General features: G+C 65.0%; 32 protein-coding genes and 1 tRNA gene (1 of these 33 running past the window's edge). 16 read left to right on the top strand and 17 right to left on the bottom strand.

Features of this window, described 5'->3' with window-relative positions:
- Positions 1-226, top strand: a 226-nt coding sequence (locus tag A3Q7_RS21225) for a hypothetical protein (protein WP_232418036.1), incomplete at its 5' end; no start/stop codon positions are given.
- Here A3Q7_RS21225 and A3Q7_RS0118780 read toward each other — a convergent pair.
- Positions 197-273 (bottom strand) — tRNA-Met (locus A3Q7_RS0118780). The two genes, A3Q7_RS21225 and A3Q7_RS0118780, sit on opposite strands and share 30 nt — an antisense overlap.
- Before the next feature lie 110 nt (positions 274-383).
- Between A3Q7_RS0118780 and A3Q7_RS0118775 the strand changes: the two genes are divergently transcribed.
- From A3Q7_RS0118775 to moeA, 6 genes are all read left to right on the top strand, one after another.
- Positions 384-1,418, top strand: a complete 1,035-nt coding sequence (locus tag A3Q7_RS0118775) for a sensor histidine kinase (protein ID WP_232418034.1) — start codon at positions 384-386, stop codon at positions 1,416-1,418.
- On the top strand, positions 1,415-2,080 hold the full coding sequence (locus A3Q7_RS0118770) for a response regulator (protein ID WP_018413458.1): 666 nt from the start codon (positions 1,415-1,417) through the stop codon (positions 2,078-2,080). Before A3Q7_RS0118775 ends, A3Q7_RS0118770 begins: the two co-directional genes overlap by 4 nt.
- Positions 2,081-2,280: 200 nt before the next feature.
- Entirely contained in the window at positions 2,281-4,572 is a 2,292-nt protein-coding gene (locus A3Q7_RS0118765) for a TonB-dependent receptor (RefSeq protein ID WP_018413457.1), read from the top strand.
- Between the two features lie 284 nt (positions 4,573-4,856).
- Complete coding sequence (moaA, locus tag A3Q7_RS0118760; RefSeq protein WP_026225021.1) at positions 4,857-5,945, top strand: GTP 3',8-cyclase MoaA; 1,089 nt, start codon at positions 4,857-4,859, stop codon at positions 5,943-5,945.
- 58 nt (positions 5,946-6,003) lie between these two features.
- A complete protein-coding gene (gene mobA, locus A3Q7_RS0118755) occupies positions 6,004-6,600 on the top strand; it encodes a molybdenum cofactor guanylyltransferase MobA (protein ID WP_018413455.1) in 597 nt (198 codons plus the stop codon).
- Positions 6,593-7,828 carry a molybdopterin molybdotransferase MoeA gene (moeA, locus tag A3Q7_RS0118750; RefSeq protein WP_018413454.1) on the top strand — a complete coding sequence of 412 codons (1,236 nt, stop codon included), beginning with the start codon at positions 6,593-6,595 and terminating at the stop codon, positions 7,826-7,828. Before mobA ends, moeA begins: the two co-directional genes overlap by 8 nt.
- A 45-nt stretch (positions 7,829-7,873) precedes the next feature.
- Here moeA and A3Q7_RS0118745 read toward each other — a convergent pair whose 3' ends face one another.
- The 11 genes from A3Q7_RS0118745 to A3Q7_RS0118695 all read right to left on the bottom strand — a co-directional run bounded on the left by A3Q7_RS0118745 (position 7,874) and on the right by A3Q7_RS0118695 (position 29,717).
- The gene (locus A3Q7_RS0118745) at positions 7,874-18,520 is read right to left on the bottom strand and encodes a two-partner secretion domain-containing protein (protein ID WP_018413453.1); all 10,647 of its coding nucleotides are present in this window, start codon (positions 18,518-18,520) and stop codon (positions 7,874-7,876) included.
- 120 nt (positions 18,521-18,640) lie between these two features.
- Entirely contained in the window at positions 18,641-20,275 is a 1,635-nt protein-coding gene (locus tag A3Q7_RS0118740; protein WP_232418032.1) for a ShlB/FhaC/HecB family hemolysin secretion/activation protein, read from the bottom strand.
- Between the two features lie 87 nt (positions 20,276-20,362).
- Positions 20,363-21,892 (bottom strand): type 2 periplasmic-binding domain-containing protein, encoded by a 1,530-nt coding sequence (locus A3Q7_RS0118735; RefSeq protein WP_018413451.1) that lies wholly within the window; start codon positions 21,890-21,892, stop codon positions 20,363-20,365.
- 57 nt (positions 21,893-21,949) lie between these two features.
- Positions 21,950-22,798, bottom strand: a complete 849-nt coding sequence (locus tag A3Q7_RS0118730) for a PEP-CTERM sorting domain-containing protein (RefSeq protein WP_018413450.1) — start codon at positions 22,796-22,798, stop codon at positions 21,950-21,952.
- A 342-nt stretch (positions 22,799-23,140) separates the two neighbouring features.
- On the bottom strand, positions 23,141-23,803 hold the full coding sequence (locus tag A3Q7_RS0118725) for a hypothetical protein (RefSeq protein ID WP_018413449.1): 663 nt from the start codon (positions 23,801-23,803) through the stop codon (positions 23,141-23,143).
- A 2-nt stretch (positions 23,804-23,805) separates the two neighbouring features.
- Positions 23,806-25,455 (bottom strand): putative porin, encoded by a 1,650-nt coding sequence (locus A3Q7_RS0118720; RefSeq protein WP_018413448.1) that lies wholly within the window; start codon positions 25,453-25,455, stop codon positions 23,806-23,808.
- Between the two features lie 36 nt (positions 25,456-25,491).
- Complete coding sequence (locus A3Q7_RS0118715) at positions 25,492-26,196, bottom strand: TonB C-terminal domain-containing protein (protein WP_018413447.1); 705 nt, start codon at positions 26,194-26,196, stop codon at positions 25,492-25,494.
- A complete protein-coding gene (locus tag A3Q7_RS0118710) occupies positions 26,196-26,600 on the bottom strand; it encodes an ExbD/TolR family protein (RefSeq protein ID WP_018413446.1) in 405 nt (134 codons plus the stop codon). Before A3Q7_RS0118710 ends, A3Q7_RS0118715 begins: the two co-directional genes overlap by 1 nt.
- 90 nt (positions 26,601-26,690) lie before the next feature.
- The gene (locus A3Q7_RS0118705) at positions 26,691-27,098 is read right to left on the bottom strand and encodes an ExbD/TolR family protein (RefSeq protein WP_018413445.1); all 408 of its coding nucleotides are present in this window, start codon (positions 27,096-27,098) and stop codon (positions 26,691-26,693) included.
- Between the two features lie 88 nt (positions 27,099-27,186).
- Complete coding sequence (locus A3Q7_RS0118700; RefSeq protein WP_018413444.1) at positions 27,187-28,866, bottom strand: DUF2341 domain-containing protein; 1,680 nt, start codon at positions 28,864-28,866, stop codon at positions 27,187-27,189.
- 107 nt (positions 28,867-28,973) lie between these two features.
- Positions 28,974-29,717, bottom strand: coding sequence for a pseudouridine synthase (locus A3Q7_RS0118695; protein ID WP_018413443.1), 744 nt, complete (start codon positions 29,715-29,717; stop codon positions 28,974-28,976).
- 64 nt (positions 29,718-29,781) lie between these two features.
- On the opposite strand from A3Q7_RS0118695, the gene A3Q7_RS0118690 reads away from it, so the two are divergent.
- Positions 29,782-30,054: a hypothetical protein gene (locus A3Q7_RS0118690; RefSeq protein WP_018413442.1), complete on the top strand. Its 273-nt coding sequence runs from the start codon at positions 29,782-29,784 to the stop codon at positions 30,052-30,054.
- Between the two features lie 94 nt (positions 30,055-30,148).
- Here the strand turns inward: A3Q7_RS0118690 and A3Q7_RS0118685 are convergent, their stop codons facing one another.
- The 3 genes from A3Q7_RS0118685 to A3Q7_RS0118675 all read right to left on the bottom strand — a co-directional run bounded on the left by A3Q7_RS0118685 (position 30,149) and on the right by A3Q7_RS0118675 (position 34,086).
- Positions 30,149-30,700, bottom strand: a complete 552-nt coding sequence (locus A3Q7_RS0118685; protein WP_018413441.1) for a DUF1415 domain-containing protein — start codon at positions 30,698-30,700, stop codon at positions 30,149-30,151.
- Positions 30,697-31,608, bottom strand: a complete 912-nt coding sequence (locus tag A3Q7_RS0118680; protein WP_018413440.1) for an alpha/beta fold hydrolase — start codon at positions 31,606-31,608, stop codon at positions 30,697-30,699. Before A3Q7_RS0118680 ends, A3Q7_RS0118685 begins: the two co-directional genes overlap by 4 nt.
- A gap of 90 nt (positions 31,609-31,698) precedes the next feature.
- A complete protein-coding gene (locus A3Q7_RS0118675) occupies positions 31,699-34,086 on the bottom strand; it encodes a ComEC/Rec2 family competence protein (RefSeq protein WP_018413439.1) in 2,388 nt (795 codons plus the stop codon).
- Positions 34,087-34,235: 149 nt separating this feature from the next.
- Between A3Q7_RS0118675 and A3Q7_RS0118670 the strand changes: the two genes are divergently transcribed.
- Positions 34,236-34,799: a DUF2062 domain-containing protein gene (locus A3Q7_RS0118670; protein ID WP_018413438.1), complete on the top strand. Its 564-nt coding sequence runs from the start codon at positions 34,236-34,238 to the stop codon at positions 34,797-34,799.
- A gap of 112 nt (positions 34,800-34,911) precedes the next feature.
- Positions 34,912-35,973, top strand: coding sequence for a trypsin-like serine peptidase (locus A3Q7_RS0118665; RefSeq protein ID WP_018413437.1), 1,062 nt, complete (start codon positions 34,912-34,914; stop codon positions 35,971-35,973).
- Here the strand turns inward: A3Q7_RS0118665 and lolD are convergent, their stop codons facing one another.
- Entirely contained in the window at positions 35,974-36,684 is a 711-nt protein-coding gene (gene lolD / locus A3Q7_RS0118660) for a lipoprotein-releasing ABC transporter ATP-binding protein LolD (RefSeq protein WP_018413436.1), read from the bottom strand. It lies immediately after the preceding gene.
- The gene (locus A3Q7_RS0118655) at positions 36,677-37,921 is read right to left on the bottom strand and encodes a lipoprotein-releasing ABC transporter permease subunit (RefSeq protein ID WP_018413435.1); all 1,245 of its coding nucleotides are present in this window, start codon (positions 37,919-37,921) and stop codon (positions 36,677-36,679) included. The genes lolD and A3Q7_RS0118655 overlap by 8 nt, the downstream gene beginning before the upstream one ends.
- A 159-nt stretch (positions 37,922-38,080) precedes the next feature.
- On the opposite strand from A3Q7_RS0118655, the gene A3Q7_RS0118650 reads away from it, so the two are divergent.
- From A3Q7_RS0118650 to A3Q7_RS0118625, 6 genes are all read left to right on the top strand, one after another.
- A complete protein-coding gene (locus tag A3Q7_RS0118650; protein WP_018413434.1) occupies positions 38,081-39,094 on the top strand; it encodes a hypothetical protein in 1,014 nt (337 codons plus the stop codon).
- An 11-nt stretch (positions 39,095-39,105) separates the two neighbouring features.
- Positions 39,106-40,797 carry a single-stranded-DNA-specific exonuclease RecJ gene (gene recJ, locus A3Q7_RS0118645; protein WP_018413433.1) on the top strand — a complete coding sequence of 564 codons (1,692 nt, stop codon included), beginning with the start codon at positions 39,106-39,108 and terminating at the stop codon, positions 40,795-40,797.
- A 145-nt stretch (positions 40,798-40,942) separates the two neighbouring features.
- Entirely contained in the window at positions 40,943-42,289 is a 1,347-nt protein-coding gene (locus A3Q7_RS0118640; protein ID WP_026225018.1) for a M48 family metalloprotease, read from the top strand.
- Positions 42,290-42,651: 362 nt separating this feature from the next.
- Positions 42,652-43,779 carry a TRAP transporter substrate-binding protein gene (locus tag A3Q7_RS0118635; RefSeq protein WP_018413431.1) on the top strand — a complete coding sequence of 376 codons (1,128 nt, stop codon included), beginning with the start codon at positions 42,652-42,654 and terminating at the stop codon, positions 43,777-43,779.
- A 96-nt stretch (positions 43,780-43,875) separates the two neighbouring features.
- Positions 43,876-44,475: a TRAP transporter small permease subunit gene (locus tag A3Q7_RS0118630; protein ID WP_018413430.1), complete on the top strand. Its 600-nt coding sequence runs from the start codon at positions 43,876-43,878 to the stop codon at positions 44,473-44,475.
- On the top strand, positions 44,472-44,667 hold the start of the coding sequence (locus tag A3Q7_RS0118625) for a TRAP transporter large permease subunit (RefSeq protein WP_018413429.1). 1,802 nt of this gene lie beyond the right edge of the window; 196 of the gene's 1,998 nt are visible here — the first part of the coding sequence; the start codon lies at positions 44,472-44,474; its stop codon lies off the right edge, out of view. The genes A3Q7_RS0118630 and A3Q7_RS0118625 overlap by 4 nt, the downstream gene beginning before the upstream one ends.

Here is a 44,667-nt window from a genome sequence, read left to right as displayed (position 1 = left end):
CAGGTTCCCCTGGAACGACAGCTGCTCGCCGTTACAACATCGCCGTGCCCACACCTATCGGCTGTTTGTTTTGTTAAAGAGCTTTTACTGCTTTATTGCAGCTATCGCTGCAGCACAGAAGCGAAACTATAACACGTTTTTCAATCTGCGCAAACTTTATTTGAAACTTTTCTCGACTATCGAGCGCTTGGCTCGATGGTTGCGGGGACAGGATTTGAACCTGTGACCTTCGGGTTATGAGCCCGACGAGCTGCCAGACTGCTCCACCCCGCGTTCGAGAGAAAAAGATTATGAACCATCCCCTGCCGTGAGTCAACGCCCCTGATCGCTTCTTATTGAGCAAGGGGCCAGTTAAGAATAAAAGGATCAACCGCTATCCTGTGATGAACCATCACGAGGCGGACGCGCCACATATATATATGCAGCTACTCGGCCGAACCCATCGCGGCACCGCTCGTTCCTTCCTCCCCCGCTCCAGCAGGGCCCGCAGACGCGTTGAGTGGCTTCTTATCCTGGCTACCGGCGCAGCAGTTTTTGCCGCCAGTTCACGTAGCGAGCTGTACGAGCGCCTGCACAACTCTCTTGCCAGGTACGAGGGATTTCAGGCGGACGAGCTCATCTTCGTGCTGCTCAGCGTTCTGGCCGCGCTCGCTGTTTTTTCCGCGCTCCGATGGCGCGATGCTCGAGCTGAACTGCTTTCCCGGATAGAGGCTGAGCGATCACTGCACCACTTTGCGGAGAGAAACCGAGAGCTTGCACAAGCGCTGATCGGCCTCCAGGAGCTCGAACGAAGGCGCATTGCTCATGAACTGCATGACCATCTCGGGCAGAACTGCAACGCCATCAGGATCGATGCTGTCTTTCTCCGGAGCACATTGGGATCTGACACCACCTCGCATGCAGCAGCCACTCGCATCGCCGAGATGGCCGACGATCTGTATCAGACTGTCCGCGGTCTGTTATACGAGCTCAGACCGGCTGCGCTCGACAGCTTGGGACTCATCGGTGCGTTGCAGTCGCTTTGCGAGTCCTGGGAAGAACGCACGTCCATCTCGTGTGCGCTGCTGCCAGAAGGCGAATTCACAGATATGGACGAGCCGGTCAGTATTGCGCTTTACCGCATCGCACAGGAATCTCTGTCAAATGTGGTGAAGCATGCAGGAGCGACCCACGTAAAACTCTTCCTGTCGAGAACTGAGGCGACAATTGAACTTCGCATCGAGGACGATGGCAGGGGGCCTGATCCGGCCGGAGTGCGCGCCGGACTGGGCTGGCTTGGCATGAAGGAACGGGCATCCATGCTGGGGGGCGAGCTCACGACCTCGCCGGGGCCGCTCGGAGGTCTGGCGGTACGTTGCCGCATCCCTGTTCCGCGCAACACGACAGAAACGAAAAATGAAAAGGTGACAGACGGATGATCAATGTACTGCTCGTGGATGATCACCCGATCGTGCGCTCGGGATACGCGCGCCTGCTTGAGGCAGGAGGCGACATTCACATTGTCGCGGAAGCTCAGGATGCCGACACCGGCTATCTGGCGTTCGTGCAGCACCTCCCGCGCGTCACGATCACGGACCTCTCCTTGCCGGGTTCCAGCGGTATCGAACTGATACGCCGCATTCGCGCACGCGACCAGACGGCGCGTGTCCTCGTGTTCAGCGTGCATGACGAAGCCGTCGTGGTGGACAAGGCGATTCAGAGTGGCGCGCATGGTTTCATCAGCAAACGCAGCGCGCCCGAGGTGCTGCTTGAAGCCGTGCGAGCGGTCGCCCGGGGAGACCGGTATTTCAGCGAAGACGTACGCAAGATTGTCGAGGTACGCACGCCCGACAGCGAACGCGCAATCGTCAATGCGCTTTCGCCACGAGAGTTCGAGGTATTCCGTCTACTGGCGCAGGGCCTGTCCGCTGCAGAGTGTGCGCAGACTCTCAACCTCAGTCAGAAGACCGTCGCCAATTACCAGGCTCTGATCAAGGAGAAGCTGAACGTCAGCACTTCGGCAGCTCTGGTGCACCTTGCCCTGAAACTGGGCATCGTCGCGGGCTCGGAATCGCAAAGACTGCTCAACATCGATCGCTGATTGAAGGCATTGCACGGCTGCAACGCTAAGAGAGCCTGCTTCTTGACGCCGGGAATTTTTCCCGGTGTCAATTCTATCGGCCTCGTCTATCGTCTTATCGGGGTCTGTGCCAGGCCTCATCCGACGAAGCGCGCACACAGAATCGCGCATCCCCGAAACAAGAGGAGTGAATCCAAGTGTACTCACGTCGCCGAGGCGCCTTGCTGCGCCTTTCCCCTATTTCCGCACTGCTGGGCAGTGCGTTCGCAGTTGGCGTTGTTCCCGCCGTCCAGGCTCAGCAGACCGCACTGCCGACCGTCGAAGTCATCGGCGCTACGCCGATTCCGGGTTTTGATCGACCGAAGGACGAAGTAGCAGCCAACGTCCAGTCGGTCAGCAAGCAGGCTCTCAAGGACACCGGCTCCGGCGGACTGCCCGAATTGTTCGGAAGCCAGTTGCAGAGCGTCAACGTTAACGAGATTCAGGGCAATCCATACCAGGCCGACGTGAATTACCGCGGCTTCACCGCCAGTCCGCTGCTCGGAACGCCTCAAGGCCTTTCGGTCTATCAGGATGGTGTGCGCGTCAACGAACCCTTCGGCGACACGGTCAACTGGGACCTGATTCCCCGCAACGCCATCGCTTCCATAGACCTGATTCCAGGTTCGAACCCGCTGTTCGGCCTCAACACGCTGGGCGGTGCCCTGGCCATCCGGACCAAGGACGGCTTCAACTTTGCCGGAACCGGGGTCGAGGGCTATACGGGCAGCTTCGGCCGCAGCGCGGTTACCGCCGAACATGGTGGCAACAACGGAGAGCTGGGCTGGTACTTCACGGCAACGCGGTTCAAGGAGGACGGCTGGCGTGACTATTCTCCGTCCGATCTGAATCAGTACTTCGGCAAGATTTCCCACCGTTCGTCGAAGCATGAGCTCGATCTGAACATCTCCCACGCCAAGAGCAACCTCATCGGCAACGGCCTTACCCCGCTGTCGTTCTATGAACAGGATCGTTCCAGCATCTTCACCCGTCCGGACAACACGCAGAACCAGATGACCATGGTGTCGCTCAATGGCGGCTACTGGCTGGATGACATCCACAAGCTGTCCGGCACGATCTACGCGCGCCAGAACAAGGTGAGGACCTTGAATGGCGACGCAAACGATGATTTCGAAGACAGCGCAAACGACGGGGCTACCGGCGCGAATGGTGGCTTGGGCATCGACGAGGACACCGGCGTGTTCAACCGCACCTCCACTCGCCAGCGCGGTCACGGTTTCAGCGCCCAGTTCGCCGAAATCGCGGAACAGCGCCAGTACGCCTTCGGTACCACCTATGACCGCAGCCGTGCGAAGTTCCGCCAGTCGGAGCAGGAAGGCGTGCTTGACGCGACCCGCGCGGTGGTCGATGTCGAAGACGAAGAAGAGAGCGTGAATATCCGCGGGACGACGACAACCTGGAGTCTGTTCGGCACCGGGACCTGGAAGACGACCAAGGACCTGTCGCTGACGGCAGCGGCGCGCTACAACCACACATCGGTGAGGACGACCGACAACATCAACCCACCGGGCTCGCCGGAATCGCTTGCCAATGATTACACCTATGTGAAAGTGAATCCTTCGCTCGCTGCGGTGTTCACGCTGTCGCCGGATATCACCTTCTACTCCAACGCACAGCAGGGCAATCGCGCGCCCTCACCGATCGAACTTGGATGCTCGAACCCTCAGGTCGCGTGCCGCCTGCCGAATGCGATGCAGGCCGACCCGCGTCTGGAACAGGTGGTCACCCGCAGCGTTGAAGTCGGTGCGCGCGGCAAGTTCGACATGATCCGCTGGAACGCCGCCGTCTTCGGTGCCAACAACTACGACGACATCCTGTTCATTTCGGCGGGTGCGACCAACCCCGGTCTGGGCTACTTCGACAACTTCGGCAAGACGCGTCGTGCCGGCCTGGAGCTTGGCGCGTCGGCCGATTACGGCCGTTTCGGCTGGAGCGCGCGGTACACCTATCTGCGGGCGACTTTCGAATCCGGCGCGTGCATCGTATCCGAAGCCAACAGCACTGCGGAAACCGATCCCCGCTGCACCGGCGATGACGAGATACGCGTCAACCCGGGCGACAGGATCCCTGGCATTCCGGAACATTCGTTCAAGGTTTCGCTGAACTGGCGCACCACCGAGTGGCTCACGTTGGGTTCGGACATCGCCGCCTATTCGGGCGTCTATGTGCGCGGCAACGAAAACAACGAGACCGAGGAAGGTGGCAAGACAGCCGGATTCACCGTCGTCAATCTGGTGGCGAATGCCGATCTGGGCGGTGGATGGACGGTGTTCGCGCGCATGAACAACGTATTCGACAAGCGCTACTTCACCGCCGGTCAGCTCGCCGAGAACGTGTTCAACGCGAATGGCACTTTCCGTACGAACTCCGATGACTGGACCAACGAAACCTTCTACGCCCCCGGCGCACCGCGTGCAGGCTGGATAGGCGTGCGCTACCGCTTCGGCGGCTGAACCACTGCGCATCCCGTTCCGCGAAAGCCGTCTTGCTGCGGAAGATGAAGGCGCCCTCGGGCGCCTTCATCGTTTGCAGTACCACCGGATCCACGAACACCTTCCGCCCGGAACGCAAAGCCCCTGATTTTCAAGTGGTTTTTCAGGGCATCGCCGACCCGTTGCCCTTGTTGTACGGTCATCGTGCCTCCATAATCCCGAGCAGCGGGCGACGGACACCACCACACCGCCTTCCCTGTTCCTTCATGCGCGACCGCTATGCGCCGCGCCACGCAGCACCGCTCATGAGCGAAAAGATCATTCACCTGCTGGACATCCGCCAGGCGGGACGCACGGCCGTCACCGTCCCGGCAACGCCGATTCCGGCCACCGGAAACTTGCTGGACAGCCGGGGCCGCCCGGTCCGCGATCTGCGCATATCAGTCACCGACCGCTGCAATTTCCGGTGCATCTACTGCATGCCGAAGGAAGTGTTCGGCAAGGACTATCCCTATCTCGCGCGCAGTGCGCTGTTGAGTTTCGAGGAAATCGAGCGTGTGGCCCGGATCTTCGTCGCTCACGGCGTGAACAAGCTGCGCATCACCGGCGGGGAGCCGCTGCTGCGCAAGGACCTGGAAAAGCTGATCGAGCGGCTCGCGAAACTGCCGGTCGAACTGACGCTGACCACCAATGGCGCGCTGCTCAAACAGAAGGCCCGTGCGCTGCGCGATGCGGGGCTGACACGGGTGACCGTCAGTCTCGATGCGATCGATGACGACACCTTCCGTCTGATGAATGACGTCGACTTCCCGGTATCCCGCGTGCTGGAGGGCATAGAGGCCGCGTCCGCGGTCGGCCTTTCCCCGGTCAAGGTGAACATGGTCGTCAAGCGCGGCACCAATGATCACGCAATCGTGCCCATGGCCCGCCACTTCAAGGGCAGCGGTCACATCGTGCGCTTCATCGAGTTCATGGACGTCGGTTCGAGCAACGGCTGGAAGATGGACGAAGTCCTGCCCAGCGCTGCGGTGATCGAACGTATCGCCGCTGAAATGCCGCTCGAACCGGTGGGTGCAAACTACCCGGGCGAGGTCGCACAACGCTGGCGTTACCGCGACGGCAGCGGAGAAATCGGCGTCATTTCATCGGTGACGCAGGCCTTCTGTTCGTCCTGTACGCGCGCACGGCTGTCGACCGAGGGCAAACTGTTCACCTGTCTGTTCGCAACCGAAGGGCACGATCTGCGGGCGCTGCTGCGTGAGGAGCGCAGTGACGAGGATCTGGCATCGGCCATCGGCGCGATCTGGCAGGGACGCGATGACCGCTATTCGGAAATCCGGACTGAAGAGACCGCGGCGATGCGCAAGATCGAAATGTCCTACATAGGCGGATGAAGCACCCACTCGACGCAGAATATCCGGCACCCCGTGCACAACCGGGAAGGACTCGGGCATGAATCAGACAGTGACCGGTCTCGTGCTGGCAGGCGGACTGGGTCGGCGCATGGGTGGCGTGGACAAGGGGCTGCAGCCCTTCCGCGGCGAGCCTCTTGTCACGCATGTGATACGCCGGCTCGAACCCCAGGTCGACAGGCTGGTGATCAACGCAAACCAGAATCCGGATGCCTACGCGGCCTTCGGCTACCCGGTGCAGGGTGATCTGATGCCCGGCTACGCCGGTCCGCTCGCCGGCCTGCACGCGGGTCTGAGTGCGTGCACGACGCCGCTGCTGGTGAGCGCGCCCTGTGACTCTCCCTTCCTGGCGGCGGATCTTGTGAGCAGGCTGCGCGCGGCGCTGGAAGACGCCAACGCCGATCTGGCCTGTGCGGCGACAGGTGACCAGACTCATCCGGTGTTCAGCCTGCTGCGTCGTGACGTGCTGCCTGGCCTGACTCGATTCCTTCAGGACGGCGGCCGCAAGGTGGGCCTGTGGCATGCATCGATCAAGGCTGTCGTCGTCGCATTCGACGACGAAGCCGATGCCTTCGCGAACATCAACACTGTCGAGGAACTGGCGGCCCTCTCCGTCCACCACGAGGACCATGACTGAAGCAGCAACCAGCGTCGCCGACGCCCGCGCCCGCATACTCGCCTGCTGTCCGGCGATCAGCGGCGATGAAACCGTAGGCCTGCACGATGCACTCGGCCGCGTGCTCGCCATCGATCTGCTCTCGCCGATCGACGTACCGGCGCACGACAATTCGGCGATGGATGGCTATGCCTTCCGCCACGCGGATCTGGACACAAGGGGCGATACCGCGCTCGACGTGATCGGCAGCGCGCTCGCCGGTCGCCCCTGGCATGGCGAACTTGGACCGGGTCAGGCCGTGCGCATCATGACCGGTGCAGTGATTCCGCAGGGTGCCGACACAGTCGTGGCACAGGAAGAAGTATGCGCCGAAGGCACGCGCATCGGCGTGCGGCCCGGAGTGGCGAAGGGCATGAACGTACGTCTCGCGGGTGAGGACGTTGCAAGGGGGCGCATCGCACTGCCTGCGGGTCGCCAGTTGCGGCCGGCCGACATCGGCCTTGCCGCGTCGCTTGGCGTGTCCACCTTGCGAGTCTTCCGGCGCCTGCGCGTCGGCCTGCTGTCGACCGGCGACGAGCTGATGTCCCTCGGAGAAGCACCGCGCGAAGGCGGCATCTACGACAGCAATCGCTACACGCTCGGGAGCATGCTCGCGCGCCTGGGTTGTGACGTGGTGGACCTCGGTATCGCGCGTGACGACCGCGACGCGCTGTCGGCAGCGCTCGGCGCCGCGGTGGGTGACGTGGACGCGCTCATCACCAGTGGAGGCGTATCGGCCGGTGATGCCGATCATGTACGCCACCTGCTGGCGGAACTCGGCGCGGTGGAATTCTGGAAGATCGCCATGAAACCCGGCCGTCCAATGGCCTTCGGCCGGCTGTCTCGCGACGGCCGGAATACCTTGCTGTTCGGACTGCCCGGCAACCCGGTCGCGTCGATGATCAGCTTCCTGTTCATCGTACGCGATGGCCTGCTCAGGCTCATGGGGGTCTCACCTCTTCCCGAACTGCCCCGCTTCCAGGCCATCACTGACCAGACGCTCAGAAAACCTCCCGGCAGGACCGAATACCAGCGCGGCATCATGTCGCTGCGCAACGGACAGTGGCATGTATCCGTGACCGGCTCACAGAGTTCGGGCATCCTGAGGTCGATGTGCGAAGCGGACTGCATCATCGAACTTGGCAACGACCTCACTCGCATCGATGCTGGGGACCCGGTTCAGATCATTCCGTTCTCCGGCCTGCTCTGACCAGCGCGCATCGGTGGCGAAGCCCACCTCGCCACCGACCTGCCCTCAGTTGTTGCGGGTACCTTCGACACACTCCTTGTCGTCCGGTGCGCAACCGGATGCCGTGGACGTTTCGCCCAAGCCTATCAGTTCCACGGTGAGGATGGAGTTGCGCTCACGATCCTCGCGATTGCCGGAGGCGGTAGCCGTCTGCGACTGATCGCTTGCTTTGTTCGCTTCCGATGGTGGAGCCACCGCGGGCGCAGGAGCTGCAACGGTCGGAGTCGTCACATTACCGCTGACCGAGCCCTTGATGTTGTCACCGATCACCTGACGCGCAGCGATGAAAATGTTGGGGCCGCCAAAACCGGCATCCTGCGCAATCACGGCGCCATTCGGCGCAAACACCCATATTTCGGTATCAGACAGATCGACATCGGGCGACTTCTGTATTGTCCTCACCCCCGACCCGGACACCGATGCGCTGATGTCGAGCACCACAAGGTCGCCACGTATCACCACTTGCGGCGGCGGCGTGGCGGAAGCGGTGCTCGAACCCTTGCCGGCATCGATATTGCCGTTGGACGACCATATCTGGATGTCGCCCCCGCCCATCGTGAATACACGCGACGGTCCAACCTGGAAGTCCTGGTCGACAACAGCGTTGATCTCGCCGGCACCGATCGCAAACACGCCTTGTCGCGAAGCCTCGACCGCGCTAGCGCCGGAGCCCGCCACGCCGACGTTGATCGCGCCACCGGGTGCGTAAAGATCGATATTGCCGCCCTGTTCGGACCGCACCTGACTCGCGAACATATTGATGCTTCCATCCGAGGCCGTTGGGAAAGCGGCGGCAATCGCATCGTAGCCCGGCTGGAAGCCAGGCTGTCCCTTGCCAAGCAGATCGCCGAGGCGTCCGGCATAACGCAGACTCGCATTCAGCATCGACGACAGAAGGGTGCGCTGGCTGTCATAGAAATCGCGGCGAGCATCTGCTGACAGCGCATTGAACGCCGTAATCGCATCGACATCGCTGCCGGCGGCACCATGCTCACTGCGCATCCAGCTCACGATAGCCGCATCCATCTGACTCAGCAGGGCGTCAAGTCGCGCGCCTTCCTCGCTGCGCACCGCGCGGATGTCAGACTTCAGCTTCACCCTCGCCTCGTCGTCAGTCACCGCGGCGTTGAGGAAGCTCTCGATCGACGCACCGCCGCCGAGCAGCGACAGAATGGTGCGATCGAAAGGATCCGAGTCCTCGCCGCGCAGGAAGGCGAGCAGTGCATCACCGTCGAAGGTCCGGCTTCCCGCCTGGACCAGAATGGACGCGCCTTGCTCGGCCAGTGCAGGATTGTCGTAATTGCCGCGCGTCACGATGCCGAAGGAATTGGCCAGTTCGACGTTCCCCCCGGCAATGACCTCCAACCTGCCCGGACCACCGACGATGATGCCCTCGGTTTCGTTTCCGCTGGGCGCGCCGCCGGGTGCGATCTCGTCGAACACGATATCGCCGCCAGCGCGGATGCGACTGATCTGGCCTGAAGAGAAATGCTGAGCACGTATAGAAAGATTGCGGATGTCGCCGCCCGCGTCGGCCAGGACGGGTTGCGGCGAATACAGTGCGAGCAAAAGCGTCGCATCGTTCTTGGGCACCGTTATGTCGCCGTCCTCTGCCACGATGCGCACAGGTTCGACCACTCGTGCCGCATTCAAGGCCGCATCGTGAGCCGCAACGCCAGAAACCTGGGTCGTACCCAGCAGACGCGACAAGTTGCTGCCTGTCTGGCTGTCGAAATCCCCCAGGACGGCCGGATTGACCACCGTCGGCAGGCTGGACAAGGCATTGTCGGCGATCTTGATCTGGCTCGTGCCACCTCCGGTTGTCGCCAGCAACACATTACCGCGGGCCGCGAGCAACAGATCGTTGTAGGTCGCAGGCATGAGCACCATGCCATTGGCGACCTGTACGTCACCACCCAAGGCTACCAGGTTGAGCGATGCTGGAAGTAGCACGCGGTCACCCGCCCAGAGATCGAGCGTCGAGAGGTCGGTGGTCTCCTGCAACGGATTCTTGCTGTTCCCGAGCAGCACGGAGCCGCCATAGCTGATGATGTCGACCCGATTGTCGGCGCCATAGCTCACGAAGTAGGACTCCCGGTTTGATCCGCTCGAGGCGGCAAGTTGCTCCACCATGGTTGCAGAAGTCACCGTCTCCACGCTGATGCTTCCTGCAGCACGCAACATCGCGCTGGCATCGCCAAGCACCAGCACGCTGCCCGCACCGTTGCCGCTTGCGCTGCCAAAAGCGCCACCAGCCTGGGCGAGCAGTGTCCCGCGGTCGACATAGAAGCTCGCACTGGAAATGTCGCCCCCCGCCCGGACATCGATATTGCCGCCGCCGAGCACCTTCAGGTTTGTGCTGTCCGCCTTGCTGCCGGCCTCTCCGAAAAGACGCCCGCTGGTCGCGGTCGATACGCCGAGATTCGAGATGTCCGCACCCGCCCTCACGGTGATGTCGCCACCTCCGAACGTGGCGACCCCCTGGTCGAACAAATCGATTCGCGCATACCAGGTGGGATTGCGAAGCGTAGTCGCGCTACCGCTCTTCAACGTGCCATCGTCGTTCACTTCACCATGCCGGAACAGCCAGTTGCCCACGGTCTGCGAAGAGGCGGGCGCAGAAATATCGCGCTGTGCGGCAATGCTCACATCGCCACCGTTGGTTGCATACTCCGCCCTGCGCGCGCCGGTGCCACCGACGTTGATGATGGTCGCGTTCTCGAACGCGCTGCCCCGGGTGTCCTGGTAGCCCGCAGTGAATATCGCCGATTTCGCGCCTTCCAGCGTCAGATCGCGGCCAGCGGCCACTTCGATGCTGCCGGCACCGGTGCGTATCTGTGCGCCCGTTTTCACCAGCAGATCGCCCGCATCGGCCGCTTCGAGGCTGGCAAGCGACTGAAGTGCCAGCGCGTTCGACGCCGAGGTGTCCGCACCGGATGCCAGCCGGAACGACCATGCCGTGTCGCGCGTGCCAAGAGCGTAACGGCTTGCCGTCACGCCGGAACTGGTGAGCGCGCCGAGCACGATGGTCTGGCTGCTCGCCGTGAGACGACCGAAGCCGTCGCTCAGCGTGCCATTTACATTGAGGTTCCCTGCCGCTCGAACCGTCAGTGTGCCGGCCTCGGTACCGCCCAGGTAGGTCCGGCTGGCAAGATCCGTCTCCGATATCGTGAAATCGCCGTCGGCTCGGAACTCGACATGCGGCCTCACGTGTACCTGCATGCCGGTGGCCGCATTCGCGGCGGGAAGACCCAGTGCTGCGCGGATCGCAGCGACATTGGCTTCCGTCATGAATGCGGTCGAGTCGGCATGCGCGGTTGCCATGTCGAGCGTGCTGCCTGAATAGACGCGGGTACCTTCGATGAACAGATTGCGCGCACCGCTCACGGCACGACCCAGATCGCCTTCGATGGATACTGAGCTGTTGCCGAGCCTTTCGCCACGGAAGGTCACCTCGCCACTGCGGGCAGCACTCGCGATCTCTGCACCATTCACCGTGCGTGACGTCGTGCCGACATCGATCGAGGCACCCTCCTCGACGCGTATCGTCCCGCCCATCGCGGTGCCGCTCTCGCCGCCGGCCGCCGATGGGCTCGCTTCCAGGACCACCGTACCCCCCTCACCCGCGGTTCCTTCGGCCGTGGCCACCCACGTGTTGGCTCGCGCATCGAGCCTAGCCGTAGAGGCCAGCACCAGATCACCCGCCCCGGTGCTGCCTCCGGCGTAATCATCGGCGCGCCTGGCTGCAAGCTCGATACGACCGCCCTGCTCGCTGCCCGACGCATCAAGGTGGCCCTGGATGGTGAGGGATCCCGCATCCGTCCCGATCACGATTTCGGATGCCTTGATGTCAGCGCTGACACGCGTATCGCCATTGCGCACACGAGCAGCCCACCTGCGGGTGAAGTCCCCGCTGACGGACACCAGCGCATCCAGACTATCGACATGACCCACGTCCACCGAGAACTCGCCACCTGCGCCACCACCGGAGGCTTCGGCCCTCAGCGTTCCGTCCGCGACCACGACCTGTCCCTGTGCAGCCGAAAGCGTCACCGATCCCGCGTCCCCGTCCGCCGCACCCGCGGAAACGTCGATCAGTGCGCCATCAGCGATCGTCACATCGCCGCGCGTGCTGTTCAGAAGCACGCTACCTCCCGGCGTGGTGACTGTCTTGCCCAGATAGTCCTTGGCAACGCCCGCGGCGATTATTGAGCCACTCACGGAAACACCGTCCTGGGCGCTCAGTTCCACGCGACCCGACGCCATGTCGATCAGCGTATCCATGGCAATGCGGCCGGCTTCCAGCTTGAAGGTTCCGCCCACACCGGCGGAAGAGGTCGAGCCGCCGTGACCCGACATCCGGACTTCACCCGTAGTGACCAGCGCCACGTCCGCACCCGATGCCGTACCGATGCGCGGCGTGTCGACAACCACATCGGCGCCGGCCATGTCGAACTGTCCACCACCTCGCAGCATGAGTGCGCCCGAAGCCTCCAACCGGACTTGGTCGTAGCCCCTTATGGCAAAGCCATCCGTCTTGTCGTCGGCCGATGGCGTGTCACCGAACACCAGTGACTGCGCTGACACCTGGAGCGTACCGTGGCCCGTATTTCCGAACGCCGCATCCCCGGTGGCGGATGGATTGGAGTTGGTCAGCACCACCTCGCCGGCACGCACCTGCTGCACGGCCGAGTCATTCCCGTAGCCGCCCACGCCTGCTGCATCGATCGTGAGCGTCTTCAATGCGGAGGATCCCAGCGTAACCTCGCCGTAAAGATTCAAGGCGCCGTAGGACTTGAGCGTGAGATGAGCCGGATCTCCCAGCGCCGCAAGCGCCGCATTGTCGAATACAAGACCACTGGTCGCCGCAGGTACCTCACCGACGCTGATGGTCGACCCGGTCAGCGCAAGCGACCCTTCGCCTTCAGCCAGCTTGACGATCACGCCGCGGTTGATCGTTTCCTTGGTGCTGTCGAGGACGACCGACTTGCCGGAAAGAACCGAACCCGTTCCCAGATCCAGCACTCCGCGCTGGGCTGTGGGTGCGTCGCGCTGCGCCAGCGCAATGTCGCCACTGCTGACACGCAGCATGGCTCCGTCGGCGTCCGCACCGCTGCCCGCAATACGCAGCACCTCCGGTGAAGAGTCACCTTCAGCCGATATCCTGCTGCCGGCATCGATCTGCACACTGTCACGCGCGACGATCACGATGTCAGGTGCCGAGAGCGTGTCGCCTGCGGTATCGACGCGCACGGTGGACGCGCTGTAAAGCGACAGTCCCTGGTCATCGGCAGCACGCGTGTCGAGCACGGTGACGCCACTGCTCTCGTCGCGTCCGCTGCGCGTGCCTCCAAGCACCAGGCTTTCCGCATTCAGCGCATTGAGCTGGCTCACGCTGATGGCGACTTCCCCATCATCCACCGAAGCGCCAGCACCGATCACGGCGAGCGACTGTGCCGTGATATCGACCTGCGCGCCACGCGCGGTTGCAGCATGGGTGGTATTCAGCTCACCCGCCAGGTTGAGCGCCTTGCCCACCTGCAGTGAAAGCCGGCCCGCATCGTCCGTCGAGCGTCCGTCGTCGAACACATCACCGGTACCGGAACGCAGGTACTCGGCTAGACTGCCCACCTGCTCCGAACTGTAGAGCTGCGCGACGTAGGTCTTGCCGCCTGTCGCCTGCACGCCGCCGGACAGCACACGTGCATCGCGAGCCGCAACCAGGCGCGACCCGTCGTTGTTCACCACGGTGCGCCCGGCAACCACACTCTGATCGTCACGCGACACGCGTACTAGAAAAGCGCCAGGAAGGAGTGCATAGCGGGCAGGCAGCAATGTGTAGGTGCCCGCCGGAACGCCGTCGATGCCTCCGAGCAGGGTGATCGCGTCGCCCGCCCGGAGACCGTTGGCATCCTCGGAATAGATGGCCGCATCGTAGGGCGCCCATCCGCTGCCCAGAGACGGGATGATCGCGTAGGTATCCGTCGTTTCCGCTGCGGAAAGCACGTCCTTTGACCCACCCGTGCCCGGTATCCATTCCCATGCCTGCAGGTCGCCGCCGCCGGACAGATCGACGCGTGCAGCCGCCTTGTCACCGCTGGCACCTTCGATGTTCTGGTTGTCGGCATTGATCAGTATCGTCGGCTGCGGCGTTCCGCCGAGGTCGATCGGCTCGGCACCCGTAATCAGATAGACCCATTCCTTGCCGCTCAAGGTAGTCTGGCCGTAAGGGAGGAGCAGGCCGGACGCGGATACCGAAGTGAGGCTGCCGGCTGAAAGCTGGACCAGACCATCCACCGCCTGACTGCGCACGGCCGACGACATGACGCTGGAGGTACGAACGATGTTCTGCGACAGCAGGTTCAAGGTTCCGAAGGGTGCGACGACACGACCCGACTGGATGATGGTCGGTGCTGCGAGCGTCAGCTCGCCGAGCGCGGAATAGACCATGCCCGGCGTGGCGCCGGAGTGCTGGACCGTGAGCACGCCCCGTTCATTGTTCTGGATCTCGAACGCGTACTTCGACGCGGTGGTGGGATAGACCTGGGCGGCTGTCAGGGTGAGATTGCCGCTGGTCGCGAAGGTCGCGCCCTCGGCGAAATAGGCGGGTGCCGCGCTGGCACGCAGATCGCCCGCAGCACTCAACGCAACGGCGGAGAAGCCACTTGCCGCGAGGTTTCCACTGACCGACAGCAGATCCGCCTGCAAGGTGAGCGTACCGTCACCGATTGCGGCGGAAGTAGCCTGCGCGTGGTTCTTCTGGCTCGCCCCGACATTGCGCCAATCGATGACCGACGCGCCCAGCTTCACGTCCGCACCATTTCGCCCGACGATATTCGCGGCATCCAGCGTGAGACGTCCGGCGACGTTCTGATCAACGTCGCCTGCGAACTGCAGGCTGCCATGACTGCTGTTACCTACCGCTGCGAGTTCGAGATCGATGATGCCCGACGATTTCAATGCGCTGAGCGAAAAGGTGCCGCGACCGGCATAACGCGTGGCGAATTCGGACTCGCTCAAGCTGAAGTCATAACCGGCACCGGTGGGCGCCTGGGTGATGTCGAGCACACGTGGCCCGAGCAGCGCGGCATCGACGCTACCGCCCTTCAGTAGCCAGCTCTGGCCCTGCTGGTCCAGTCGTACCGACAATGCGCCACCCACGGCACCGGCTCCGCCTGCGCGCGCCGAGATCGGGCGGTAACCTTCCGTCTCCTGCAATTCGACGATGAGCCCTTCGCGCGCACTGAAATCGATGGCGCCGCCATTGCTGTCGATGCGGACATTCGCCGTGCCGCCATCGATACGCTGCCGCAGCACCTCGCTCGTACCGTCCGCATTCAATGTGGCGCCCTGCTCGACCTCCAGATAGCCACGGCGTGCCGCCATCGTGATACGCCCCCCATCGAGTACCTGGCCGTCGGTGAAGTTGAGGTAGGGCGTCTGAATGAAGGTACCCGAGACATCGATGGCAGCGTGTTCGCCGATGACGATGGCCGCGCCTGTGTAGTTGTCGCCAGCGTCGCTGTCCTTGTTACCGGGCACTACCTGATCGATGGTGACGCTGCCCCCCCTGGCCACCAGCTTTCCATCCATATCCACGCTGCGATTACCCGTGAGCGTGATCGAACCGCCGGCATCGACCTCGATGTGCGCGTTGCGGTGGATGGTGACGTCGCCGCGGGTATTGGACAGCGCGAGGAAGGAGAGTGACGCACCGCTATCCCGCTCGGCACGCGACAGCACCCTGTTCGCGGCGACTTCGTCAAACGAATCGAGTGAACCGCCCGGCCGCGAGGTCAGCTCGCGCGCACGTACTACCGGTGAGACAACCAGAGTCTGATCGCTCGCTTCGCTGCCCACTGTCACGCCATTTCCACCCTCGATCGCGATGCGATCGAATCCGTTGCCGGTGAACACGTCCGGCGACAGATGCAGCACGCCCTGATCGAGTGCGGTATCGCGGCCGTCGATGAGCACCTCAGCACTGCGCAGCGTAAGGCTTCCGCTGCCTCCCACCTTGCTTCCATACACCACGGCGTAGCCGGACAAACGGCCGCCCAAGGTCAGGTTGCCGTAGTAGTCGCCGATACCGCCGGCCACGCCGGAACCGGATGTGATGCGGGAACCGGCAAGCAGACTGAGGGAGCCGGCGTCGCCCAGCGCGACGGACCCGTCTGCGCGCTGCCAGCCACCTGCCGATACATCGATCGCCGCACCAACCGGGAACAGCAGATCGCCGAACGCCTCGACCACCACACTGCCCCCATTGCTGGCCAGATACGATGCGGCAGGCGTGCGGCCATCCCGGGTCCACTGTCCGGCAGTCGATATCGACGATCGCGCACCGAACGTGATGCTCCGCTGGTCGAGCGCAAGTCCGGTGTGGTCGGCGTCGGTACGCAGATCGACATTGCCGCCAGCCGCCCTGATCTTGCCGTCGAGGACCATGGATGTCGCACTGATCGCGAACCGGCTGCCATCCACCCACTTCGACGTCGCGCTGTCGTAGCGGGCCGTGGGCCCGAGCGTAAGGGTCACATCTTCGGGCAAGGTTACCTGGCCCGCGCCGGAAAGTTCGAAGGAACCGATACCGCCACTGAACAGATCACTGCGCAGCAACAGTTCTGAAGGCATGGCGGACGTTTCCGTCACCTGCCGCTCGGGCGCGGCCTCCACGAAACGGACATCCTGCGGATCATCCGAATCGGTCAAGGTGAGCAGAAGCCTGCCAGCCTGCGGGGCAGCCACCGTTTCACTGACACCGGGCCCGGTCCAGCGCGAGGCGAGTGCTCTTTGTGTCACACCCACGGTTCGCGTTGCGGTCACCTTGCCGTCGAGCACGATGCGGTTCGCCGTGACGCTCATGCTTCCAGCGCTGCGACCCTCGACGATCTCTCCCACGGTGCGGGTGCGGTCGGCGGCACTCGTGTAGACACGGTCCGCAAGCGCGTCCTCCACCGCCTGCGTGCGCCCGTCCGCAGACTTGACCAGCGAGTAGTTTACGGTGCCGGCACGGTAGGTGACGGTACCGCCGGACAGATCGACCGCACTGTCGCTGCTGGCGCGGAAATCACCGTCCGACACGACAACGAAATTTCCGCCCGACGTGCTCTTCTCGTCTATCGCGCGCTCTATGCCTCCGGTGTAGCCGGACACATCGATCAGTTGCGTGCCCTTGCGCGTATCAACCCACAGTTCCTCACCGAACAAGGCTTTGCCATAGGCTTCGTCGCGCAGCAGCGGCGAGTCCTTGACTTCATCTCCACGCAGTTCGACGCGCACGATTTCGTGATCCGCGTCGACCACTGCATCCACCCCGGACAGATCTATCGAGCTGCCCTTGCCGAGGTAAACGGATGGGGTCACACCCGGGTTGCTGTCGCCGTTGCGGTCACGATGGGCCGTCATGCGCAAGGTCGCCGAAGGCGCATGTATGCTCGCCCCCGCCTGCCCTTCCGGGGCGTCCTCGAGCACGATCTGGCGACCATAGAGGTTCACCTCGGAGGCGCGGAAGAGCACGTCGTCACGCACCACGCTGTCGCGGGTATCGCTGTCCGGGCTGATGTCGATCACGCTGCCCGCAGCCAGCTCTATCCTGCCGGTACGTGTACCGACGGGAACGGTCTCGCCATCCTCCAGCGCCTCCGCGTCCGGGAACATTTCGTCCGATGAGCGCGACTCGACGGTGTCACGCGCCTTCAGGTAGATGGACCCGTTCAAGGTGACCGATGTGGTCGCGCGGGCAGCGCCGGCATGGCGGATATTCAACCCGACAAGAGTGATGTTGCCGCGATCGGCGAGCATTTCGCTGGCCGCTTCGGTGCTCACCTTGCCGCCATTGTCCACCTCGACCAGGAAGCCGCGCAGGCGACTGTCCAGCGGATCGGCGATATACACTTTTTCGCCCGCAGCCAGCACCACCTGACCCTCTTCCGCCTCGATCCGGCCACCATTGGTGACGTTGGGCGCCGCCAGCAGCACGCGGCCGTTCTTCGCCGCCACGATGCGCGCGCCGTGTGCCACCGTGATGTCGCCGGTGGCCAATCCTGAGCGATCGGCGTCGTCGTAGAGAGAGAGCGCCGCGATCGGTCTGCCCTGGTCATCAACACCCAGCGAGCTGAGAGCCTGTTCGAACAGCTTGTCATTCAGCTTGAGCGTGGAGCCCACCAGACCGCCTACGTCGACCTGAGCGTTCGCACCGAACAGGATACCGGCCTGATTGAAGATGAACACCTGGCCCTTGGCGGTGAGAGAGCCATCGATTTCGCTGCGCGGGCCACCCGGCACCACGACATTGATGGCCCGCATCGAACTGCTGGCCTGGTCGAAGTGCACCGAATTGCCCTTGCCTATGCTGAAGCTCTGCCAGTTCAGCATGACGGCATTGCCTGTCTGGTGGACCACCATATTGTTCGCCGACTGCGTCACGGTAGCGGTTCCCGGCAAACGCGAGTCCACGAAGTTCTGCGCGGCGACAGGCAATTCGCCCGCTGCGTGCAGCGCGGGCGAGAAGGCGGCAGCGAGGGCGCCGGCAATCGACGCAAGCCGCCTGCGCGGGCTGCTGCGCTTGCCACGGGTCGATGCCGTTTCGGGCACCGCGACCCAGCTCGCAGTCAGTTCATTGAACAGCAGTCGATAACGATTTCGGTTCATGGCAACTCCTGCACCCGTCAATGCGGGCTCTACGGCGAAAGGATGTCGGTCCGCCGTGACGTGAAGGTGAAAGCCCCGCTCAGGAAACGTGTTGCAACGTTCAGGCTGCGGTAGCTCGCCTCAGAATTCATACGCGAGCTTGAGCAAAAGACGCTGGTCGCCCTGGCGCGTACGTCCATTGCCCGTCGCACCATCGCGCAGCGCATAGGCCCAGTCGGCATGCAAGCTCAGCCCGCGGGGCGAAACCAGACGCAAGCCAAGACCGGCGCTCTCCAGCGAGGCACGAGAATCCTGTCCGGTGAAGGCCCGCTTGATGTGCAATCCCGCCCAGTCATAGAAGAGCACGCCCGCCAGGCCGATCGCGTCATCAAAGAACAGGCGGCCGGGCGTGGCGAGTTCCAGCCGTACGCGTTCGCCTTCGTCGCCCAGTCGCTCGGACTCGAGGTAGCCACGAACCGAATCAGAACCGCCCGCCGAGAACTGCTCGCTGTTGATGAGCGGCTGGTTGGCGCGCTGAAGATCGCCACGCGCGCTGGCCACCCAGCCACCGCCCATGGGATAGCGCCCCTCCAGCTCGAAGCGGCCGACGAAGAAACCAGGTGTCGCACCATCGCGGCGGCAAGCAAACTGCTCCACCCTGAAACCGTTGCAGTCGATGTAGCGCTCGTTCATGGCAGTGCTGCCCGCAGCAGCCGTTGCGCCGAAGCGCAGGCGCGCGCCGGACTCGAAAGGCAAGGTGAGCCCGTACTGGGCCGACATGACCCAGTAGCGCACCGGCTGGCTGATGCTGAACGAGGTACCGGCAATGCCCACCGTATCCTGATCGTTGTCCTTGTAGTCCAGACCGAAACTGATGGAATGGAAGAATCCGCGGTTGCGGTCGGGCAGCGGCAGCACGTAGCGGGCACCATAGGTATCACCGCGGCCCAGCGAGGCGGTATCGAACTGGGTGGGAATATTGCTGTTCGATCGAGCGTAGAACGCGGCAAGAATCCCCGGGCCGAGCGGAGCGGCGTAATTCAGCCCGAACACTTCCACCTCGTCGCGGTTGCGCGGGCTCGAGAAATAGGTGAGGCCAATCGAATGGCGACGCTGCCAGAGATTGTCGTAGCGGATGCTGGCTTCGAGACGGCCCGCATCGGTGTCGGCGCTCCGCTTGTTGTTCAGTTCCAGCGAACCGTGCAACGGCGACTTGTCCTCCAGACGAAGTTCCACGTTCACCGATCCGGGAACCCGCCCTGGCTGGAGCAGGGGCGTCACGCGCAGATCGGCGTTGCGGCCCACCCGACCGAGTTCCTCCTGGACATCGGCGAAGTTGGGTACCGAACCTTCGGCCAGCGACGGCGTCGCCTCGCGTACGCGGCTGGGCAAGGTGTATTCGGCACCCGTCACACGCATGCGCTCGACACGACCTTCAGTCACTTCGAGCGTGATGACACCGGACGCGGTCGACTGCTCCGGTATGCCGACCGCCACCGTCATGTATCCCGCGTCCTGATAGGCTTTTTCCAGTGCGGTGGCGGCCGCATTGACATCGTTCGCCGTACGGTCCGGTCCGAGATGCGGATAGACCGCGCGTTCGATGATCTCGTCCGCGAGCGCGGTATTGCCCACGACCACGAATTCGTAGATGTCGAATCGTCCGGTGTCGCCCTGTGCCCGGGCCATGCCGGCACTCATGAGCACGCAGGCCCACAGAACATGTGGAAGGAAGCGGTTGAAGAACATGCCTGCCCTGAAGACTGTGGAGCTCATCGCCCCGAACAAACAAACGGCCCGCCTGCGGCGGGCCGGGGTCACTGCGGCGGCCACGCAAGCGCGGCCGCCGGACTGTGCGACTGCTTAGTTGCCGCGGAACTGCAGCGGCGCGCAGGTGTTGGCGTTACGGGTGAACTTCGACACGTACAGATTGGACGAAGCCGTACCCGCGTAGTACTGGGGCAGCGAAGCGTAGGCATCCGGCGTGGATACCGGTGCAACCGTGTTGCCAAGGTTGCCGGTATAACGCGGAGAACCGGCACGCTTCACGAACTCGTCGGCAAAGGCCTTCTGCACACCGCTGATCGCCGGGACGGCATCGCCGAACTCATTGGTTACCGCCACATTGCGATACTGCGACGACAGTTCGACCACGAAGTCATACTTGCCATCGATCAGGTTGGCCTTGGACGGAGCGATGCCGGTGGCACCGGCCGACGACGACAGCGTCTTGCTCACCGAGTCGTAGGTATAGGTGCCGGCGCCATCGAGATGACGGAAGCTGAAGTCATTCGAGGCGGCGCTGGTGTAGGAATCCAGCGACAGCACACCGACCGCCTTCATCGGACCGGATTCGGAGAAGGTGACCTTGAACACGCGCGGGCCGCCGTCTTCCGAATCCCAGCTGGTGAAGGTGTAGTCGCTGCCGTCATGCGCGGCATTCATGCAGCTGCGCACATTGCCGGACGACGAGTTCTCGATCACCGTGTAGCCGGACGCCGGGTTGATGATGTAGGGGTCGGCCGAGGTGCCCGAACCGCCTTCCTTCCAGCCGTAGCTGTCGCTCATGCGGGCCGGGGCAACTGCGCCACCTTCCTGTGTGGCGCACGGAAAGTTGCCGAAGAACCAGTTGTACGAGGTCTGGGTGCCCGAACCTTCGACGCGGCGGCACACCACCACGTCGCCTTCCAGCGTCGGATCGACCTGGTCCCAGGTGGTGATCTGGCCATTCAGCATGGCGCCGTAGGTGGAACGCGACAGATAGGTCGACGCCGGCACATTGTTGGTGGCGACCAGACCCATCATGATCTGGTTCACCGGCAGCACGGCCAGACGACTCACTTCCGACGACGACAGCGCAGCAGTGTCGCTCTCGGTGTTGTACGGCTCCTGGAACATGGCCGGCTCGACGTCGGAAATGCCGAAATCGGGCACCAGACCGGCGTTGGCAGCATCACCCGCCTCGCCATAGCCCTGGCTGCCCGGATCCAGCGTGCCCATGATGTTGCAGCTATAAGGCGAAGCCTTGGTGCCGGCGCCGGACGTGCAGTTGTTCACATCGATGGTTTTCACACGCTGGGCACGGGCGACCGGGCCGACACCGAAGGCCGAACCACCTTCCGAACGCTTGATGAACAGCACCTTGGTGCCATTGGTCACGCCCGGCACGCCGGATGCGGAACCGGCGTAGGCCTTGTAATTGCTGGCGGTGTAGTAGGTCACGCCGGTCAGCATGCCTTCGGCGATGTCGGCCAGGAAAGCGTCGGGAGCGGAAGCGCCGGACAGATAGACGACATTGTGCGGCACGCCACCGATATTGACGGTGCCGGCAGCGTGGGCGGCGAAACCGGTGGCCATGGCGGCGACGGCGAGTGCGATTTTCTTCAGTTGCATGGAATTCTCCAGAATGGTGCGCGGCGGCTCAGGCCCCCGCGATTGATCTATGCGTACTCAGGCGGCACGCTTGCGACGGGCGACGAAGCCGAGCAGCCCCAGGCCAGCCAGCAGCATGGCGTAGGTTTCCGGCTCCGGCACGACGGCGATCTGCAAGTGATAGAGGCCGTCTTCCGCCATGTAGACCTTGGCGACAACCTGCATGTCATCCGCATCGGTCAGCGCGGCATAGCGGCCGGCATTGGTGTTCGAGGTGGTCGAGGTCGAACTCACCACATACAGCGACAGCACGTCGTCGAGCGACCCATTGGCCTGATAACCAAAGCCAGCGAAGTTGCCCTTCAGGTTGCCGGCATAGGCGGCACCATCGGACACGGTCGTGATGGCATAGCCGTCGTCGGTCACCACGCCGCCGACGTTGGTACCCTTGCCATTGACGGCACCTGTGTAGATGTCGAACTGAGTCACCGCGCTCACGATGGCTGCGTTATCCAGCGTGGAGGTCGGCGCATTCGCGACCGTCTGGATGATGCGCTTGGTACCCGAAGTGTCGGCCGACACCAGGTTCCATTGCAGGTTGGTGAGATTCACCTGACCGGCGAACTCGGAGAAGGACGGCAGCGCGTAATCGAAAATGATGCCGCTTTCGGGCGTGGCCAGCAGGGTGGTGGTCACAATGGAGGGCGTATTGGTCGAGCCGATCAGGCTGTTCATGCGCACATTGCTGCCGAACAGGCTGTCGAAGCCGGCATCTGCCAGATCGAAGGTGTAGCCCACACCGGTCACACTGTCATAGGCCGAGAAGACGAACTCGGTATTGTTGGTCGAACCGCCGGTGATCGACGCGCCGGCGATACCGGACATGCCGAAGGCCACTGCGGCAGCGATCAGTTTGGTCTTGATCATGTGAATCTCCTGATTGAAGTGTCGTAGGTCGGGAATGGAAAAGTCCTGGCACCCCGGACCCGCCTGCTCCAGTTGGAAGCAGGCTCCAGAGTGACGAATGCGCGTTACATCCTCTTGGGCGCCGGAATGCCGATGAATGAGCCGAACGGATCATTCGGTGTAAGAAAATCCGTCCGATATCCGCCTTGCAAGGTATCGGCGGCAAGTGACACATTTGTTTCACGGCGAGGCGCCATATGTAGTCCTAACGGCCTATCCGGCGTAGTCCGACCACCCGCATCGCAGCACAGATGCGGCTTTCCGGCATGGTCCGCGCAAGCGACGGGCACGCCTGCGGCCCGATCAATGGCTCTCTACCCCGGCAGGATTCCCGGACTCACCGACGATGCGATGCTCATCCATGCGATCGCGATAGCCATCGACGAGATTCTCCAGCTTCACCCGACCGGTCTGGAGCAGCGGTTCCGCCTGGCCCAGGCGCTCGCCCAGGGTGCGGTCGCGATAGCGATCGAGTATTTCCCTTCCCAGGCCATACAGTTCCACGTTGTCCTTCTCGCATTGCGCAAGACGTGAGGCCGTCCGCTCACCATCGTTACGCAGGCGATCGATCTCTCGCCCGCCGCCGGCAATGGCTTCGCGTGCTTCGCCCAGTTCGCGACGACGCACATCCAGTTGTTCCTGCACCGTTTCGAGCTTTTTCGCCATTTCGTCGGCGCGGCGCCGCTCCGCAGCCAGTTCGGCTTCCAGCGCGTCTACGCGGCGCCGCTGCGCGGCCGCGCTTCCGCGCGCCGCCTTCGCCTCGGCATCAAGCCTCTCCAGCGCGACACCCTGCTGATCACGCTCCTGTTCGGCGACCTTCTGTGCCTGCTGTGCCGCACTCAGCGCCTGTTGCAGTTGTGTCGCCTGTGCACGCAGGCGACGCAACTGTTCCTGCTCTCGTGAGGCCTGTTGCGCGAACGCACCGGCGCTCACAAGCAGCGTGAGCACGAGGATGGCTCCCTTCATGATCAGAACCTCACATTCATGTCGACCATGAGCGTGTCGACCTCGTATCGCTGGTCCGCGATCAAGGTCGGGTCATAGGTCATGCTGTGGATGTTGCGCGCCGAGTACCAGCGAAGACCGAGGGCCGTGTCGCGATAAAGACCGTAGCTTCCACCAAGCACGAACCCCTTCAGATTGGTACCACCCAAACCGAAGTCGGAATCGGTGAAGCCGTCTATCAGGGCGTCGGAGCCGATGTACTTGTAGGCCAGGAACACCTGCCAGTCCTCGGCCAGACGGACGCTGGGCATGCCTACCGTCACGCGGACGTGATAGGCCGTGTCCTTGCCATCAACGAGATTCAACCCGGTGCGCCGCAGAATGTCTGCACGGTTGAAACCGGTGTTCTTGGCGAACTCCGCCGAAAGCAACACATGCACGGGATCGAAGTGCGCAAGATCCGCGGTCGCGGTGAGCACCCAGGGCTCGAACTTTGCAGCGAGTCCGTAAATGGGGTCCTCCGTCGTATCGAGCGGACTGTTGGTCCGCACGAGCGTGTTGCCCTTGGCCCGCAGGGCCGACGAATACTCGTATCCGCCATAGCCCTGCAGCGGACCGGCGACGTCGTAGCGCGTATCGGTACGGGCTTCGAGATTGCTGTAGTGATATTTCGCGAGGCCGAAGCGAAGACGCGTATTCGTACTCAGATCATATTCGGCCCCGATCTGCGCACCGGCAAACCACTGCCTTTGCGCACTTGGCGGCGAGTCGGCCCGCAGAGGGAACCAGCCCACGGTCGCGAACGGGCGCAGCGACTGCGTCGGTGTCACGTTGCGCAGATTGACGGCGACACCGTCGAAGTTGAGATCCTCGTCCCACACCAGATCGGTGGCAAACCACGGATTGGGGATGCGCCCACCGGAAAAGGAGGCCCACTCCACGGGATCGAACTTGATGTAGGCACGATCCACCAGGAAGGTGTATTTATTGAAGTTGTTGCCCAGCGTCTGATTGGTGGACACGCGGTCGCTCACGTTACCGGTTGCCAGACGCACGCCCGCGCTGACCGTGTCGTTGATGCGCGCGAGAATGCCCAGACGTGCGCGCAGACGCAGCCGGTCCACATCTTCGGAGGTATTCCCCGCCGGAAAGCCGAAGGCATCCATGCCTACACCCGCCGGAAAGCGCGTAGCCAAGGGATAGTCCTGATTGCCGGCTCCCGGATTGCCCGCCGCGCCCGGCGCGTAGGCGCCTATGGCCGTATTGCCGGTCGGAACGCTGTCCTCCTGGTAACGCACGCGGATGTCGCCCTCGATCTTGATCCGCTCGGTCCATTCCGGGATCGCGTTCGGAGCCGCCCAGCCTTCGGTGCGAGCCTGCGCCAGCACTTCCTGCTTCAACTGCTCGCGAATCTCGGCCTTCACCGATTCCGGCACGTACTGCACGCGCACGGTGCTGTCCTTCTTCGCCTTCGCCGCGGTCTTCGCGGCCTTGGCTTCAGCGGCCTTGATCAGCTCGTCGGCCTTCTCGCGAGTGAGCACGCCGGTGTCGACCAGTGCGTCGATCAGGTTCATCGTGGTCTGACGCAGCGCATCGACCGAGGACGCGTCGTTGGCGTGCGCAGGCAGCGCACACAGCGATGCAAGCGCGAGCGGGAGCAGGGCTTTCTTCATGACTTCAGTCCGGTTCTCGAATATGTCAGCCTGGGATCAGCCCGTAATGCGGTTCTTCACCAGCAGCCGCACCGGCTGTGGCATGCCGGCGGGCGGCGGATCCTGGAAGGCGGTAAGTTGGGACAGCGCGCGCGTGAGCGCCGCGTCGGTGTTCTGTTCGCCGGTGCTATCGACCAGTTCGGCGCGCTCGATGCGGCCATCGCGGCCGACCCACACCTTGACCGCGACCGCATAGTCGAGCTGCTTCACATCACGATTCTGCGCAAGCTGGCGTTGCACATGGGCAAGCAGGGCATTGGTGTAGAAGCGGAACGCGGCGGGATTCACCCGCGCAGGTCCACCGCCTATCGTCGTGCCGACCTCACCGCCCTTGTAGTCATTGGTGACCGTCCCCGATGCAAACGGGCTCGGCCCGTCGCCCGCGGCGCCTTCCATCTTGAGCTGCTCGGCCTGCTGCGGCGGCGCCTCGACCGGCTTCGGCTGCTCGACCTTCACCTCCTTCTGATCCTTCGGCGGCTCGGGTCGCTTCTCTTCCTTCGGCGGCGGGGGCGGGGGCGGCGGCGTATCCGGGATGATGGAAATCCGGGTGACCTGGCGGGTCGGTCCCGGCGGCTTGGACAGCATGTCCTTGAGCCACATGCCGGCGGCCACCACCAGCGCCAGGCCAAGCACGAGCGCGACCACGCGCAGCGCGCGCGCGCTGCGCGGGAGGTCGACCGAATCCTCGGCGAGCGCGGCCATCAGGTGCCTATCCTCGACGTGACCAGACCGACGTTGGCGATGCCCATGCGGTTGACCAGATCCACCACCTGGATCACGCCATCATAGGGCGCGCGCGCCTCGCCCCGTATCATCACGCTGAACTGCGGATCCCGCGCCCGCGCCGCATTGAGCTGGGCCTCGAGCTGGTCCATGGTCACGCCCACGCCATTGACCATCAGCGCGCCCGACTCCATCACCTGCACGATCTTCACCTCGTGCTGTTCGGTGCTGGGCTTGTTCGAAGGCTTGGGCAGATTCATGGTCAGCCCCTGCACGCCAGCGGTGGTCATCAGGATGAACACGACCAGCAGCACGTACGCCAGATCCAGCATGGGCGTGACATTGATCGAGTCGTACGGTTTCGATTCGGTATTGATCTGCATGACGATCTACCCGCAAGCACCGGGCATCGAGACCACGGCCTGAGGATGGGTGCGGAAACACAAGGGCATCGGAAGGCGCGTATGCATCGCTCAGCCCGCCTTCTTCGTAACCAGACCGACTTCGGTAATGTCCAGCCGCTTGCAGATTTCCAGCACGGCCGACACCTTTTCGTAATGCGCAGCCGCATCCCCCTTGAGCACGACCGGAAGCGAAGGATTCGCGCTCTTGTACTGAGCGAGTCGCGCCTCCAGCGTCGCCATGTCCACCGGATAGGCGTCCAGGAAGACATCGCCGGCCGCGGTGATGGTGATGGCCTTGGTCTGCGGCTTGGCGAGCGAGGTCACCGCCTGCGTCTTCGGCGCCTCGACCTTGATGCCCTGCACCGATGCGGTGGTCATGATGATGAACACGACCAGCAGCACATAGGCGAGATCGAGCATCGGGGTGACGTTGATCTCGTCGTAGGGCTGGTTGTCGTCCTTGACGTCGGCGGCCATGGTCAGCGCCGTCCGGTCGCCCGCAGGCGCTGGCGCGAGCGGACAAAGAACAATGAATGAAGCGGGCGCGCGTACATGGCCGGCACCGTCACCGGCCGTGTGCTTCGGCGACGCGCGTCACGAACTCGTCGACGAAGATCTGCATGTCGGCGGTAATGTTCTTGATGCGCGAAGCGAGATAGTTGTAGCCGAACAGTGCCGGGATGGCGACAGCCAGGCCGGCTACGGTGGCGAGCAGCGCCGCGGCGATGCCGGGGGCGATCGCATTCACGTTCACATCGCCGGCTGCGGCGATGGCCGCGAAGGTGATCATGACGCCGACCACCGTACCCAGCAGGCCAAGGAAGGGCCCCCCGGAAATGGCGATGGTGAGCAGCACCATCTGCGAATTGAGCTTGTGCTGTTCGCGCACCAGATCGGCATCGATGGATGCCTTGATCGCGTCCATCGAAGCGCCGGTCAGGCCGGCGGTCTCGCCCTGTGCCTCGAAGCGCTTGCGTATCTCGCGCAGGCCGGCGCCATACAGGCGGAACAGCGAGGAACTCGGGTGCACCGCACCCTTGTCCAGCGACAGGAAGTCGCCCCGCGCCTCGCGGAAGCGCTGCAGGAAGCGGCGGTTGTCGCCGTCGATGCGACCGACCAGCATGGCCTTGACCACCATGACCCAGGCGCTGATGACGAACATGACGCCCAGGATGACGATCACCACCCAGGCATCCACAGTGAGGTTCTCGATCAGGATGCCGAAGTAATTGTGGCCGCCCTCGCCTCCCTCCGCCTCGTCATCGGCGCGTACCGCGACGAAGTTGCTGTCGGCACTCTCGCCCAGCGCGGCAAGCTTGATCCATTCGGCGCTGCGCGCCGTGGAGGCGACCTGCACTTCGTCCAGTTCGCCGGCGTAGCCTTCGCCCAGACGCAGGTTGCCGGGTGCGGCCTCGAGCGCGGCGTCTGCACTGCCCACCGCCTGCCCGTCGACATGCAGCGTCGCCTTGCCGCCACCCACCGTGGCGGCGACGTGCTGCCACACACCGGGCTTGAGCGCCCCGCCGGTCACGCGGACGGCGCCGACGTTGAGCGCATAGATGCCGTCCTCGACCCTGACGGCGAAGCTGCCTTGTCCGTAAAGCGTTGCCTGCTGTGGTGCAGCGGGCTTCACCCACATGGACACCGTCCACGCACCGCCGGCAGGCATGGCCAGCGCCGGGACTTCGGACACGGTGACCGGAGAGCCCGCGAAGATGGCTGCATCGCCCAGCAGCGCAGCCTTCTGGTGCGTGATGTTGCCGGACGCCGTGGCGCCGGACACCACATCGACCAGCGGCGTCGGGTCGGAGAAGTGCCACACGGCCAGCGTCGAGCCGTCGTACCCCGGACCGGCGTCCGCGGGAGCGCTCGCGGCAGCATTGCCGGCATAGACATACAGCGTGTTGTCGGCCTTGCCGGGCGCCAGAGCCGGCACCTGCACCCACACGACCGCCAGTTCGTTCAGGCTGTCGTAACGCTCGATGTGGTGCTTGAGCACGGTCTTGTCATCCGCGGCGACGAAGCGCAGATCGGCACCGTCTTCCCGGGCCGACGCGAAATCGAAATTGCCGCTGTGCAGGCGTATCGCCACCGGCACCGAGGTCAGTGCGGACGACAGAGGGACACCGGTGGCCGAGGTATCGAGCGTGACGGTGCGACGCGCGGTCCACGCGTCATCCCACCAGGCGGAGGCAAAAGAGGGAGCGAGCGCCAGCGCGGCGCCAAGGGCAAGAATGGTTTTCATGGCAGGCAGGGAGAATTTCAGGCCGGATTTTCCCGGCCCAACATGTCCTTGCCGTGACATGAAATATTCACTACATAGTCCGAAAGGACTATTCAGCTTCCTTGCGGTCAGCCGAAAGAGGCCCAGCCCCAGCGCACGGCAAGTCGTTCGAAGGCGCTGCCGGGCGGACAGCGCAGGTCGACCGGCTGGCCGGTCGCCGGGTGTGCGAGCTGCATATGTATACAGGCGAGCAGCAGCCGCGATTCGCCGCACAGGCCTGCGATAAGGCGGTTGTGGGCGCCCTTGCCGTAGGTGGCGTCGCCGATGACCGGGTGGGCGATGTGTTTCAGGTGGCGGCGTATCTGGTGCATGCGGCCGGTCAGCGGCTCGGCTTCGACCAGCGCGTAGCGGCTGGTCGGATAGCGGTCCACGGCCACCGCCTCCACTGCGGTGGCCAGCGTGCGATAGCGCGTGACTGCCGGCTGGGCGGCCGGCGGCACGACCCCCTCGCGCGGCGCGCGCGGGTCCATCGCATCGTCGAGCCGGCGCAGCGGATGATCGATCACGCCTTCCGGCGGCGGATGGCCACGCACCACGGCGACATAGCGCTTGAGCGGCGCATGGCGCGCGAACTGGTCGGCCAGCGCATGGGCCGCCGTCGCATCCAGAGCGAACACCAGCACGCCGGAGGTGCCGCGGTCCAGCCGGTGCACCGGCCACACATGCTGCCCGATCTGGTCGCGCAGCCGCTGCAGCGCGAATTCGGTTTCGTGACGGTCCAGGGCGCTGCGGTGCACCAGCAGGCCGGAAGGCTTGTCGATCGCGACCATCACATCGTCGCGGTAGAGGATGTCCAGGGGGGGCGCGCTCACGCCGACGCCTTCGCGATCAAGAGTGCTACAGTGGAATCACGCGTGAACACCGGAGGGTCCAGTCATGATCAATGCGTGTACGGCCGGCTATGTCATCGACCTCGCGAATCACTCCAACCGCCTGCGCCTCGAGGCCGCCGTGCCCGGCCGGCCGATGAAGGTGGTGGTGCTCGATCCGGACCATCCCGACGCGGCGCCGCTGCACGGCACCGGCGTGCTGAGCGCGGACCGGCGCCAGTTGTCGCTCGACGTGCAGACGGCGCAGGGCGTGCATCACCAGACCTGTGACTGGTCGGCCATCTGCGCGGCTCTGGATGCCGAATCGGAATTCGACTGACCCGTTCGCGACTGACCCGTTCGCGACTGACCTGTCCGCGACTGACCGATGCGCGACTGACCGGTCCGCACCTGCCGGCAAGCGGACCACCGCTTCAACGACGGCCATCCGGCAAACCGAGCGCGCGCCAGCCCTCCAGCCCTATCCTTTCCAGCGTGGCGATATTGCGCTCGTAAATGGTTTCCGTCTCGGGAAAGGCCTCGACCGCACGCTCGACACTGGCTTCGCGCAGAAGGTGTATGGTCGGGAACGGCGCGCGGTTGGTGTAATTGCCGATGTCGTCCGGCTCGGTGTCGGCAAACTGCCAGCGCGGATGGAAAGCCGCCACCTGGATCACGCCTTCCAGCCCGTGTTCGGTCACCGCCTCGTCCACGATGTCGAGGAAATCGTTGAAATCGAGAAAATCCTCGAGCAGCGTCGGGTGCATGATGAGGGTGGTATCGATCTGCTGCGGGTCGGCGGCGGCGAGCAGATCGATCTCGCGGTCGATGTCCTCCAGAAAGCCATCCAGGTGCTTTGCCTCGCTCACGACATAGCGCACCTGTTCCTTCACATACACCGCCTTGGCGAACGGACACAGATTGAGTCCGATCACCGCCTTTTCCAGCCAGTCGCGCATTGCCGCGACAACGTCTTCCGTGTTCATTGCATTCGGTCTTCCATCAGGAAACTGGCCACCGGCTCGATCTGCGCGCGATCCATGAACATCGGCGCGTGGCCGACGCCAGGCACCTCCAGCGTGCGCGCACGCGGGCCGCGCTGAGCCATCTGCTGCAGCGTGTCGCGCGTGAGCAGATCGGATTCGGCGCCGCGCACGCACAGCGTGGGACAGCGTATCGCGTCGTACAGCGGCCACAGTTCGATGTCGCCGACGAACAGCATGCCCTGCATGGGTCGCGCGATGGCCGGGTCATAGCCCATCTCGAATCCGCCGCCCGCCAGCGGGCGGGTGCAGTGTACGGTCAGATGGCGCCATTGCGCATCGTCGAGCGGACCGAAAGGGGCGCTCACCATGCGCACATAGCGCTCCGCGTCCTCAATGCTGGCAAAGTGCGGCGCCTTGCCTACATAGTCCGCGATGCGCCGCAGACTGGCAGCGGTGATGACCGGTCCGACGTCATTCAGCACCAGCCGTCCGATCGGCGTATCCGGCAGCGCCGCCAGCGCCATCCCGATCAGCCCGCCCATCGAGGTGCCGACCCAATGCACCTGTTCGACATCCAGACGGGCGATCAGGGTCACCATGTCCGCCACATACTGCGGCACGGCATAGCCGCTGGCATCGGGCAGCCAGTCGCTGCGGCCGCGACCGACCACGTCGGGACAGATCACCCGGTAATGCCGCGCCAGATGACCGGCCAGCGCATCGAAATCGCGCCCCACCCGGGTCAGGCCATGCACGCACACCAGCACGCGCGGATTGCGCGCATCGCCCCATTCGGCATAGGCCATGCGATGCAGGCCGTCCGGATGCGTGCACTGCACGCTCGCCAGACGCGGCCCGACCTCGCGCCCGCCCGAAAACCACCGCCTCAAACCGTTCAGCACACCCATCACACGCCCCCTCGAACACCGCCGCCCCTGGCCCCGAGCCCCGAGCCCCGAGCCCCGAGCCCCGAGCCCCGAGCCCCGAGCCCCGAGCCCCTAAAAATGATGCCAGTACCTCCGGTCCCGCTCGCGACTGGATTCGATCACCAGCCCATCGCGCCGGAACAGGTAACGCACCGCGCCGTCGCGGTCGCTGCGCCGCTGGAGCGCGCCGGCGCCCGCGTAACGCGCCACGACGGCCGGATGCGGATGGCCGAAGCGGTTGCGATAGCCCGCAGTGTGCACCACCTCGCGCGCGGCGACGGCGGAAACGAAAGCGGGCGAGGAGGACGTGCGGCTGCCGTGGTGCGGACTGACAAGCACATCGCTCGCCAGCGCCGCACCGGCGTCGACCAGGGACGTCTCGCCCTGTGCCAGCAGGTCGCCGGTGATGAGCACGCTGCCATGCGCCGAGTCGACGCGCAGCACGCAGGACAGCGCGTTGCTCGACTGCCCGCCGCGTTCGACCGCCCCCGGCGGCGGATGCAGCACCGAAAAGGTCAGCCCGTCCGCCTGCCAGCGCTGCCCTGCCGCACAGGTTTCGCCATCGGGTCGCGCCAGACGCAACACGTCGCCCGGCGGCACCGAGGACAGCAGACGACGCACCGGCAATCCCGCCAGCAGCGACGCCGCGCCGCCGGCATGATCGCTGTCGGCGTGACTCACCATCATGACATCGAGCGCGGACACGCCCATCGCGCGCAAATAGGGCAACACCAGGCGTTCGCCGGCATCGGCCTCGGCGCCATAGCGCGGTCCGGTGTCGAACAGCAGGTCGGTACGCGCGCCCTGCACATGCACCGCCAGCCCCTGACCGACATCGAGCACGGTCACGCGCATATCGCCCGGCTGCGGCCTATCCACCGGCGGCCACAGCAGTGGCAGCATGAGCGGCAGCGCCAGCACGCGCCCCGGCCAGCCCGGCGGCGCCAGCGCGCAGACGGCGCCGATCAGTCCGCACGCCACCGCAAGCGCGGAGGGCGCGGGGCTGTGCCACAAGCTCCAGTCCGGCGCGGTCAGCCAGCTCATCACGGCCATCAGACCGGAGGTGAGTGCATGCGCGGCGTACAGCAGCAGGTCCAGCGGCAGCACGATGGCCGTCAGGACCAGCGGTGTGACCAGAAGGCTGATGACCGGAATGGCCAGCAGATTGGCCAGCGGTGCGAGCAACGACACGCGGCCGAACAGTGCCAGCGTGAGCGGCGCAAGGCCGAGCGTGATCGCCGCCTGCGCGCGCAGCCATGCGTGCAGTGCCTGGCCTTCGCCCGCTTCCCCGGAGGCCGCATGGAACAGCAGCGCCACCGCGCCGAACGACAGCCAGAAGCCGGCATCGATCACCGCCAGCGGATGCAGCACGAGCACGGCGCACAGGGCGAGCGCCAGCGCATCCACCACCGCGGCACCCCGTCCCGACCACAGCATGAGCACGCCCACGGCAAGCATGACCAGCGTGCGCTGCGCCGGAATGCCGAAGCCCGCCAGTACGCAGTAGCCGGTGGCCGCCACCAGGCCGGCAATCAGCCCGGCGCGCTGCGCGGCACAGCGCAGCGCCAGGGCCGGCAGCCGCCGCCAGCCAGCCCCGATGAGCGCGGCGACCAGGGCCGCCACCATGGTGACATGCAGACCCGAGATCGACACCAGATGCGTCAGCCCGGCGCGTTCGAACAGATCCCACTGTGCCGGCGATATGGCGCGCTGTTCGCCGATGGCCAGCGCCACCAGCACTCCGGCCCATGGCAGTGCAGCGTCGTCCTCCGCCAGCACGCGCTCGAAGCGCTCGCGCACCCGCTCGCGCAGTCGCTGCACGGCCGGGCCCCAGCCATCGGCCTCGCGTTGCAGCATGCGTTGCGCGGCGCGGTCGGCACCCGTGGCGCGGACATGGCCGGTGGCGCCGATGCCGCGCGCGAACAGCCAGCCTTCGTAATCGAAGCCGTGAGGATTCATGTTGCCATGCGGCCGCTTCAGTCTTACCCGCAACTGCCAGCGACTGCCGGCCGGCACCGGCGGACGGGAAAAGGCTTCGCTGCTGCCCGGCTGGCCATGCTCGCCGCGCGCCCCGTCATACCAGTTCAGCGCGATGCGGCGCGGCACACCGACCGGGCCCGCCTCGACATCGAACTCGAAGCGCAGGCCGCGCTCGATGCGCAAGGGCAGGCTGCTCACGATGCCAGTCACGTCCACGTCCACTCCTTCGAGCGCGGGCTGCACGCGGTCGGCCACGTGCAGATGTCCCCAGTACAGCGCGCCGGCCCAGGCGCAGACCACCAGTGCGGCAAAGGTCGCCAGCGGCCGCAGGGACGGCGTCCATCGCGCCAGCGCCAGTGCGGCAAGGCAGGCGCACGAGGCCGCCGCAAGCAGCAGCGCCGGTTGCGGCAGAGCGGGCATGCGCGATGCGGCGAAGCAGCCGCAGAGCATGGCCAGCGCCAGGACGGACAGGGGAGACATGCGCCAATTATGCCGAATGAATTGCCGGTCGGCGAACCATGCCGGCATGGCGCTGTCTGCCTGCCGCGACCGTCCGCTGCCCGGGCGTGCCACACTGGATTACTGTAGCGGCACAGCGTCGCCTTCCATGCCGCGCCTCCGACCCATCGATGAAGAAGCTGATACGAAGTCATCTGCCCGACAGCGAAAGCCTGCGCCGCAACCGCCTGTTCGCCCCCTTTGCCGACTGGCTGGGCCACCCTCGCCTGTGGCACCTGAACCGGCACAGTTGTGCCGGCGGCGTGGCGATCGGCCTGTTCGCCGGTCTCATTCCCGGTCCGATGCAGATGCTGGGCGCGGCGCTGCTGGCGGTCCTGTTCCGGGTGAACCTGCCGCTGGCGGTCATCCTCACGGTCTACAGCAATCCGCTCACCATCGTTCCGCTGTACGCGGTGGCGTGGGCTTTCGGACGGGCGGTGATGCCGCTGTTCGGCATGACCTTGCCGGCCGGCGCGCATTTCCATGCGCCGGACATTGCGGACGATGCCGGCGTCTCCGGCTGGCTGCGGGCCATGGTCGACTGGTTCCTCGCGCTCGGCGAACCGCTGCTGATAGGACTGCCGCTGCTCGCCGTGACGCTGGCACTTGCCGGCTACGTGATGGTGCGCGTGGCCTGGCGCTGGCATCTGGTGCGCGCCTGGCGACAGCGCGCGCGTCGGCGAGGCCTGGGGTGACGATGCAACTCGGGCGCTTTTCCCGGCACTCGACCGCCGCAACACGGGTCTGAATGCGCAGCGAACCCCGGCCATCGGTCATCGGCCGGGGACAACAGGGAGGATCGTCCGGGTGAAGCGAAAGCACGACCAACCGTCCGTCGCGGCCCGCGCCGCCCGGTTGCGCCAGCGCAGCCGGCCAGCGGCAAGGTGGGCCCAGGCCTGCGCCATCGTCTCCGGCCTGCTGCCGGCCGCCGCGCAGGCGCTGATCCACGGCGAACCGACACCGTCGGTGGCCGTGGCCACGGTGGAACTGGTGGTCGAACAATGGATCTGGCACGGCTCGACGCGCGGCATCGTATCCGGGCGCAACGAATGCAGTGCGGTGGTGGTCGGCCGCGCGCCGCTGACCGTTCTGACCGCCGCGCATTGCCTGCGCGACGCGCGACTGGATCCGGGCAACGGACTGCCGGTGCTCCGCCTGCAGGGTGGCGCCACGGTGCTGCCGCCATTGCGTCATGCGGTGTACCGCCGCTTCGAGGACGTCGACGCCAATCTGGCGCGCGATGTCGCGGTACTGGTGTTCGATGGCGACGCGCCGGACGAACTGGGTCTGATGCCGCTGGCCGACCACGTCGACGACGACCGGGCCATGCTGTGCGGCTACGGGCGCGGCTATACCGACAAGCCGCTGCGCCAGCCGCGCTGCGCGGTAAAGCCCCTGCTTGCCGCGAGCGACGATTTCTACCGCTTCGTGCCACAGCAGTACGAAACGCTGGATCCGCTGTTGCACCTGCAGTTCCGTGCCCAGTTCGAAGCCAAGCACGCGGTGGTCGAGCCGGCCTGGGCCCTGCTCGCGGTCAATCGGGTCGAGGACGGACAGTATCGCGTCGCCCTGCCCATGCCGACGCGCGGCGATTCCGGTGGCCCGTGGATCGTGACCGATCGCGATGGCCGGCGCGGCGTGTTCGCGCTCACCAGTTTCGTCGAAACCTTCTACCGCAAGAACAAGCAATGGACCTTCTTCAATGACAGCCCCGGCCCGCTCAGCGATTTTCCGTATGCCGCCTATGGCGTGCGGCTGGACACGCCGGAGGCGCGCGCGCTGATCACGCGGGCCCGCGCGCTGGGCGCGGACATCCGTTCGCTGGACGGCGACGCCACGCGGCGCGCCGACGCTGGCGGCGCGCGCTGATCAGGCCCCCGGGTCTGCTGACACTGGATCGCGCGCCGCGCTCACGCTGCCATCGGCCAGGCGCACGATGCGATCGGTACGCGCCGCCAGCCTCTCGTCATGGGTGACGATGACGAAGCTGGTGCCGCGCGAGCGGCTCAACTGCAGCATGAGCTCGAATACCGCATCGGCGGTACGGCTATCCAGGTTGCCGGTGGGTTCGTCGGCGAGCACGCAGGCCGGTTGCGTCACCAGCGCGCGCGCGATGGCCACGCGCTGGCGTTCGCCGCCCGACAGTTCGCCCGGCTGATGTTCCACCCGGTGCGCCAGCCCGACTTCGCTCAGCATGGCCGCCGCCGCCGTGCGCGCCTGGTCGCGGCTCTGGCGGCGGATCAGCAGCGGCATCGCGACATTGTCCAGCGCGGAAAACTCGGCCAGCAGATGATGGAACTGGTAGACGAAGCCCAGCGCGCGATTGCGCAGTTCGCCGCGCGCGGCCTCGCCGAGCGTGGAATAGTCCTGGCCGAGCAGCGACACGCTGCCGGTGCTCGGCACATCCAGGCCGCCGAGCAGATGCAGCAGCGTGCTCTTGCCGGATCCGCTGGCGCCGACCACCGCAACGCGCTCGCCGCGCGCAACGTCCAGGTCTATGCCGCGCAGCACCGGCACCTCGACCTTGCCCTGATGGAATACCTTGCCCAGGGCGCGGCAGCTCAGCACGATGTCACTCATAGCGCAGCGCCTCCGCCGGCTGCACGCGCGAAGCGCGCCAGCTCGGGTAGAGCGTGGCCAGCAAGGTGAGCAGGCCGCCCATCACGGTGACCGTGATCACGTCGGACAGCAGGATTTCCGACGGCAGTTCGGGAATGAAATACACCTCGGACGACCACAGCGACACGCCGGCGATCTTCTCTATCGCCGGCACCACCACGTCCAGATTGCCCGCCAGCAGCAGACCGCCCGCCACCCCCAGCAGCAGGCCGAAGCCGCCGATCACCGCGCCCTGCACCACGAATACCTTCATCATGCTGGCCGGGCTGGCGCCCAGCGTGCGCAGGATGGCGATGTCGGCCTGCTTGTCGGTCACCACCATGATGAGCATGGACACGATGTTGAACGCCGCCACCGCGACGATGAGGGACAGGATGATGAACATCATGTTCTTCTCGATCGCCACCGCGCGGAAAAAATTCGCGTGCTGGCGGGTCCAGTCGCCCACCAGCAGATCCTGGCCGGCGAAGGCGTCCTGCAGCGCGCGCGCCACGCGCGGCGCGTCGAACAGATCGGTCACGCGCAGACGCACGCCGGACACGCGATCCTCCATGCGGTACAGCGCCTGCGCGTCCTGCATGTGGATCAGCGCCAGGCTGGCGTCGTACTCGTAATGGCCGGCCTCGAACACGCCGACAACGGTGAACTGCTTGAGTCGCGGCAGCACGGCGGCCGGGGTCACCAGTCCCTGTGGCGCGATCAGCGTCACCTTGTCGCCCGGCCTCACCTGCAGCGCGCGCGCCAGTTCGATGCCCAGCACGATGCCGAATCCGCCCGGCTGCAGGTCGGTGAGCCGGCCGGCGCGCATGTGCTGCGCGAAATCGGCCACCTGATCCTCGGCTGCGGGCAGCACGCCGCGCACCATGGCGCCGCGCACCGTCTGGTCGAAGGACAGCATGGCCTGTTCGCTGACATAGGGTGCTGCCGCCTTCACGTCCGGATTCTTCAGCGCCGCGTCGGCCACCTGCTGCCAGCCCGTCAGTTCGTTGTCCCAGCCAGTGATCTGGATGTGCGATGCCACGCCGAGGATGCGCGTGCGCAATTCCTTCTGGAAGCCGTTCATCACGGACAGCACGGTGATCAGTGCCGCGACACCGAGCGCCAGCCCGAGCGTGGAAATGAGCGAAATGAAGGAAATGAATCCATTTCGCCGTTTGGCCCGCACATAGCGCAGGCCGAGCAGGATTTCGTAGTTCATGGGGACGGCAGTGTAAGAGACAAGTGGCAAGAAACACGACACCGGGCGCAACATGCCGTGGACGCCTCTGCCCCGGTTCCGCTCCCTGCCCGCCTTCCCCGCCTGCTGTCCAGGCGCGTTGAAGCTTGCATCCTGACGCCTGCAACTTAGAATCCGCGCATGTCCCTGCATCTGGTCCTGCCCGGCCTGCTCTGGCCGTCCTCCTCGACGATCCCTCCTCCACGCACGCCCGCGCTGGCGCTGCTGCTGGGCCGCGGCACGCGTTCGCGCCGCGCTGCGCGGGCACCGGAAGCGCTGCTGGCAGGACTTTTCGGGCTGGACGATGCGGCTCCACTGGCCGCGCTGCGCCGCGCGGGTCTGGGCGAAGAGCCGGATCGTCGCTGCTGGCTCGCTGCCGACGCCCTCCATCTGCGCTTCGCGCGCGACGCGCTCATGCTCACGGACCGGCCGGACGTGGCGCCTGACGCGCAGGAGGCGAGCGCGCTCGCCGCATCGTGGAATGCGCATTTCGCCAGCGTGGGCTGGCTGCATCTGCCGGCCGGCGGCCATGGCCATCTTGCGCTGCTTGAACCGATGGAAGTGGACACGGTGCCCCCCGGCGCCGCGCTCGGGCGCAAGCTCGATGCATCCATGCCCGGCGGACGCGATGCGCCCCGGCTCAGACAGTGGATGAACGAAACCCAGATGCTGTTGCACGGCCATCCGGTCAATGTCGAGCGCGAAGAAGCCGGCCGCCCGACCATCAACAGCCTGTGGTTCTGGGGCGCGGGTGCGCTGCCGGTCAGCGCGGCGGCACCCTGCCTGCAACTGTGGGCGGACGATGCGCTGGCACATGGCCTCGCCATGGCCGCCGGCTTGCGCGCCGCGCCGCTGCCGGAACGACCGGACGTGGCGCTGCAGGAGGGCAATATGGTGCTGCTGCAGGATGCGCTGCCCCCCGCGCTGTATCTCGATGCGGACGCGTGGACGCGCGCGGTGGAGGCGCTCGATGCGCGCTGGATCGCCCCGGCATTGCAGGCATTGCGGCGCGGCGATGTGCAGTCGGTCACCGTCACGCTGAGCGGCGACGACGGCGTGCTCGCCTGCACCACCGAACGCCGCGACCTGTGGAAGCTGTGGCGCCGCCCGCACCCCCTGGCCCCTGGCCCCTGGCCCCTGGCCTCCAGCCTCTAGCCCCCGGAATCGTGACCCTCATCCTGAACCGCCCCATCCCGCCACGCAGCTACGCCCTGCTCGAACAGCAGGGCGTGCATCCGCTGCTGGCACGTCTGTATGCCTCGCGCGGCGTGCAGGACCGCAGCCAGATCGACTATTCGCTGAAGGCCCTGCTGCCGCCCGATCTGCTCACCGGCGCGCACGACGCGGCGCAGATGCTGGCCGATGCGATCGAAGCCGATGCGCGGCTGCTCATCGTCGCCGACTACGACTGCGACGGCGCAACCGCGTGCGCGGTGGGCATGCGCGCGCTGCGCGCCATGGGCGCCAACGTGAGCTATCTGGTGCCCAACCGCTTCGAGTACGGTTACGGGCTGACGCCGGAAATCGTCGACCTGGCTGCGCATGCCGAACCGGACATCATCATCACGGTGGACAATGGCATCGCCAGCGTGGAAGGTGTGGCGCGCGCCAACGAACTGGGCATGTCGGTGCTGGTGACCGATCACCATCTGCCGGGCGAACACCTGCCGCAGGCCGATGTGATCGTGAACCCGAACCAGCCCGGCTGCGAGTTCCCGAGCAAGGCGATCGCCGGTTGCGGCGTCATGTTCTACGTCATGCTGGCCTTGCGTGCCGAACTGCGCCGGCGCGGCGCCTTCGCCGGGCGCGATGAACCCAATCTGGGCATGCTGCTCGATCTGGTCGCTCTGGGTACGGTGGCCGACGTCGTGAAACTCGACCACAACAATCGCGTGCTGGTGACCCAGGGCATGCAGCGCATCCGCTCGGGCAAGCTCACGCCCGGCCTGCGTGCGCTGTTCGCCGCCGCGGGACGCGATCACGCGCACGCCAGCGCCTTCGACCTGGGCTTTGCCATCGGCCCGCGACTGAATGCCGCCGGCCGGCTGTCCGACATGTCGCTCGGCATCGAATGCCTGATCACCGACGACTTCGCGCGCGCGCTCGGCCTCGCCCAGCAGCTCGACGCGATGAACCGCGAGCGGCGCGAGATCGAACAGGGCATGCAGGAGGAAGCGACCGCCCAGCTCGCCGGGGTGGACGTGGGGGAATCGAAATCGCTGGCCTTGTTCCATCCGGAGTGGCACCAGGGCGTGATCGGCATCGTCGCGTCACGCATCAAGGAAAGGGCGCACCGTCCGACCATCGCCTTCGCGCGCGGCAACGAGGGCGAAATCAAGGGCTCCGGCCGCTCGATACCGGGCCTGCACCTGCGCGACGCGCTCGATCTGGTATCCAAGCGCGAACCGGGGCTGCTCATCCGCTTCGGCGGTCACGCGATGGCGGCCGGGCTGACGCTGCGCGAGCATGATTTCGAGCGCTTCCGGGCCGCCTTCGAACAGGCGGTGACCGACATGGTGGAACCTTCCGCCCTCACCCGCACCATAGAAACCGATGGCGCGCTCGAAGCGTCGCTGATGAACCTGCAGGCGGCCATCCTGATCGAGGCGGAAACCTGGGGCCAGGGCTTCCCGCCGCCGGTATTCGCGGATCGCTTCGAAGTGCGCAACCAGCGGCTGCTGAAGGACAAGCATCTGAAACTGCTGCTTGCCAAGGACGGCCAGACCTTCGACGCCATCTGGTTCAACCGCGCCGAACCACTGCCCGGCGAGGTGACCGCCGCCTACCGGCTGGACATCAACGAATACCAGGGCGTGCGCCGCGTGCAACTGATGGTGGAGCACGCGGAACCGGCCTGAGCTTGACCCGGCGCAGCGCGAGTCCTGTGTCGTGAAACGTAACCTTGCCGCCTGAAGCTTCAGTCTTGAATCTTTCCGGGTCAGCGCAACCGGCCATCCGGTCGTTGCTGAATGCACGATGACCCGGATCGAAAAGGAGCCCCCCGTGTCGCACGATAGATTCTTCCGCCGCGAAATGAGCCGCCGCGACTTCCTGTGGCTGTCCGGCATCGCCGGCGCCGGCGTGGTCCTGCCGCAACTGTCCGGCTGCGCCACCGATCCCATCACCGGCCAGCAGGTGCTGGTCGGGCTGTCGGAACAGGACGAGATCGCACTCGACCGCAAGCAGTCGCCGCAGCAGTTCTCGGCCGACTATGGCGCGATCCAGGATCCGGAACTGAACCGCTATGTGAATGACGTCGAACTGTCGCTGGCGAAGAACACCCACCGGCCGGAAGTGCCGTACAGCGCGCGCGTCGTGAACGCGAACTACATCAACGCCTACACCTTTCCCGGCGGCAGCATGGCCTGTACCCGCGGCATCCTGCTCGAACTGGACAGCGAGGACGAACTGGCGGCGCTGCTCGGCCACGAAACCGGCCACGTGAATGCGCGCCACAGCGCGAAACAGGCGGGACGCGGCATGATCGCCCAGGCCGGCGCAATGGCGGTGAACGTGGCGGTCGCCATGTCGGACTATCGCGGCGCGGCCCCGCTGGCCAATATCGCCAGCCAGGTCGGCGCCAGCGCCCTGCTGGCCGGCTATTCGCGCGCCGACGAGAGGCAGGCCGACGCACTGGGTCTGGATTACATGACGCGCGCCGGCTACAACCCGGACGGCATGGTGGACCTGATGGACATGCTGCGCAGCCAGAACAAGAGCCAGCCCAGCATGCTGCAGACCATGTTCTCGTCGCATCCGATGTCGGACGAACGCTATGCCACGGCGCAACGCGAGGCGACCGACGCCTACGGCAGCTTCCGCGGCAACAAGCTCAAGCGCGAGCGCTACATGGACAACACGGCCCGGCTGCGCAGGATCGCACCCGCCGTCCAGGCGCAGCAGGAAGGCGAGTCGCTGATGGCGAAGAAATCGCTCGACGAAGCGGAATCGCGCTTCGCGCAATCGCTCAAGCTGGCGCCGGACGACTATTGCGGCAATGTGCTGATGGGCAAGTGCCTGCTGGCGCAGAAGCAATATGCCGACGCCGACCGGCATTTCGCGCGCGCGTCCGAAATCTACCCCGGCGAAGGGCAGGCCATGTACCAGCGCGGTGTATCGAAACTGGCCCTGGGCCGCGGCCCGGAAGCGCTGGCCGCATTCAATGCCTACGACAAGGTGCTGCCCGGCAATCCGACCACGCTGTTCCTGAAGGGCGTGGCTTACGAAACCATGCAGGACCGGCGCGCCGCCAGCCAGCATTACGCCGCCTACATCCGCAGCGGCAACAAGGATGCGCAGGCGCAATTCGCCTACCAGCGCCTGCAGGCCTGGGGCGCGGTCAAGAAATAGGACGCATCGGGAAACAGAACACCGTGTCGCGTGCGCGGCGGCGCAGGCAACGATATGGCCTCCAGCGTGCCGGCCCCGTTCCTGTCCGCCACCGCGGACACGCCGGCCCGCCCCTCCCTCACCAGTCTTCCGCGGCTGTTCCCGGCGCGGCCAAAGGCCGGAGGACAGCACCATCGGGACGCCCTCGGCATCGCGGAAACGGCCTTCTGCGGGCGCACGTCGCCGCATGATCCTGGTTGCAGCGCGCCTTGTGGCCGCGGACGGTCGAGGTTAGCATCCTCGCGCGCGAGGTGTGTGCGTGAGCGGACTACCGCCCGCGGTGGCGCACGCATGACGCGACCACAACCACGAGGAGGAAAACCATGTCTGAACAGAAGAACATGCAGCCGGCCCGACGCAGTTTCCTGGCCAAGGCTGCCGGCACTGCAGCCGGTACCGCAGCCGTCGCGTTCCCGAGCATTTCAGTCGCACAGTCCCCGATCACGCTTCGCTTCCAGTCGACCTGGCCGGCCAAGGACATCTTCCACGAATTCGCCCAGGACTACGCCAGGCTGGTCAATGACATGTCCGGCGGGCGGCTGAAGATCGAGGTGCTGCCGGCCGGCTCGGTGGTGAAGGCTTTCGATCTGCTGGATGCGGTGAACAAGGGCACGCTGGATGGCGGCCACGGTGTGATCGCCTACTGGTACGGCAAGAACTCGGCGCTGGCGCTGTGGGGCTCCGGCCCGGCTTTCGGCATGGACGCGAACATGCTGCTCGCGTGGCACGAATTCGGCGGCGGCAAGGCGCTGCTGGACGAGATCTACAAGAGCCTGAACATGGACGTCGTGTCCTACATGTACGGCCCGATGCCGACCCAGCCGCTGGGCTGGTTCAAGAAGCCGGTCACCCGGATAGAGGACATGAAGGGCCTGAAATACCGCACGGTCGGCCTGTCCATCGACGTGTTCACCGATCTGGGCGTATCGGTGAATGCGTTGCCCGGCGGCGAAATCGTGCCAGCCATGGACCGCGGGCTGCTCGACGCGGCGGAATTCAACAATGCCGCGTCCGACCAGGTTCTCGGCTTCCCGGACGTATCCAAGGTGTGCATGCTGCAGAGCTTCCACCAGGCCTCGGAACAGTTCGAAATCCTGTTCAACAAGAAGCGTCTCGATGCGCTGCCCGCTGACCTGCGTGCCATCATCAACAGCGCGGTGCCGGCGGCATCCGCCGAAATGTCCTGGAAGGCGATCGACCGCTATTCCACCGCCTACCAGGAAATGCAGGAAAAGCAGGGCGTGAAGTTCTACAAGACGCCCGACTCCATCCTGAAGGCGCAACTCGCCGCCTGGGACAAGGTTTCCGCCAAGAAGGCCGAAGAGAATCCGATGTTCAGGAAGGTGCTGGAATCGCAACGCGCCTTCGCTCGTCGCACGGCCAAATGGCAGAACGACACCACGGTCAATTTCAAGATGGCCTACGACCACTTCTTCTCGAAGAAGGGCTGAAGCAGAAGCCCGTCGCCGACCGGCGCCTCCAAAAGGGGCGCCGGTTTCCCATCCGCTCTCTGAAGAACGGGCGACCACCCGCGCCCGCACACGGCCATGCAGAAATTCCTACTCGGCGTCGATCGCCTGAACACATTCATCGGTCACGCCTTCGCGTGGACCATCGTCGCGCTGACCCTGCTCATCACCTGGGAGGTGTTTTCGCGCTACGTGTTGAACAGCCCGCATGCCTGGGTGTTCGACGCGACGTACATGCTGTACGGCACACTGTTCATGATGGCCGGCGCCTACACGCTGGCCACCTCAGGCCATGTGCGCGGCGACGTGCTGTACGGTTTCTTCCGGCCACGCACACAGGCCACGCTGGACCTCATCCTGTATTTCGTGTTCTTCGTGCCCGGCGTGGTCGCGCTGTGCTGGGCGGGCTGGCACTTCTTCACCGAATCGATGGCGATACAGGAGCGTTCGTCGGTGACATCCGACGGCCCGCCGGTCTATCCGTTCAAGTTCATCATTCCATTCGCCGGCGCAGCCCTGCTGCTGCAGGGTGCGGTGGAAATCCTGCGCTGCATCGTCTGCCTGCGCGACGGTGAATGGCCGTCGCGCACACACGACGTCGAGGAAGTCGATGTCGACAAGCTGCGCCACATGGTGCACGCCGATCTGCCGGAAGGTGAAGCGGGAGCCGCCAAATGAGGAAGGAACTGCGCTTCGGCTTCGGCCTGATGGCCCTCATCATCGCGGCCACCGCCGTCCTCATGCCGGCGCCGTCGGACTGGACCGGCGGCCACCTTGGCCTGCTCATGCTGGCGCTGGTGGTGGTGGCCATCATGCTGGGCTTCCCGACCGCCTTCACGCTGATGGGCATGGGCGTCATCTTCGCGTGGC

Origin of the sequence: Methyloversatilis thermotolerans (genome assembly GCF_000372885.1) — a bacterium.
Lineage (GTDB): Bacteria > Pseudomonadota > Gammaproteobacteria > Burkholderiales > Rhodocyclaceae > Methyloversatilis > Methyloversatilis thermotolerans.
This window is presented reverse-complemented; position numbering and strand designations above follow the sequence as displayed.

Coding starts and splice junctions, on each gene's coding strand:
- A3Q7_RS0118735 (WP_018413451.1), bottom strand. CDS start 21,892: ATGCAACTGAAGAAAATCGCACTCGCCGTCGCCGCCATGGCCACCGGT.
- A3Q7_RS0118715 (WP_018413447.1), bottom strand. CDS start 26,196: ATGGCCGCGCTCGCCGAGGATTCGGTCGACCTCCCGCGCAGCGCGCGC.
- A3Q7_RS0118700 (WP_018413444.1), bottom strand. CDS start 28,866: ATGAAAACCATTCTTGCCCTTGGCGCCGCGCTGGCGCTCGCTCCCTCT.
- moeA (WP_018413454.1), top strand. CDS start 6,593: ATGACTGAAGCAGCAACCAGCGTCGCCGACGCCCGCGCCCGCATACTC.
- A3Q7_RS0118770 (WP_018413458.1), top strand. CDS start 1,415: ATGATCAATGTACTGCTCGTGGATGATCACCCGATCGTGCGCTCGGGA.
- mobA (WP_018413455.1), top strand. CDS start 6,004: ATGAATCAGACAGTGACCGGTCTCGTGCTGGCAGGCGGACTGGGTCGG.
- A3Q7_RS0118690 (WP_018413442.1), top strand. CDS start 29,782: ATGATCAATGCGTGTACGGCCGGCTATGTCATCGACCTCGCGAATCAC.
- A3Q7_RS0118705 (WP_018413445.1), bottom strand. CDS start 27,098: ATGGCCGCCGACGTCAAGGACGACAACCAGCCCTACGACGAGATCAAC.
- A3Q7_RS0118635 (WP_018413431.1), top strand. CDS start 42,652: ATGTCTGAACAGAAGAACATGCAGCCGGCCCGACGCAGTTTCCTGGCC.
- A3Q7_RS0118710 (WP_018413446.1), bottom strand. CDS start 26,600: ATGCAGATCAATACCGAATCGAAACCGTACGACTCGATCAATGTCACG.
- A3Q7_RS0118745 (WP_018413453.1), bottom strand. CDS start 18,520: ATGAACCGAAATCGTTATCGACTGCTGTTCAATGAACTGACTGCGAGC.
- lolD (WP_018413436.1), bottom strand. CDS start 36,684: ATGAGTGACATCGTGCTGAGCTGCCGCGCCCTGGGCAAGGTATTCCAT.
- A3Q7_RS0118685 (WP_018413441.1), bottom strand. CDS start 30,700: ATGAACACGGAAGACGTTGTCGCGGCAATGCGCGACTGGCTGGAAAAG.
- A3Q7_RS0118680 (WP_018413440.1), bottom strand. CDS start 31,608: ATGGGTGTGCTGAACGGTTTGAGGCGGTGGTTTTCGGGCGGGCGCGAG.
- A3Q7_RS0118730 (WP_018413450.1), bottom strand. CDS start 22,798: ATGATCAAGACCAAACTGATCGCTGCCGCAGTGGCCTTCGGCATGTCC.
- A3Q7_RS0118675 (WP_018413439.1), bottom strand. CDS start 34,086: ATGTCTCCCCTGTCCGTCCTGGCGCTGGCCATGCTCTGCGGCTGCTTC.
- A3Q7_RS0118655 (WP_018413435.1), bottom strand. CDS start 37,921: ATGAACTACGAAATCCTGCTCGGCCTGCGCTATGTGCGGGCCAAACGG.
- A3Q7_RS0118775 (WP_232418034.1), top strand. CDS start 384: ATGAACCATCACGAGGCGGACGCGCCACATATATATATGCAGCTACTC.
- moaA (WP_026225021.1), top strand. CDS start 4,857: ATGAGCGAAAAGATCATTCACCTGCTGGACATCCGCCAGGCGGGACGC.
- A3Q7_RS0118720 (WP_018413448.1), bottom strand. CDS start 25,455: ATGAAGAAAGCCCTGCTCCCGCTCGCGCTTGCATCGCTGTGTGCGCTG.
- A3Q7_RS0118740 (WP_232418032.1), bottom strand. CDS start 20,275: ATGAGCTCCACAGTCTTCAGGGCAGGCATGTTCTTCAACCGCTTCCTT.
- A3Q7_RS0118650 (WP_018413434.1), top strand. CDS start 38,081: ATGTCCCTGCATCTGGTCCTGCCCGGCCTGCTCTGGCCGTCCTCCTCG.
- A3Q7_RS0118725 (WP_018413449.1), bottom strand. CDS start 23,803: ATGAAGGGAGCCATCCTCGTGCTCACGCTGCTTGTGAGCGCCGGTGCG.
- A3Q7_RS0118630 (WP_018413430.1), top strand. CDS start 43,876: ATGCAGAAATTCCTACTCGGCGTCGATCGCCTGAACACATTCATCGGT.
- A3Q7_RS0118670 (WP_018413438.1), top strand. CDS start 34,236: ATGAAGAAGCTGATACGAAGTCATCTGCCCGACAGCGAAAGCCTGCGC.